Origin of the sequence: Cecembia lonarensis LW9 (assembly GCF_000298295.1) — a bacterium.
Classification (GTDB): Bacteria; Bacteroidota; Bacteroidia; order Cytophagales; family Cyclobacteriaceae; genus Cecembia; species Cecembia lonarensis.
Window position 1 is genome coordinate 1 of record NZ_AMGM01000021.1, and the last position, 57,671, is coordinate 57,671.

At 41.4% G+C, this 57,671-nt stretch carries 49 protein-coding genes and 1 pseudogene; 32 read left to right on the forward strand and 18 right to left on the reverse strand.

What is annotated here, in order from left to right; translation table 11 throughout:
• The 7 genes from B879_RS08465 to B879_RS08485 all read left to right on the forward strand — a co-directional run.
• Positions 1-1,273: phosphate acyltransferase (locus tag B879_RS08465; protein ID WP_040400384.1), on the forward strand; the 1,273-nt coding region annotated here is incomplete at its 5' end.
• A complete protein-coding gene (gene ruvA, locus B879_RS08470; protein WP_009184753.1) occupies positions 1,270-1,869 on the forward strand; it encodes a Holliday junction branch migration protein RuvA in 600 nt (199 codons plus the stop codon). The genes B879_RS08465 and ruvA, both read left to right, overlap by 4 nt.
• Before the next feature lie 93 nt (positions 1,870-1,962).
• Entirely contained in the window at positions 1,963-9,021 is a 7,059-nt protein-coding gene (gene sov, locus B879_RS08475; RefSeq protein ID WP_497706784.1) for a T9SS outer membrane translocon Sov/SprA, read from the forward strand.
• A 54-nt stretch (positions 9,022-9,075) separates the two neighbouring features.
• Complete coding sequence (gene gcvH / locus B879_RS08480; protein WP_009184755.1) at positions 9,076-9,453, forward strand: glycine cleavage system protein GcvH; 378 nt, start codon at positions 9,076-9,078, stop codon at positions 9,451-9,453.
• Between the two features lie 5 nt (positions 9,454-9,458).
• Positions 9,459-9,671 (forward strand): VanZ family protein, encoded by a 213-nt coding sequence (locus B879_RS22985; protein ID WP_202949605.1) that lies wholly within the window; start codon positions 9,459-9,461, stop codon positions 9,669-9,671.
• 38 nt (positions 9,672-9,709) lie between these two features.
• The gene (locus B879_RS22990; protein ID WP_238542108.1) at positions 9,710-9,841 is read left to right on the forward strand and encodes a VanZ family protein; all 132 of its coding nucleotides are present in this window, start codon (positions 9,710-9,712) and stop codon (positions 9,839-9,841) included.
• Between the two features lie 71 nt (positions 9,842-9,912).
• A complete protein-coding gene (locus B879_RS08485) occupies positions 9,913-10,587 on the forward strand; it encodes an energy transducer TonB (RefSeq protein ID WP_009184756.1) in 675 nt (224 codons plus the stop codon).
• A gap of 103 nt (positions 10,588-10,690) precedes the next feature.
• On the opposite strand, the gene kbl is transcribed toward B879_RS08485, so the two are convergent.
• Entirely contained in the window at positions 10,691-11,887 is a 1,197-nt protein-coding gene (kbl, locus tag B879_RS08490) for a glycine C-acetyltransferase (RefSeq protein ID WP_009184757.1), read from the reverse strand.
• A gap of 145 nt (positions 11,888-12,032) precedes the next feature.
• Here kbl and B879_RS08495 point away from each other — a divergent pair, with 145 nt between their 5' ends.
• Positions 12,033-12,980: an NAD-dependent epimerase/dehydratase family protein gene (locus B879_RS08495; RefSeq protein ID WP_040400385.1), complete on the forward strand. Its 948-nt coding sequence runs from the start codon at positions 12,033-12,035 to the stop codon at positions 12,978-12,980.
• A 60-nt stretch (positions 12,981-13,040) separates the two neighbouring features.
• Here B879_RS08495 and B879_RS08500 read toward each other — a convergent pair whose 3' ends face one another.
• On the reverse strand, positions 13,041-13,415 hold the full coding sequence (locus B879_RS08500; protein ID WP_306413694.1) for a Spx/MgsR family RNA polymerase-binding regulatory protein: 375 nt from the start codon (positions 13,413-13,415) through the stop codon (positions 13,041-13,043).
• 89 nt (positions 13,416-13,504) lie between these two features.
• Between B879_RS08500 and B879_RS08505 the strand changes: the two genes are divergently transcribed.
• Positions 13,505-14,554 (forward strand): DUF3667 domain-containing protein, encoded by a 1,050-nt coding sequence (locus B879_RS08505; protein WP_009184760.1) that lies wholly within the window; start codon positions 13,505-13,507, stop codon positions 14,552-14,554.
• Between the two features lie 53 nt (positions 14,555-14,607).
• Here the strand turns inward: B879_RS08505 and hemL are convergent, their stop codons facing one another.
• From hemL to B879_RS08530, 5 genes are all read right to left on the reverse strand, one after another.
• Entirely contained in the window at positions 14,608-15,897 is a 1,290-nt protein-coding gene (hemL, locus tag B879_RS08510) for a glutamate-1-semialdehyde 2,1-aminomutase (RefSeq protein ID WP_009184761.1), read from the reverse strand.
• Positions 15,898-15,907: 10 nt separating this feature from the next.
• On the reverse strand, positions 15,908-17,569 hold the full coding sequence (locus tag B879_RS08515) for an ABC transporter substrate-binding protein (RefSeq protein WP_009184762.1): 1,662 nt from the start codon (positions 17,567-17,569) through the stop codon (positions 15,908-15,910).
• A gap of 168 nt (positions 17,570-17,737) precedes the next feature.
• Positions 17,738-18,130 carry a hypothetical protein gene (locus tag B879_RS08520; protein ID WP_009184763.1) on the reverse strand — a complete coding sequence of 131 codons (393 nt, stop codon included), beginning with the start codon at positions 18,128-18,130 and terminating at the stop codon, positions 17,738-17,740.
• Positions 18,131-18,415: 285 nt separating this feature from the next.
• Positions 18,416-19,492, reverse strand: coding sequence for a serine hydrolase domain-containing protein (locus B879_RS08525; RefSeq protein WP_009184764.1), 1,077 nt, complete (start codon positions 19,490-19,492; stop codon positions 18,416-18,418).
• On the reverse strand, positions 19,489-20,544 hold the full coding sequence (locus B879_RS08530; RefSeq protein ID WP_040400386.1) for a serine hydrolase domain-containing protein: 1,056 nt from the start codon (positions 20,542-20,544) through the stop codon (positions 19,489-19,491). The genes B879_RS08525 and B879_RS08530 overlap by 4 nt, the downstream gene beginning before the upstream one ends.
• A gap of 110 nt (positions 20,545-20,654) precedes the next feature.
• Here B879_RS08530 and B879_RS08535 point away from each other — a divergent pair, with 110 nt between their 5' ends.
• Complete coding sequence (locus B879_RS08535; RefSeq protein ID WP_009184766.1) at positions 20,655-21,833, forward strand: DUF4221 family protein; 1,179 nt, start codon at positions 20,655-20,657, stop codon at positions 21,831-21,833.
• 488 nt (positions 21,834-22,321) lie between these two features.
• Here the strand turns inward: B879_RS08535 and typA are convergent, their stop codons facing one another.
• Positions 22,322-24,127, reverse strand: coding sequence for a translational GTPase TypA (gene typA, locus B879_RS08540; protein WP_009184767.1), 1,806 nt, complete (start codon positions 24,125-24,127; stop codon positions 22,322-22,324).
• Between the two features lie 258 nt (positions 24,128-24,385).
• On the opposite strand from typA, the gene B879_RS21770 reads away from it, so the two are divergent.
• From B879_RS21770 to B879_RS08560, 3 genes are all read left to right on the forward strand, one after another.
• Positions 24,386-24,937, forward strand: coding sequence for a Crp/Fnr family transcriptional regulator (locus B879_RS21770; RefSeq protein ID WP_009184768.1), 552 nt, complete (start codon positions 24,386-24,388; stop codon positions 24,935-24,937).
• A gap of 453 nt (positions 24,938-25,390) precedes the next feature.
• Complete coding sequence (locus B879_RS21775; RefSeq protein ID WP_009184770.1) at positions 25,391-26,128, forward strand: GLPGLI family protein; 738 nt, start codon at positions 25,391-25,393, stop codon at positions 26,126-26,128.
• Between the two features lie 53 nt (positions 26,129-26,181).
• Positions 26,182-28,803 (forward strand): carboxypeptidase-like regulatory domain-containing protein, encoded by a 2,622-nt coding sequence (locus B879_RS08560; protein WP_009184771.1) that lies wholly within the window; start codon positions 26,182-26,184, stop codon positions 28,801-28,803.
• Positions 28,804-28,824: 21 nt separating this feature from the next.
• On the opposite strand, the pseudogene B879_RS23665 reads toward B879_RS08560, so the two are convergent.
• Positions 28,825-28,902 (reverse strand): annotated as a pseudogene (locus B879_RS23665) (GTP-binding protein); the annotation flags it as partial.
• Between the two features lie 210 nt (positions 28,903-29,112).
• On the opposite strand from B879_RS23665, the gene B879_RS08565 reads away from it, so the two are divergent.
• On the forward strand, positions 29,113-31,590 hold the full coding sequence (locus B879_RS08565; protein ID WP_157231567.1) for a TonB-dependent receptor plug domain-containing protein: 2,478 nt from the start codon (positions 29,113-29,115) through the stop codon (positions 31,588-31,590).
• A 181-nt stretch (positions 31,591-31,771) separates the two neighbouring features.
• Here B879_RS08565 and B879_RS08570 read toward each other — a convergent pair whose 3' ends face one another.
• The 6 genes from B879_RS08570 to B879_RS08595 all read right to left on the reverse strand — a co-directional run bounded on the left by B879_RS08570 (position 31,772) and on the right by B879_RS08595 (position 38,909).
• A complete protein-coding gene (locus B879_RS08570; RefSeq protein WP_157231568.1) occupies positions 31,772-32,086 on the reverse strand; it encodes an NUDIX hydrolase in 315 nt (104 codons plus the stop codon).
• Positions 32,087-32,258: 172 nt separating this feature from the next.
• Entirely contained in the window at positions 32,259-32,684 is a 426-nt protein-coding gene (locus tag B879_RS08575) for a hypothetical protein (protein ID WP_009184774.1), read from the reverse strand.
• A 252-nt stretch (positions 32,685-32,936) separates the two neighbouring features.
• A complete protein-coding gene (locus B879_RS08580; RefSeq protein WP_009184775.1) occupies positions 32,937-33,221 on the reverse strand; it encodes a hypothetical protein in 285 nt (94 codons plus the stop codon).
• A 74-nt stretch (positions 33,222-33,295) separates the two neighbouring features.
• Positions 33,296-34,123, reverse strand: coding sequence for an OmpA family protein (locus B879_RS21780; RefSeq protein WP_009184776.1), 828 nt, complete (start codon positions 34,121-34,123; stop codon positions 33,296-33,298).
• 194 nt (positions 34,124-34,317) lie between these two features.
• A complete protein-coding gene (locus tag B879_RS08590) occupies positions 34,318-37,530 on the reverse strand; it encodes a S41 family peptidase (RefSeq protein ID WP_009184777.1) in 3,213 nt (1,070 codons plus the stop codon).
• Positions 37,531-38,000: 470 nt separating this feature from the next.
• Positions 38,001-38,909: a helix-turn-helix domain-containing protein gene (locus tag B879_RS08595; protein WP_009184778.1), complete on the reverse strand. Its 909-nt coding sequence runs from the start codon at positions 38,907-38,909 to the stop codon at positions 38,001-38,003.
• A 264-nt stretch (positions 38,910-39,173) separates the two neighbouring features.
• On the opposite strand from B879_RS08595, the gene B879_RS08600 reads away from it, so the two are divergent.
• The 18 genes from B879_RS08600 to B879_RS08685 all read left to right on the forward strand — a co-directional run bounded on the left by B879_RS08600 (position 39,174) and on the right by B879_RS08685 (position 56,050).
• Entirely contained in the window at positions 39,174-40,418 is a 1,245-nt protein-coding gene (locus B879_RS08600) for a cytochrome P450 (protein ID WP_009184779.1), read from the forward strand.
• An 18-nt stretch (positions 40,419-40,436) separates the two neighbouring features.
• Positions 40,437-41,516, forward strand: coding sequence for a PEP/pyruvate-binding domain-containing protein (locus B879_RS08605; protein ID WP_009184780.1), 1,080 nt, complete (start codon positions 40,437-40,439; stop codon positions 41,514-41,516).
• 20 nt (positions 41,517-41,536) lie between these two features.
• The gene (locus tag B879_RS08610; protein ID WP_009184781.1) at positions 41,537-43,363 is read left to right on the forward strand and encodes a PEP-utilizing enzyme; all 1,827 of its coding nucleotides are present in this window, start codon (positions 41,537-41,539) and stop codon (positions 43,361-43,363) included.
• Entirely contained in the window at positions 43,363-43,968 is a 606-nt protein-coding gene (locus tag B879_RS08615) for an HD domain-containing protein (RefSeq protein WP_009184782.1), read from the forward strand. Before B879_RS08610 ends, B879_RS08615 begins: the two co-directional genes overlap by 1 nt.
• A gap of 3 nt (positions 43,969-43,971) precedes the next feature.
• Positions 43,972-45,399: an aldehyde dehydrogenase family protein gene (locus tag B879_RS08620; protein WP_009184783.1), complete on the forward strand. Its 1,428-nt coding sequence runs from the start codon at positions 43,972-43,974 to the stop codon at positions 45,397-45,399.
• Between the two features lies 1 nt (position 45,400).
• Positions 45,401-46,003, forward strand: a complete 603-nt coding sequence (locus tag B879_RS08625) for an HD domain-containing protein (protein WP_009184784.1) — start codon at positions 45,401-45,403, stop codon at positions 46,001-46,003.
• Positions 46,003-46,749, forward strand: a complete 747-nt coding sequence (locus B879_RS08630; protein ID WP_009184785.1) for an SDR family NAD(P)-dependent oxidoreductase — start codon at positions 46,003-46,005, stop codon at positions 46,747-46,749. The genes B879_RS08625 and B879_RS08630 overlap by 1 nt, the downstream gene beginning before the upstream one ends.
• A gap of 17 nt (positions 46,750-46,766) precedes the next feature.
• Positions 46,767-47,954 carry a cytochrome P450 gene (locus B879_RS08635; RefSeq protein ID WP_009184786.1) on the forward strand — a complete coding sequence of 396 codons (1,188 nt, stop codon included), beginning with the start codon at positions 46,767-46,769 and terminating at the stop codon, positions 47,952-47,954.
• A 21-nt stretch (positions 47,955-47,975) separates the two neighbouring features.
• A complete protein-coding gene (locus B879_RS08640; RefSeq protein WP_009184787.1) occupies positions 47,976-48,296 on the forward strand; it encodes a 2Fe-2S iron-sulfur cluster-binding protein in 321 nt (106 codons plus the stop codon).
• Between the two features lie 73 nt (positions 48,297-48,369).
• Positions 48,370-49,584, forward strand: a complete 1,215-nt coding sequence (locus tag B879_RS08645) for an NAD(P)/FAD-dependent oxidoreductase (protein WP_040400391.1) — start codon at positions 48,370-48,372, stop codon at positions 49,582-49,584.
• A gap of 1 nt (position 49,585) precedes the next feature.
• Positions 49,586-50,371, forward strand: coding sequence for a 3-oxoadipate enol-lactonase (gene pcaD / locus B879_RS08650; RefSeq protein WP_009184789.1), 786 nt, complete (start codon positions 49,586-49,588; stop codon positions 50,369-50,371).
• Positions 50,368-50,739: a 4-carboxymuconolactone decarboxylase gene (gene pcaC, locus B879_RS08655; RefSeq protein WP_009184790.1), complete on the forward strand. Its 372-nt coding sequence runs from the start codon at positions 50,368-50,370 to the stop codon at positions 50,737-50,739. Before pcaD ends, pcaC begins: the two co-directional genes overlap by 4 nt.
• 10 nt (positions 50,740-50,749) lie before the next feature.
• Positions 50,750-51,454, forward strand: coding sequence for a protocatechuate 3,4-dioxygenase subunit beta (gene pcaH / locus B879_RS08660; protein WP_009184791.1), 705 nt, complete (start codon positions 50,750-50,752; stop codon positions 51,452-51,454).
• Entirely contained in the window at positions 51,447-52,028 is a 582-nt protein-coding gene (gene pcaG, locus B879_RS08665; protein WP_009184792.1) for a protocatechuate 3,4-dioxygenase subunit alpha, read from the forward strand. The genes pcaH and pcaG overlap by 8 nt, the downstream gene beginning before the upstream one ends.
• Before the next feature lies 1 nt (position 52,029).
• Positions 52,030-52,851, forward strand: coding sequence for a CoA transferase subunit A (locus B879_RS08670; RefSeq protein ID WP_009184793.1), 822 nt, complete (start codon positions 52,030-52,032; stop codon positions 52,849-52,851).
• Entirely contained in the window at positions 52,841-53,605 is a 765-nt protein-coding gene (locus B879_RS08675) for a CoA-transferase subunit beta (protein ID WP_009184794.1), read from the forward strand. Before B879_RS08670 ends, B879_RS08675 begins: the two co-directional genes overlap by 11 nt.
• A 6-nt stretch (positions 53,606-53,611) precedes the next feature.
• Positions 53,612-54,814, forward strand: a complete 1,203-nt coding sequence (gene pcaF, locus B879_RS08680; protein WP_009184795.1) for a 3-oxoadipyl-CoA thiolase — start codon at positions 53,612-53,614, stop codon at positions 54,812-54,814.
• Positions 54,815-54,907: 93 nt separating this feature from the next.
• The gene (locus B879_RS08685) at positions 54,908-56,050 is read left to right on the forward strand and encodes a lyase family protein (RefSeq protein ID WP_009184796.1); all 1,143 of its coding nucleotides are present in this window, start codon (positions 54,908-54,910) and stop codon (positions 56,048-56,050) included.
• A gap of 8 nt (positions 56,051-56,058) precedes the next feature.
• Here the strand turns inward: B879_RS08685 and B879_RS08690 are convergent, their stop codons facing one another.
• The 3 genes from B879_RS08690 to B879_RS23425 are packed head-to-tail and all read right to left on the reverse strand — an operon-like array spanning position 56,059 to position 57,558.
• On the reverse strand, positions 56,059-56,763 hold the full coding sequence (locus B879_RS08690) for a hypothetical protein (protein ID WP_009184797.1): 705 nt from the start codon (positions 56,761-56,763) through the stop codon (positions 56,059-56,061).
• On the reverse strand, positions 56,750-57,439 hold the full coding sequence (locus B879_RS08695; protein WP_009184798.1) for a hypothetical protein: 690 nt from the start codon (positions 57,437-57,439) through the stop codon (positions 56,750-56,752). Before B879_RS08695 ends, B879_RS08690 begins: the two co-directional genes overlap by 14 nt.
• Positions 57,436-57,558, reverse strand: coding sequence for a hypothetical protein (locus tag B879_RS23425; RefSeq protein WP_262481908.1), 123 nt, complete (start codon positions 57,556-57,558; stop codon positions 57,436-57,438). The genes B879_RS08695 and B879_RS23425 overlap by 4 nt, the downstream gene beginning before the upstream one ends.
• Positions 57,559-57,671 lie beyond the last annotated feature (113 nt).

The window sequence follows — 57,671 nt, forward strand, 5'->3', positions numbered from 1 at the left end:
GCGTGCCACTTCCATTAATGAAGAGATGAAGTTGGCCGCAGCAAAAGCCATTGCTGCCTTGGCGAAGGAACCTGTTCCTGATATTGTCAACAAGGCCTATGGAGATGCGAAAATGGCTTTTGGAAGCCTTTATTTAATTCCAAAGCCTCTTGATCCGAGATTGATTACAACCATTGCACCGGCAGTTGCAAGAGCTGCGATGGAATCCGGTGTTGCAAAATATGCCATTACAGACTGGGAGGCTTATGAGCTTGAACTGCAAGAGAGAATAGGTATTGATCAAAGGTTGATGCTCAGGGTGGTCACCAGGGCCAAGAAAGATCCTAAGCGAGTTGTATTTGCGGAAGCTGACAATGTCAAAATTCTTAAGGCTGTTCAAGTATTGAGGGATGAACGTGTAGCAATTCCAATCCTTTTGGGCCGTAAGGAGAAAATATTCCAGATTATTGAGGAAAACCAGTTAGATCTTTCAGGTGTAACCATAGTGGACCCTTACGAAGACGAAGAAAGACTTAGACATTATGGAAACCTACTCTTTCAAAAGAGGAAACGAAAGGGCTTAACACCACAGGAATGCTATCGCCTGATGAAAGACAGGAATTATTTCGGTTCAATGATGGTGGAGTTGGGTGAAGCAGATGCTTTGATCTCTGGTCTTACAAAGGACTATCCAAAAACAATCCTTCCTGCGTTGCATGTCATTGGTGTTAAAGAAGGAACAGATCGTGTGGCAGGTATGTATATCATGAATACAGATCGTGGACCGTTTTTCTTCTCTGACACTACCGTTAATGTTAACCCGACTGCGGAGCAATTGGTGGAAATCATTGGTTTGACAGCTAATGGAGTCAGATTTTTCGATATTGATCCCAAGGTGGCTATCCTCTCTTACTCCAACTTTGGTTCTGCCAAAGGAGATGTGGCAACTAAGACAGCTAAAGCGGCAACATTGGCAAGGGCTAGATACCCTGAAATGGTCATTGAGGGCGAAATGCAGGCAAATGTAGCACTCAATGAAGAAATCCAGCAGGAAAATTACCCTTTTAGTTCATTGATTGGAAATAAAGTCAACACCTTGATTTTCCAGGATTTGAGTTCAGGAAATATTGCCTATAAATTACTTTCTGAGTTAGGCCATGCGGAAGCTATTGGTCCTGTTCTTTTGGGAATGAATAAACCTGTGCATATATTACAGCTTGGAAGCTCTATCCGTGAAATCATCAATATGGTGGCTATAGCGGTAGTAGATGCTCAAACAAAGGGACAGTCATGATCGCATACTTAAAAGGTAAATTGTTTTACAAAGATCCGACATTTGTAATTATAGATATTTCAGGTGTTGGTTACCACGTAAAAATCTCTTTACAGACTTATTCAAAAATCAAAGATGAGGAGCATATTATGCTCCTCACTTATTTACATATCAAAGAAGATGCCCACACGCTTTTCGGTTTTAAAGAGGAAGACGAAAAGCGGCTTTTTTTACACTTACTTTCCATTTCCGGTGTAGGACCAAATACCGCATTGATGATACTTTCATCTTTAAGCTCGGAGGAGTTGGAATATGCCATTGCGCATGAGGACTTCAGGACCATTCAGAATGTAAAGGGTGTTGGTGCAAAAACAGCCCAACGTATAGTCTTGGAATTGAAGGATAAAATCAGAAAAGATACGCTACTGGAACAGGTTCAGGACAGCACTGGTTTTATGAAACCAAACAATAAAATCAAAGAAGAAGCGTTACAGGCACTGATTACTTTGGGTTTTCCAAAAGCTACTGCGGAAAAAAATATTACAGCTGTATTGAAAAAAATGGGTCCGGAAATTTCGTTAGAAGAATTAATTAAAGCATCTTTAAAGGCACCTTAATCAACAATTTAAATCTTTGGTCTTTTGTTTGGGCAACATTTTTTTTTCAAAGACAAACAATTCCATTTTGCATCAGTAATTTTACTGTTGTGCATGTTATTATTGTCCCCGATTGAAGCTTTTTCACAGGAGGCAGAACAGGACTCGTTGGCCATAAGCAGGTTGGATTCTCTCAATAAGAGGAGAATTTCCCCTTCTTTCCTCTTGTGGCCAAATCTGAGGACCAATCCTTTATTCCCAAACCAAAACCCTTATACCCCACAATATTCCCCGTTTTTCCCCAGGCCCTCTTTGCAGCAACGTATACAGGTGGAGATGGACAGTACCCTACAGTATAGGATTCAGGATGAGCTTGACTCAGTTGCTTCCCCGGGTGTGGTTTATGACTTTGATGAATTTTCAAGAATTCAGGAGTTCAAAGTCAGGCAGGAATATTGGAGGAGTCGTTCAAGGGGAATAGATGGGGAGAGTCCGGTTTCCGGTAGGGATATTTCAGTTCCTTTTACATCTACCCCACAGATTGACCGGATTTTTGGTGGGGATGAAATCAATATTGTCCCTACGGGATTTGTCAACTTAGATTTGGGAGCTATTTTTAGAAGGATAGACAATCCTGCCATTCCCATACGTCAGCAACAAAACGGAAATTTTAATTTCAACCAACAGATCCAAATGGCGGTGAATGGGAATTTGGGTCAGAAAATGCGCTTGGGTGCTAATTTTGACTCCAATAATTCCTTTGACTTTCAAAATCAACTCAAAGTAGAATATGAAGGGTTTAGGGAAGATATAATCAAATCCATAGAAATTGGAAATGTCAGTATGCCGGTGCAAAATAGCCTGATACAAGGTGCACAAAACTTATTCGGTGTAAAGACGCAAATGCAATTTGGGAACTTGTATGTAACCTCTGTGGCCTCTACCCAAAGAGGGAGACGGGATGAGTTGATCATTGAAGCAGGAGGACAGGGCAGACAGTTTGAAATTCAGGGATCAAACTATGATGAAAACAGACATTTTTTCCTGGGGCATTTTTTCAGGGAAAACTATGAGCGTTGGCTGAGAGGAATTCCCCAAATTCTCTCCGGAGTCAATGTCACAAGGGTGGAAGTATACATCATGAACAGGGCAAATAATACGGAAACCCTGCGCAACTTTACTGCCTTTATGGATCTGGGTGAAGGGTCGAGGATTTTTAGACCTGGTAATACCAATATTGGAACAGGAACTCCTGGTGCACCTGCTTCCAATAATGCCAACTTACTGTTTACAAACTTAACATCTAACCCTTCATTTAGACCCTTTGACACAGGTTCAAGTGCAATAGAGGCCAACTTACAGATCACAAGAGGTATTGATTTTGAGCAGGTTAGCGGTGCTAGAAAACTTGGGCCCAATGAATTCACTTTTCACAGAGAATTGGGCTATGTTTCATTGACACGAAGGCTACAAAATGATGAGGTGCTTGCAGTTTCTTATGAATATACCTTCAATGGGCAGGTATTTAAAGTGGGAGAGCTTTCAGAAGATTATCAGAACAGACCTGCTAATGAGCTTATTTTTCTTAAAATGTTAAGGCCTGCCAGGATCAACATCAATATCCCTACCTGGGATTTGATGATGAAAAATGTTTACAACCTGAATGCCAATCAGGTAATGCCAGATGGATTTCAGCTTCAAGTAATTTATAGAGATGATCGGACGGGTCTGGACAATCCCACTTTACTTGAAGGAGAGAATGTTAAGAACAGGCCTTTGATTCGATTGATGGGATTGGACAACCTGAACCCACAAAATGATCCTGCACCTGATGGGAATTTTGATTTTGTACCAGAAATCACCATTTTTCCGGACAGAGGTCTTTTGGTTTTTCCTGTCTTGGAACCTTTTGGAAGCACACTGCGCAATTTATTTCTTCCTAACGAGCGCAATTTAGCAGACCGATATGTTTTTGATACCCTCTATAGAACTACCAGGGCAGATGCAGAATTGGTTACCAGGTATGATAAATATTTCATTAAAGGCAGATTGACAGCAGGGTCTGCCTCAGAAATATTATTGCCTGGCTTGAATATTTCACCTGGATCTGTTATCGTGATGGCGGGGAATATTCCCCTAACCGAAGGGGTGGATTTTACAGTAGATTACAACATAGGAAGGGTTAACATTATCAATGAATCCATTTTACAATCAGGTAAACGTATTTCCATTAGCTTTGAAAAGGCTGATTTAGTTTCTTTTCAGACCAGAAGTTTATTAGGAACGAGGTTGGACTATGTTGTCAATGATAAATTGAATCTAGGAGGTACTTTCCTATACTTAAATGAACGGCCAAATATTACAAGGATTGCGGTGGGCTCCGAAACCTTACGTAACAGCATGTGGGGCTTGGATGCTAATTATAGCGATGAATCCAGGTTTTTAACGAAATTGGCCGATGCTTTACCTTTTACGAATACTAAGGAGCAGTCCTTGGTTACTTTTAGTGGGGAGTTTGCACAATTGCTTCCCGGAACTTCCAATAGGGTAGCAGGCGATCCTACCATGTATATTGATGATTTTGAAACAGCCATCACTCCTTATGGACTGGGCAATGCAGCTGCTCAGACATGGAGATTGGCCGCCACTCCAAAAACAGACAATGACCAATTTGACCTAAGCAGCATTACGGAAGATAGGTTGGGTAATACTTATAGAAGGGCAAAGGTGGCCTGGTACAACATAGATAATGTCTTCTATAGAGAGAGTGGCCCGGGTGTACCCCCCAATATCAGTAGAGAGGATAGACAGAATCATTATGTAAGAAGGGTTATTCCCCAAGAGATCTTCCAATTCAGGGACAGGGATGTGATTATTGTTCCGGAACCTCTCTTTGAATTGGCTTACTTTCCAAGTGAGCGGGGCATGTACAATTACAATCCCAACCTGACCACTGATGGGCTGCTTCCAAACCCAAGGCAAAATTATGGTGGGGTAACCAGGGCAATTACCACAGAAGTAGATTTTGACAGAACCAACGTGGAATATATTGAGTTTTGGCTTCTTGATCCATTTATTTCTGGGCCAAACGGAAGGGTATTGGATGGAGTTTTCAATGAGAATAATACTACTGGAGGAAAGCTGAGATTTAATTTAGGTGAAGTCTCAGAAGATATTATCAAAGATGGTAGGCATGGATTTGAAAATGGATTACCAGCTGATGGAGATGTGAGTGAGACGGCTACAACGGAGTGGGGGAGGATTACACGGCAGCAATTTTTGATTCCTGCTTTTGATAATTCACCTGAAGCAAGAGCCAACCAGGACATAGGTTTAGATGGCTTGAATTCCCAGGACGAAGTTGAATTTTTTAGAGACAGGTACTTAAACCGGTTGAATGTAGCGCCTCAAGTAAGGCAGGAAATAGAACAAGATCCTTCAGGAGATGATTTTAAGTATTACCTCGATGAGGAATATGATAACAGGGATGCAAAAATCCTCGAAAGACATAAAAGGTTTAATGGTATGGAGGGAAACACTCCCATTACCTCCAATGTCAACCTTCCGTTTACACCTGCAGGATCAAATCTTCCAGATAATGAGGATCTGAACAATGACAATACCATCAATGAACTTGAGGCCTATTATGAATATGAGATTGACTTGAGACCCAGTGAACTGGAAGTTGGTAGAGGTTATATTGTTGATAAGGTGACATCCGTTCAAAGTGGTGATGAAGTCAACTGGTATCTTTTCAGGATTCCGGTGAGGACTCCTGATAGGGTGCAGGGGGATATTTCCGGATTTAAATCAATCCGTTTTATGCGGACTTATCTTACCGATTTTGAACAGCCTGTGGTTTTGAGGATGGCCAATTTCAGATTGGTGGCCAGTCAGTGGAGGGTTTTTCAAGAGTCTCTATTTGAGCGGGGCTTTTTTGAAATTCCAGAGCCGGATAATTCGAATTTTACGGTAGGTGTGGTTAACATAGAAGAAAATAGCCAAGGTGGTCCAAATCAGAGTCCATATGTTTTACCTCCAGGGATTACACGGGATAGGGATAATTTGGCTGCTGTAGAACGGCAGCTCAACGAACAATCGCTAAGGCTTTGTGTGGATGATCTTCAGGCCAGGGATTCAAGAGCGGTGTTTAAAAACACCAATTCTTTGGATTTGGTACAGTTTGAAAGGTTAAAGATGTTTTTCCATGCAGATTCAGAAGATGCAGAGAATGGAGAGATGAAAGCTTTTATCAGGCTTGGTACTGATTACACAGACAATTATTATGAAATAGAAGTACCTCTTCAACTAACACCTAGAGGAACCAGAGATCCTAGGCAGATATGGCCTTTGGAAAACGAAATTGATATTGCCATTGAAGAAATTGTCGGTGTGAAAATTGCCCGTGATAACCAACGGGTTCCTTTAAACCTGGCGTTTAGTCAGGATATCAGACAATACAAGGTAACAGTGGTTGGAAGGCCGGAGCTTACCCTCATCCAGGGTATGATGATTGGTGTTAGGAATCCAGGTGCGACAGGAGGGGCCTCCAGGTCTGTTTGCGTTTGGGCCAATGAACTCAGGGTGACCGGATTCAAACAGTCTTCGGGTTGGGCGGCCAATGCCATTTTGAATGCACAAATTGCAGATGTGGCCACCATTTCCACTTCCATCAGACATAATTCTGTCGGTTTTGGGGGCCTTGAGACCAGACTTTCTCAAAGGTCTTTGGTAGCAGCTACCCAGTATGATATTTCTGCCAATGTTAATGTGGAGAAGTTATTGCCTGAAGCCATGAACGTGACCATTCCAATGTATGTGAGTTTGGAAAATACTGCTATCCGGCCGGAATTTGATCCTCTTAACCCCGATGTGCCCTTGCGGTTGGCTTTGGATAAGTTTCAGTCAGATACAGAAAGGGAGAATTATAGAAGGCAGGTGCAGGATTTGATCAGAAGAAGGAATATTGGTTTTTCCAATGTCCGAAAGAATAGAAATCCTGAAAATACCAATCCAAAAATTTATGATTTAAGTAACTTCTCCTTTTCCTATGCCTATGGCTCAGTACGGCAAAGTAATATCCAAACAGAGAGCTATGAGTTTGAAACACAGTTTGGGAATATAGCTTATGTTTTCCAACCAAGACCTGTGGAGTGGGAGCCTTTTAGGAATGCCAAATGGGTTGCTGGAGATGGGTTAAGACTGCTGAAGGATTTGAATTTTAATTTTGCTCCTACTTCCGTATCGGCAAGGGTGGATGTGGATAGGCGCTTTATGAAATCCCAGTTTAGGAATGACCAATTGACCATAGATGGTGTGGACCCCTTCTTTCAAAAAAGTTTCTTCTTGAACAGGAATTATAACGTCAACTGGGATTTGACAAAAAATCTGCGGGTGGATTTCATGAGCAGGATCTTAGCTGTAATTGATGAGCCGGAGGGTCCTAGGGATACCCGTGAATCCAGAGATTCCGTTAGGGTTAATTTGAGGAATTTTGGTAGAACCACCAATTACAATCACCAGTTGATGATGAATTATAAAATCCCATTGGATAAGGTCAAGGCCTTAGATTGGATCGCTGTGGATTACAGGTATGCGGCCAATTATACCTGGATGACGGGAGCCATTGGACAGCGAGATACTTTGGGAAATGTGATTCAAAATACAAGGGACCAAACTTTTACAGGAAGGCTTGATTTTGTTAAGCTATATAATAAAAATGCCAAAATAAGAGCACTAAATGCGCCGAGACGGCCAAGTATTCCCGGCAGACAGGTAGTCAATGCGGAGGATACCATTGGGACACCTTTTACCAATAAGCTAATTAAGTTTTTGACAATGGTCAAAGATGTTAATTTCAGGTATGCTGTGGTTGAAGGCACCTTTCTTCCAGGTTATATGGAAAATACAGGCTTATTGGGCCTGGATAGGAGTTTCCTAAATCCTGGATTAGGCTTTATTTTTGGAGCTCAAGACCCGAACCTTAGGTTTGGACTGGCAGATCAAGGTTTAATGGCACCAAGCCCTGAATTGACACAGACATTCCGGCAAAATAGGGCTGTCAACCTTCAAGTTACAGGTAACTTAGAGCCTTTCAAGGATTTCAGGATTACGTTGGAGGCAAGAAAACGGGAAACGGGAGAGTTCAGTGAAATATTCCGGACATCCTTTGATACGCCTGGTCAATTTAATTCCCTTAGTCCAAACAGGCTAGGTGGCTTTAGTATCACACATTCTATCATACGGACGACATTGTCCCGAGATGATAGAAACAATAATTCCCCTATTTTTTCTGAATTTGAAAGTAATAGGGCCATCATTCAGAATAGGCTCAATGCCCAAAATCCAGGAGGTGAGTTTGCTTTGAATGGACAGGATGTGTTGACCATGTCATTTTTGGCTGCCTACTCCGGAAGAGACGCTTCCACGATCGATCTTAACCCTTTTCCTAAAATACCCATACCCAATTGGCGGGTGGATTACCGGGGCTTATCACAGATTCCGGCTTTAAGGGAGTATTTTTCCTCTATTAATCTGACACATGCCTATAGCTCTACTTATGAGGTAAGCAATTTCTCCAACTCCTTGCTTTATCAAAATGGTCTAGAGCTTTTTAATAGGCTGAGGGATATTCCAGGTGCTACACTTACCAATGAGTTTGGTGAGTTCATACCGATTTTTATCCTGAATCAAGTAATCCTGACAGAAAGATTTGCTCCTTTGGTGGGGGTGAATTTGCTGACCAAAGACCGGTTGAATATCACGATGGAGTATAATACCGAAAGAAATATTGGCTTGAATTTTTCCAATGCCCAAGTTACAGAACAGAATAGTAGGGATTTTGGCTTTGACCTTGGATACACCAAAGCCGGTGTGAAAGTGCCTTTTAAAATCCAAGGCAGACAAGAGGTGTTGAAAAATGATTTACAAATAAGGCTTAATACCCGTGTGGTCGATACCAGGCAGGTACAGCGCAAAATTGAAGAACCAAGTACAGTGACTAATGGTAACCTGAATTTACAGATCAGGCCTACCATAGGTTATGTGATCAACCAAAGTTTACAGGTGCAGATATATTTTGACAGAACCATCAATGATCCAAGGGTTACCACAGCCTTTAGAAGAAGCTCAACTGCCTTTGGTGGACAATTACGATTTAATTTGTCACAATAGGTTTTTAGATTTGATGAATCCTTGTATTTTTGACCTCCTTTAAAATACTCAAATATGAACTTGCCAGAAGAATTAAAGTACACTAAGGATCACGAGTGGGTCCGCATCGAAGACGGAGTAGCAACCATTGGAATTACTGAATTTGCTCAAAGAGAGCTGGGTGATATTGTCTATGTGGAAGTTGAGACTGTAGGTGAGACCATAAGTGCAGGAGAGGTTTTCGGAACTGTGGAGGCGGTAAAAACTGTTTCGGATCTTTTCATGCCCATTGAAGGTGAAATTTTAGAATTTAATGAAGAATTAGAATCTTCTCCTGAATTAGTAAACGATTCTCCTTACGGTGATGGGTGGATGATCAAAGTGAAGATTTCTGGCGAATTACCTGAAGATTTACTGTCTGCAGATGCATATGCAGAACTAATCGGAGCCTGATTCCATTGAAGAACAGATATAGGTTAATACCGGCATTACTTTGGCTGCTATTTGTAACACTAGCCATATTGACTCCAGGTAATAACCTGCCCAAAGTCCCGCTTTTCCCCTATGCGGACAAATTGGTACATCTGGGTGTTTTTGCTGTACTCACATTCCTGTGGTGTAGGGTAGGTACCTTGGATGAAAAAGGGGGGTTAAAAAAGGAAAATTATTGACTAATATATTAGTATTCTCAATTTTTTTTCCTATATTGTTGGAGTATTTGCAAATATACGTCCCCAACCGTTCATTTGAGTTTGAGGATATCGCCGCAAATCTCTTAGGAGGTTTGATTGGGTTTAGCGGTTTTATAATTTTATATAAGGTGAGGTATCCCCTTGTATAAATAAAAACAAATGTCTAAACTTGTTATTCCTTAAGTGTGTAAAATTTATTAACCTTTATAAAAGTACAACCATGGAAGCTAAAAAGACGCCACAAGCGGATTTGACCAAGAAATCAACGATGTTCTTGAATCTTGGTCTCCTCGTAAGCGTCGGCCTGGTCCTTCTTGCTTTTGAATGGAAGTCTTATGATGACAGAAATTTGATGGATTTGGGACAAGTTGCTGATGACTTTGAGGAATTGTTGGATATTCCAATTACAGAACAACCACCACCACCACCGCCGCCAATCGAGCAGCCAATCATTCAGGAAGTTCCTGATGAAGTGGAGATTGAAGAAAAAATTGAAGTTGACTTTGATTTGGACGTAAAAGAAGAAACTGTCATCCGAGAGGTAGTTATTGCTGATGCTCCTGTAGTAGAGAAAGCAGATGAAATCTTTGACGTGGTGGAAAATGCTCCTGAATTCCCGGGAGGAATGGAAGCTTGGAATGAGTATTTGAGGAAAAACCTTAAATATCCTACACAAGCAAGAAGGATGGGAATTGAAGGTACAGTTTATGTGGTATTCGTTGTAAACACTGATGGTTCAATTCAGGATGTTGAAATCTTGAGAGGAATTGGTGGAGGTTGTGACGAGGAAGCATTGAGAGTTGTTTCAAATGCACCAAAATGGACGCCAGGAAAACAAAGAGGCCGTCCTGTAAGGGTAAGGATGAGACTTCCAATCCGATTTAAACTTGGATAAAATATTGAAGGGGCGATTAGCCCCTTTTTTTTGTGACTATAAAAAATAAAAGCCGATGCACACAAGATGTATCGGCTTTTATTTTTCCCTTTGGTTAGGGTGATTATTTGATCACGCTAAGTTCTTTTCCTACTTCTATGAATGCCTGGATGGCTTGGTCCAGGTGATGCTTTTCATGTCCAGCTGAAATCTGTACCCGTATCCTAGCTTCTCCTTTGGGAACTACCGGATAATAGAAACCGATGACATAGATACCGCGCTCCAATAGTTTTTCGGCCATCTGCTGGGAAAGCACTGCGTCATAAAGCATGATAGGAACTATAGCATGTTCACCGGGTTTGATATCAAATCCTGCTTCGGTCATTTTGCTACGGAAATATTTGGTGTTTTCCTCCAATTTGTCTCTCAAGTCAGTAGTTTCACTCAAAAGATCAAAAACCATAATGGATGCTCCGACAATAGAAGGGGCAAGTGTATTGGAGAATAAGTAAGGCCGTGACCTTTGTCTGAGCATTTCAATAATTTCTTTTCTACCGGAAGTAAATCCTCCTGAAGCTCCTCCAAGTGCTTTCCCTAAGGTACCTGTAATGATATCTACCTTGCCCATTACATTTTTATATTCATGCACACCCCTACCTGTTTTGCCCATAAAGCCCGTTGAATGGCATTCATCTGACATGACCAAGGCATTATATTTTTCAGCCAATTCAACAATTTTATCCAGTTGTGCTATAGTCCCATCCATAGAAAAAACACCATCAGTCACAATGATTTTTTGTTGGGCACCTTTGGCATCGGCCTCCTTAAGCTGGGCTTCCAAATCCTCCATGTCATTGTGCTTATAGCGGAACCTCATGGCTTTACAAAGCCTCACCCCATCAATGATAGAAGCATGGTTCAAGGCATCAGAAATAATGGCGTCTTCAGGTCCAAACAGTGGTTCGAACACCCCACCATTGGCATCAAAAGCGGCGGCATATAAAATAGTGTCTTCCATGCCAAGGAATTTGGAGATTTTTTCCTCAAGCTCTTTATGGATATCCTGTGTTCCACAAATAAAGCGCACGGATGACATGCCAAATCCATGGGTGTCAATGGCTTTTTTTGCTGCATCTACCACTTTTGGGTGGGATGATAAACCGAGGTAATTGTTCGCACAGAAGTTCAATACTTTTTTGCCTCCTGATATGGAGATTTCTGCTGATTGGGGGGAAGTGATGACTCTTTCTCTTTTGAAAAGTCCTGCAGATTCAATTTCCTTTAACTCTTTTTCTAATTTGGGTTTCAAAGTATCGTACATAGCTATCTTTTTGAAGGTAATTCAAATACTCATGGAAATGTAGTGAGATAGATTCATTGAATTCACTATTTTTGTTCCATTCAATCCCAAATATAATCAAAAAACATCAAGGGCTAAGAAAGGTCCATGGATGTGTTCTTTTACAATGGAAAGCGTTTTAATTATAGGAGCAGCAGGACAATTAGGTTCTGAACTTACCCAAGAATTGGCCAATATTTATGGTGGTGAAAATGTAATTGCCACAGATATTAACCCTCAAGCCTTATACAAATTTGATTACTGTAAATCCATGGTACTGGATGCGATGGATAAAAATGCAGTAAGCAAATTGGTAAAGGAAGAAAATGTAAAACAGATTTATCATTTGGCCGCGGTCTTATCAGCAACAGGAGAAAAAAATCCACTTTTCGCCTGGCAATTGAATATGGACAGCCTGCTTTTTATTCTTGAGTTGGCCAAGGAGGAAAAACTGGATAAAATATACTGGCCTTCATCCATTGCGGTTTTTGGGCCCAATACGCCCAAAGTCAATACGCCGCAGTACTGTGTTAAAGAACCCAATACCGTGTATGGGATTTCCAAACAAGCTGGCGAGCGGTGGTGTGAATATTATTTTCAAAAGTTTGGGGTGGATGTCCGCAGTCTTAGGTATCCGGGCTTAATCGGTTACAAATCTCTTCCGGGAGGAGGAACAACTGATTATGCTGTAGATATTTATCATAAGGCAATAGCAGGGGAGCATTTTGTTTCCTTTCTCAATGAAAACACTTATTTGCCAATGATGTATATGCCGGATGCTATCAAAGCAACAATTGATTTGATGCATGCCCCCAAGGAAAAGGTTAAAATTAGGTCTAGTTATAATCTTGCTGCCATAAGTTTTTCTCCCAAGGAAATATATGAAAGCATCAAACAGCATTATCCTGAATTTACGATCAGCTATTCCCCTGATTTCAGACAGGGCATAGCGGATAGCTGGCCGGATAGTATCGATGACAGTAGGGCAAGGGAAGATTGGGGATGGGACCATGCCTATGACCTTTCAAAAATGACAGAAGATATCCTCAAACATTTGCCATCTTATTCATTCTGACATAAAACTCAAAAGCCTAGGACAAATGCGCTGGGCTTTTGAGTTTACTATCAGTGGGAATTATTCCATTTTCTCTTTTATCTGATCCGGCTCAAAACCCAAAACCAAATTTCCGTTTGGAAATTCTACTATCGGTCTTTTGATCATCGAGCTTTTTTCTGCCAGGACTGCGAGAGCAGACCTTTCTGAATCGAGCTTTTCTTTGTCCACATCGTCTAATTTTCTATAGGTAGTCCCTCGCTTGTTGATCAAAGCCTCAAAGCCAACTTTATCGGCAAACTTTACCAAAAGTGCAGCATCGGGTGCTTGTTTCTTGTAGTCTATAAATTCATATTCAATCCCCTCTGATTCAAGAAAATCAAAGGTTTTCTTCATGGTATTGCAGTTTTTTATGCCGTATACACGTAAATTCATGTTGCTTTTTATTTCAAACATAATAAATCCCGTACAGGCATGCCAGTAATTATTGTATTTGCTGTGTAATTTAAGCTTTCCTATATTAGTTATGTTGTAAATAATGGAACGTGAAAAAAAACAGAAAACTTGATCACTGTCTCAATTGCGGGGAACAATTCCACCAAAAAGAAAACTTTTGTCCCATTTGCGGCCAGGAAAATAAAGATCAGCGTGTTTCTATTGGATTATTCCTTAGGGATTTTATTTCCAATTTTATCAATTTTGACACAACATTTTTCAGGACTATTCCGCCTTTCCTTTTCAAACCCGGGGTTTTGACCAATGAATTCAATGAAGGAAGAAGAAAGAAATACATTAAGCCGATAAAGTTATATTTGCTTTTCTCTTTGTTTTACTTCTTTATTTTTGGTCTAATGATTCCAAAAAATGCATTGGATAACTTTTTTAACACATTGGAAAGCTTGCAGGGGCAGGAGGCGCCTGCAGGATTGAATTTGGAGGAACTTGAACCGCATGAAGAGTCAAAATTGGACAGTATCCTTCAAAATAAAGCTTTACCTTTTCCATTAAAGTCAACGACGTCTTTAGAAGCCTCAGAAGGCCAAAAAGATGGCCCGCAAAAGAAAATAAGCTGGAAAGCGCTGAAGGTTTTGGCAATGGATCCGGATATAAGTGATTCTCTGTTTGCACAAAGCTTACACGAGGGTTTTATCAATGTAGGGGATATGATAAGCATTAAAAAGCAGCGCTCTTTTGTTGCTAATTCCAGTCTTTTTATCAGTGGTGTTGCCAGAAACCTCCCTTTAATGATGTTTTTTCTTCTGCCTTTTTTTGCTTTTCTTTTGTATCTGCTCTACATCAGAAGTGATAAATACTACGTTGAGCATTTAATCCATGGCCTGCATTTGCATTCATTTGCTTATTTCATTTATGGCTTAGCCATTCTTTTCCTTGTGGGAACAGGGAATACATCCATACAAATCGTACTTTGGGCATTTATTCTTGTTTCTATCTATGCCTATTTTTCTATCAAAAAAGTGTATGGTCAAGGTTGGTTTACTACACTATTCAAGTTTTTATTCTTAGGGGTAGTGTACATTACGCTATTGTCTGTCGGGTTACTGGTGGAAACTTACGTTACGCTGATGCTGATGTAGAGGTTTGAAATGCCGTAGCTAAAAAAGCCTGGAGAATTACCCCAGGCTTTTTTTTAGTGAATTTCTTTTAAAGCTGATTCATTTGCTTGGAGGATTTGATCGATTAAATCATGAGAAAGTGAAGTTGACAAGAATAAACTTTCAAATTGAGATGGGGCAAGGTAAATGCCTTTTTGTAGCATGGCTTGAAAATATTTTCCAAATAAAGCCGTATTTGAATGCTTTGCCGAGGCAAAATCAAACACCTCCTTATCCGTAAAGAAAAGGCTGTACATGCTTCCTAAATGATTGAGGGTATAGTTAAGCCCAAGTTTAATCAGAGAATTTTTTATGCCTGTAACGATTTGACTTCCTATGCTGTTAAGCGCTTCATAAACCTCAGGGTGTTCATTGAGATAGTTGAGCATGGTCAGTCCTGCTGCCATAGCAATGGGGTTACCTGATAATGTGCCAGCTTGATAAACAGGGCCAGCAGGGGAAACAAAATCCATGATTTCTTTTTTTCCTCCGTATGCTCCTACCGGAAGCCCTCCCCCAATGATTTTCCCTAAGGTAGTCATATCTGGTGTGACACCAAACAACTCTTGTGCTCCTCCTTTGGCCAAACGGAAACCAGTCATTACTTCATCAAAAATGAGTATTATCCCCTCCCGGTCACATATTTTTCTTAGACCTTCCAGGTATCCCTCTTTTGGGGTGACAAGACCCATGTTTCCAGGGACTGGCTCCAAAATAATTGCAGCAATTTCACCTGGGTTTGCAGCAAGCAGTGCTTCAATGGCATTTAAGTCATTGTAAGGAGCCAACAAGGTATCCTTTGCAGTGCCTTTGGTAACACCCGGTGAATCAGGATTGCCCATAGTGATGGCCCCAGATCCAGCTGAGATTAGAAAAGAGTCTCCATGGCCATGGTAATGACCTTCCATTTTTATGAATTTATCTCTTCCGGTAAACCCCCTTGCCACTCTGATGGCAGACATGGTGGCCTCTGTGCCAGAATTGACCATCCTTACTTTTTCAACTGAAGGTACCATTGAAGTGATGAGCTCGGCGATTTCAACCTCTTTGGCGGTAGGAGCGCCGAATGAGGTGCCATTCTCCATGGCTTTAATTACTGCTTCTCTAATCATGGGATGATTATGCCCCAGGATCATGGGACCCCAACTGTTGATCAATTCAATGTAAGCATTGCCATCCTCATCAAAAATATGTGCGCCTTCGGCTTTTTGAATGAAAATCGGATCTCCACCTACTGCTCTGAAGGCCCGAACAGGAGAGTTTACGCCCCCTGGGATAAATCTTTGTGCTTTTTCAAATAGATTTTTGCTATTGGTAATTTGCATGTATGACTGTTTATTTTTGATCTACGATAAGGCCAGAATCCAGTTTCAGGATAGGAACATACTTATTAAAGCGACTGTTTTTAAAATCAAAGCCATAGGTTACAATGCCACTTTGAAAGCCGTTTTGATCTAAATTTCTCCTTAGATTAAATCCAACCGAGGGGTTGATGTTCTGAGTAATCCAATGCATGAGTTCGTACCCAATATGGGCGTTAAATGACGGATACCCGATATATTCTGCATAAAATGCTTCACGGAATTCCACTAGATTAGGTTTTTGGAAATTAATAGCATTATTACTGACAAAATGAAAATTTTGTTCTTCAAGCATTTCAAAATTGGCAAAGTTAAAATACAGCCAACTATCCATGACGATGACTGGTTTTTTTACATTTTGGGACTCCATGAAACCGAAAGTTGGAGAAGCTACATTGGGATCGTCTGATAAAATGACGATAATATCTGCTTGGGCAGCATCCCCATTTTTTAACTGTATCCGGTCCAAAAAATCAATCAGACTTCTGCCATTTACCTGGTCATTTCTAACTATGGTGAAGCCGAGTTTTTGGGCATTTTCGGCTAAGGTTTTTGCCAGCTGTTCATCTCTTGAGGTACTGGAATAAGCTATAGCCAGTCTTCTGCCTACAATGTTTTTTCTGGAAAAATCAATAATTCCATCAGCAAGTGAGTTGATAGAGGGTCTAAATAAGTAGGCGTAGTTTAGGCCTTCAAACCTATCGTTGATATTAGAAAGGGGGTTAATGAAAGGAATTTGGTTGCGCTCGGCAAATGCCATAACCACTTCTGATTCTTCAGGGTACAAAGGGCCGATGATGACATCTGCTTGTTTCAAAAAAGGGTCTGCTAAAATATTCTGAACTTTCGTTGTGCTCCTTTCAGTATCAAAACTTTGGACACTAAGCCGCTTTCCTTGTTTTTTCAGCTCTTTTTCGGCAAAATTTAAACCTTGGTATAGCTCAAAAATAAAATTATTGTTATCAAGATTTTTGACTCCTTTTCCTCCAGCATAATTGAAAGGGAGCAAGATCGCTACATCTAAAACCTCATTGTTTTTATTGATTTGGCTTTCTTTGTTTTTAGCACCAAAGTCCATGCTGATGAGCTCATTGTATATGGCCCTTTCTTCACTTGACATAATGGTTTGCCTCTCAATCTGTTCTTTTAAGGCAAGCATAAAGCCTTTATTTTCATTGTATTTTCTGATATTTCCCGTAAAGAATCCAACGGAGGCGTTCTTTAAAAAATTATAGGAGGCATTTTCGGCCTGTTGGGTAACAACTGGATCCGTAATTTTACTGATGTGGTCTAAAGCATCCAAATTTCTTCCTTCCTGAAAATAGGCCAATGCCAATAGGTATCTGGCTTTGTCCTGATTATCCCAAACACTTTGGTTTACCAAGTCTTTTAAGATGGATTCTGTCAATAAATATTGCCCATTTTTATAAGCAGCTCTCGCAAAATGATAAGATGCATAACTTGCTAATTTCCCATATTGACTTTCATCCATGTAAGGCCTAAGGAGATTCATGGCTTCTGAATAATTTCCATAATCAATCAGTGTTTTGGCCCTATTATAGGGTAACAAATCCTGGGCAGCTACAGGCATTAAACAGCCAGTAAACAAAATCCAAATCAGAAGGAAATTTCTCATATCATCTTTTTCTGTAAATGGGCAAATTCTGTTCCCATAATTTATCAGGCCCCGAATTTAACCCATTTTTACCCAAATGAAAAGAAGATTAGAGATAAGCCGTTATTCTTCATTAACAAAACAGACCTTTTAAAAAGGGCTGTTAATTCTTGTTGAGATTTAGGGTTTTTATTTGGTTTCTCTTTCCTTAATGGCTTTCATTTGAATCACCCTAGGTTCTTTTTCGCTGAGTAAAAAATAATTGTATGTGCTGTTTTTATGTTGTTCCACTAAGGTGATATTTTCCTCGTTTTCATAATCATTGACTGAATTGACCGCTTTGAAAGGGGATTCAAAAACTTCCTCTCTTCCGGATCCGAAAATTATTTTATCCACCTGGTGCTTGCTGATGGTGTAGGAGGCATTTTCATTGGGGTATTTATACTTGATATGGTTAGTCCCAACTTCCTCAACTATTACGTTTTTAACTTCACCATTGAGGATAATCTTGTCAGATTGAGCGTTGGAGTTAAAAATGAATGAGACGATACATGCAAAGGTTAATGCTAATATTTTCTTCATGGTAATTATGCTTAGTGAATTATTACACGAATAACTTAAGTATTGGTTGTTTTTTTTCTGTCCAATGCGTGTGCTCCGAATTGAGTGGTAATTTTTTTGTCAAAAGAAAAGGCGTATCATATTCTGTATTTATATGTTGGGTACTGTTTTTTAAGCTTTTTAAGAAAAAACAATCTGACTATTACACTTATAAATTTGGGGGTCTCGGCAGGCTCGGCCGCCAAGCCTTGTATTTAATTCTACTACGTGTAATATTACTGACACTCAGATTTAATAAATCTTCATTCATCTTCCAAAAGCCATGAATTGCAACAATTCATTCCCCAATTCTTCTCCAAACTCTGAGTTGGTTAATAAAGCATAGCCCCATTTTTTATTGGGGTCAAGTACAAAATAGGCAGTAAACCCCAAATTGTTTCCTCCATGCATATAAAGATTGGTGAAGGGAATCTGAGGATGAAAAAAGCCTAAAGTATAGTGTACATTAAAGGGGCCGCTTTTTCCTGCATCTGATTGGGGGTTAAAGAGTTCCTTGTAGCTGTTTTTAGATAAACCCTCACGTTCCATCAAGGCCTGAAGCCAGCGGGTTAAATCTTGGATATCTGTATGAAGGGAAGCAGGTGACCTGAACTGTTTTCGATAAAGACTGTCTGCGTCGATTTCAGGACTTATCCAATCTCCATTTTCATTATAAGGCCTAGCTTTGATTGTTTTTAGCTTGTCATTTAGGAGGAAAGCAGAATTTTTTAAGCCAAGTGGTTGGCAGACCTGTAATTGAAAATTGGCGTCTAAATCTTCCCAGTCTGTTTTATCAATATCTTTGAGTACTTCGGCAAGGTATTGGTAGCCCTCTCCTGAATAGTGGAATCCCTTTCCTGGTTCAAACAGTAAAAACAACGATTTATCCGGATAATCATCTCTCCAGTTTGGGAATCCAGTTTGATGACTTAAGGCCATTCGAGCTGTGATTTTTTTATATCGCTCATCCTGTTCAATAGCTGAGTTCGGTAGAATTTGGTAAAGAGGACTGTCTATGTCCAACTTTCCAGCATCCACATAATTCATGACAAAAAAAGAGAATACTGGTTTGGACAAAGAGGCAGCTTCGAAAATGGTATTCAAATCAACCGGAATCCTTTCTTCAACGGATGCATATCCAAATGATGTCATATGCACAATTTCCCCGTCATTGATGAAGGCTATGGACATGCCTGGAATATTCAACTCCTGCATTCGCTGTTGAAGATGCTTATCTAACCTTGCTTTAGAAATGGAAATGCCAAAATAGCTTTTAATATTTTCTTCTTTTGGGGTGCAGCTGAATATTACAAGAGCAAAAACGAAGGATAAAAATCTTTTCATTTCATTGCAGTTAATACTTTCTCAGCCAATCCTACCATTTCTTCTTCCTCGGGTTCATTTCTGTTAGTCAAAATGATGATGCTTAACTTTTCGGAAGGTATCCTGTAAAAAATATTACGGAATGAAGTAGTGCTGCCCGTATGGTAGACTACTTTTTTCCCATCCAAAGTTTTCAAATGCCATCCCATTCCATAATCAATCTCAGTTCCATCATTCAAGTTGGATTTGGTAAACATGAGTTCAATGGTTTCTGCGAGGAGTAGGCTGGCATGATGTAAGGCTTGGTCCCATTTGAAAAGGTCCGGGACATTCGAGTAAATTCCCCCATCTCCCAATACAGCTGAGGTGCTGCTTTGGTCTTGTTGTACCCAAAGCTTCTCTTCCTTGGAATAGCCAAATGCCCTATTGGGCACAGTATTTACACCTTTGACATAGGCTAAGGTATTTGACATTCCTAAAGGGGTAAAAATTCGTTCATTCAAAAAAGCAGGGAATGATTTTCCTGAATACTTTTCTACGATCAAAGCCAATAAAGCATACGCCGTATTACTGTATCGGTATTCTTCCCCTGCAGGGAAGTAAACAGTTTCTGTTTGCCGGATAATGTCCAAAACTCCTTCATCCATGAGTTGATTGACCATGGCAGTATCCGGTACAAAATCCTCGTAATCCCATAAGCCTGAAGTATGGTTAAGCAAATGATGGATTCGGATGTCCTGACCATAAGCTGGGAAATCCTCAAAAATATCATCCATGCTCCAATCCAAGTCAATCAAGCCATCCTTTTCCAACAATAGAATCGCTGTCGCAGTGAATTGCTTACTAACGGAAGCCAAGCGAAAGTTACTGTGTTCGTGTACTGCTGTTTTTGTCTCAAGTTCTGCCAAACCAAATGATTCATGATAAACGAATTTTCCGTCTTTTATGATCGCCACTGCTGCCCCTGGTTTTTCTCCTTGGTAGTGTTGCAAGATAGTTGCTATTGGGTCAGTACTTTTAGTACAAGCTGTCAACATGAGGAAAATGGTTAGTACTTGTAAAGATTTTTTCATGAGGGAGTTCTTATAAGCTTGGCAAAGGAATTCTTAAAAAGACAAGAGTCTTAAATTTGTAATTCATAACTTATTTAGTTAGTTTTATTTCTTCTGTATAAGCTAAAATTATGAATAAATATTTATTACCATCTATTTTCCTATGCATTAGTTTTTGGGCATGTTCAAAGAAAGAGACTTATTCTGAAAAGGAAATTTTTGATAAAAGTTTTACTCATCTGGGACAAGTCAAATTAGCGATAGACTCAGTTTCTAATTTTGATTTTACTGAGTTTCAGGTAGTCCTTGAAGAAGGAGTGGAGTTGTTGTTAGTAATGAATAGGGTGAATTTCTCTTTCGATTTTTATGATTTGGAAACAGGAGAAATGGTCAAAAGGACGGCAATTGTAAAGGATGAAAAGTTTCCTATACGTGCTTTATATGGTTTCTTTTATCATAATTCCGATTCAATCTTCTTGTTTAATCAAATGCAATTGAATGGTATTTCCTTGTTGAATGGCAAAGGTGATGTAATTACTCAATTCAGTCCACAGAAAGTGGATAGGAGTAGTCCTCAGGAAATGATGAAAAGCTTGGTGAACCATTATTCAAGGGCCGATAATATGACAGTCTATGAAGCTGGTAATTTGTATTTTTCGGACATGAGTCTGAATGGTTTTTTGAGTTCTGATGAGCATATGAAGGCATTTCGTCCAGCAGTCAAGGTCGATTTGGTAAACAATGAAGTTACGCAAATTGACAAGATTACCGTCCCTGATTTTTATCATGGCAAAGTTTGGCCCATGGGTTTGGGGAATTACTCAAGAATCAGACAAGGGGATTTATGGATTTATTCTTGGTCTGCATTAGATTCTTTGTTGATTTTTGATAATGATTGGAATCATCTAAAATCAGTGAATGCAAAAAGTGAATTTGCTAAGCCATTGAAGTATTCTGCTGGTTCAGGTGCTCCCAAAGACATCGAAATCAGAGAAAGAGTATCTCAGACAACCTATAGTTCTTTGCTCTATGATGCTTACAGAGATGTCTACTATCGATTTGTAACTATCGGTCGAGAAATGGAAGATTCAGACTTAGAGGAACAGTTTCCTCAAGTGAAAAATGAGTTCAGTATCATTGTTTTGGATAAAGACTTTACTATTCTTATTGAAAAGAGGTTTCCCGGAAAGATCCATAAACCTTATAAGTCTTTTGTAGGTAAAAAAGGACTCTATCTTTCCCGAACCAATTCTTTTTATGAAGGGCTCAGTGAAGATGAAGTTGTTTTAGATATTTATAGGTTTGATTAATTGAGAGGGGCTTTTTTTCTGAAACTTCAAAGACCTTCGAGGTTCTTTGTAACCTCAAAGGTGAGGGAGTCTGCTAACCTTTTGAGGTCTTTTCGACCTCGAAGGTTTTTTTTGTAGGAAATACGTTTTCAATTTTTGATTCTTTTCTTGAAGAGACCTTCGAGGTTTTTGGAAACCTCAAAGGTCAGGGAGTCTGCTAACCTTTGAGGTCTTTTTGACCTCGAAGTTTTTTTTTATAGGAAATACGTTTCAATTTTTGATTCTTTTCCTGAAGAGACCTTCGAGGTTTTTGGAAACCTCAAAGGTCAAAAAAAAAGACCCATAAAGTCTTTCAACTTCCAGGGTCTTTTTTCTTATCTAAGTCAATTTTACGAGTAATAGAAATCTACTCTTTATAACGAATCTAATTGTTTCATTGAACTTGAGTAGAACTTGTCTTACCTCTTGATTCTTGTTTCTTGATTCTATTTTCTAATCTCTCGCCTCTATCAAGAGTCTTTCTTCGCCATTCTATTTCTCTCATTCTCATCCAAATAGATTTTTCTCATTCGGATGGATTTAGGCGTGATTTCCAGGTATTCATCTTTTTGGATGTATTCCATGGCTTCTTCCAAAGAGAATCTTTTTGGAGGAGCGATTCTGGTGTTGTCATCCGAACCGGAAGCACGCATATTGGTCAATTTTTTACCCTTCTGCACGTTTACCACCAAGTCATTGTCACGGGAGTGTTCACCGATTACCTGTCCAGTGTATAAGTCATCGCCCGGCTCAATAAAGAAAATACCTCTGTCCTGTAATTTATCAATGGCATAGGCCGTACACTGACCACCTTCCATAGAAATCAAAGAGCCATTGATTCTGCCTGGGATATTTCCTTTGAAAGGTTCGTAAGCTGAGAACCTGTGGTTCATGATCGCTTCCCCTTGAGTAGCAGTCAATACATTGTTTCTCAAACCGATCAAACCTCTGGATGGAATTTTAAATTCCAAATGTTGCAAATCTCCTTTTGGCTCCATGATCAATAACTCACCTTTTCTTTGGGTAGCCAATTCGATTACCTTACCTGCAGTTTCTTCTGGTACGTCTACTACCAAGGTTTCGATAGGTTCACACTGAACACCGTCGATTTCTTTAAAAATTACCTGTGGCTGCCCTACCTGTAATTCATAGCCTTCTCTTCTCATCGTCTCAATCAAAACTGATAAGTGAAGAATACCTCTACCGTAGACAATGAATTTGTCTTCTGAATCTGTAGGTTCCACTCTTAAGGCCAAGTTTTTCTCCATTTCCTTCATCAAACGGTCTCTGATGTGACGGGAAGTCACAAACTTACCTTCTTTACCGAAGAAAGGAGAGTTGTTGATGGTGAAGAGCATATTCATGGTAGGCTCATCAATAGCAATTCTAGGAAGTGGCTCAGGGTTTTCCAAAGCGGCAATAGTATCACCGATTTCGAAATCCTCGATACCTGTTACCGCACAAATATCTCCTGCATGTACTTCTGTAACTTTATTTTTACCCAAGCCCTCAAATACATGCAATTCTTTTACACGAACTTTTTTGAATACCCCATCGGCCTTGCACAAGGTCAATTGTGCATTTTCAGTGATGGTTCCTCTTTTTACCCTACCAATGGCGATACGGCCTACGAAAGAAGAGTAATCCAACGAAGTAATCTGCATTTGTAAAGAACCTTCGTCAATTTTTGGAGCAGGTATATGGTCAATGATGGCATCCAACAAAGGAAGGATGGAGTCAGTTGGGTTTTGCCAATCAGTTCCCATCCAGTTTTGTTTGGCGGAACCATATAGCGTCTGGAATTCCAATTGCTCTTCTGTAGCATCTAGGTTAAACATCAGGTCAAATACAGCCTCATGTACCTCATCAGGACGGCAGTTTGGTTTGTCCACTTTGTTCACGACTACAATCGGCGTCAAACCCAAAGCAAGTGCTTTACCCAAAACGAAACGGGTTTGAGGCATAGGACCTTCAAAAGCATCCACCAAGAGGATTACCCCATCGGCCATTTTCAGTACCCTTTCCACTTCACCGCCAAAGTCGGCGTGACCTGGGGTGTCAATAATGTTGATCTTATGGTCTTTATATCTTACGGATACATTTTTGGAAAGAATGGTAATCCCTCTTTCTCTTTCCAAGTCGTTGTTATCCAGGATTAAATCGTCAAACTGTTGGTTTTCACGGAAGATTTTGGAGGCATGGATAATTTTGTCCACCAGGGTGGTCTTACCGTGGTCAACGTGAGCGATAATCGCGATATTCCGAATATTCTGCATTGTAAAATTGAATTAGGCTGCAAAGGTAAGAAGAAAATTTGGTTTCAGCTTACAAGCCTATCAAAGTCCCTAAGATTTAATGATTTGTTCATTCTATGGAATGTGTAAGATCATTTGGGAACTTTTATCAACTAATTTTCTAGAGAGAGGCGGATTTCAACATTTGGCTTCATGTGAGCAGATTGGATTAAAAACGAGGTTTAAGTTTTAAGTTACAACTAATGTTATTATATTAGGTGATTGTTTGATTGTTTTGTTATGAAAGGTTTTGATTTTGTGTTCAAAAGGTTTCCCAATTATCAAGCAGCTCCTTGGATGGATGTAATTGGGTTGAAAAAAGGCCAGTTGTTGCTTGCACAGGGACAGGTATTAGCAAATTTGTTTTGGATAGAATCTGGAATTTTGAGGGAATATCATCAAGATGGTGAGGGTGAATTTACCAATTCGTTTATTTTTGAAGGCAATTATTATTTGACGGGATTTTATTTTGGAAGTCATCTCAGGTCTTCATTTACAGTTGAAGCATTGGAAGATTGTAATATAATAAGCTTTTCAATGGGTTTTTTCCAAGAGCGGGACTTGGACCACCAGCTTGTGCTGGATGTTTTCAAGGAAATCTCCATGCTAAAATACCAATACAACCTCCAATGGAAATTGATCAATGGGAAGAAGTTGTTTCTTGAAAAATGGGAAAGCTTTAAACAAGCTTATCCGGGATTATGGATAAGGATTCCCCAAAAACATCTGGCTTCATACTTCAAGGTCAGTTCCCAATATATTTCGAAGTTAAAAGCTGATAGAAAACTGTGATTTATTCGACTAGTTGAAGTTCTTTTTTAATCTAGTTTAACTAAATTTTAATGTGGGGGGGGGGTAAATTTGTAATGTTCCTAGGAGATAATTAAATAATTTTCAACAAATTAAAAAAACAAAATGAAACGTATAATCTTAAAAATAGTTTTTTCATTTCTAATCTTATTTGGACTTCCAATTATGAGTTTCGCAGGTAATGAAAAAGGTCTAGAGCCTAACGAACCTCTGTTTAAAGAGGTCAACATGGAGACTGTTGTCGATGAGGAATTAGAGGCCACTGGTTGTTGTTTTCGGTGGTGCACAGTTGAAACCGATAAGGTAATTAATGGAAATCCGGTTTTTATTACCTATTGCTGTGTCACATGCCCTCCTATTGCATAAACTTGTCTGAATCGAGGGTTTATTACTTAACCCTCGGTTTAATTCAATAAAAATTTAGATTTATTAAAAATGGCCTTATCCAAAATCTTAAATTTGGGACTATTAATATTGTTTGTAGCTCTCCAATATATTGAAAATGAAAGAAAATTACTTGTAGAATACTCAGTTACAAGAGGAGATAGGGAGATACTTGGGGTTTTATTCGCTGACTTTAATGGTTCACGTTATTTTTATCAAACTGATGAAATTAAGAATCGCTGGAATGAATTTTTAGAAGAAAACTTATCCAACCAAAAAAAGTCTTTTGAAATAGGGTTTGTTTCCATTGAACATAAAAAGAACGAATTGTTATCAACAGAATTTTTAGCAAATAAAGATTATGTTTTGGTAAAAGATGAAATCCCTGAATTACAGTGGAATATTACAGAAGAGAGAAAAATGATTTTAGGGTTTGAATGTAGAAAAGCTAAAACACATTTCCGCTGTGCCGATTACACAGCATGGTTCGCATCTGATATTTCGATTTCGGCTGGTCCATGGAAAATTACCGGTCTACCTGGGTTGATTCTTGAGTTGAATAATGATACAGTTGGTGAAAATTTTCAAGCAACGAAAGTCGAATATCCAGCAAAACCAAAGAAGATCTTTAATGATTTTAAACCTGTCACTTCCAAATTGTTCGAAACCTTTGCTGCTTTCGGAGATGCCCAAAAATCCGAAGTTAAAAAATTCAAAGACTTTTTGAGGGCACAAATGAATCTTCCAGATGATGCTGAAGTTCACATTGAAGAGAGAGAGTGTTATTAAAAAGCTATTTTATATTTATTAAGCCAATATTGTCTTTTCTGTTAAATTGTATAATGGGAAAAAATAAATGGCTTTTTCTTTTATTTTTACACTTCTGGTTGTATTCGGTAGGTACTTATGCCCAGTCCAAAGAAATAATCCTAGGATTGGTTTTGGATAAGGATACCGGTCGGCCCATCCCCTCAGCAACTGTACAATTATTGGATACAAGCGACAGTAGTATGGTGGGATTTACAATTGCAAGGGTGGACGGGAATTTCACAATTCCAATCCAAGAGCTCAAGGATTATTTGCTTAAAATTTCTTCATTAGGTTATGGCAGTAAGTTTATTGCCATTCAGCCAGGCCAAGTATCAGAAGAAGTGAAGGTATTTCTTGAAAAAGAGGACATCAAACTCAATGAGGTGATTATACTAGAGTCTAGCCCTGCTGTAGTCCGTCATGATACTACCATCTATCAAGTAGATAAATACATGCAGGAAGGTGACCGCTCACTTTTTGAAGTACTGAAAAACATGCCCAACTTTAGGGTGGAGGAAAGCGGGGAGGTTTTTTTCAAAAACAAGCGGATTGACAAGGTCATGCTCGACGGGGATGACCTCATTGGGGAAAATTACAAGGCTGCCATCAAAAGTATGGACCCATCTGTATTGAACGAGGTACAGGTGATCGAGAACTTTCAGGACAACCGTTTCCTCTCAGGGGTGGAAGCAGGTCAAAAGACAGTGCTCAACTTGGGAGTGAAGGAAGACAGGAAACAGCTTCTTTTCGGAAACTTGGAGCTTGGACTTGGGCCTGAAGCACACAATGGTCTGGCCAATATTTTTTCATACCAAGGGAAATTCAAAGCATACCTGCTTGGCACTAGCAATAATGCGGGTATCCGTCGTGAGGACCAATCAGCGGAAAGGAAAGTGGAAGAACTTTCCAACTTTGCCAAAGATTGGTTATGGTCGCCCTTACAGCATATAAACCGATATATTCCATATTTTCTTAAAACTACGTACGAAAATCCAAATAGAGAGAGGCTTGGCACTATCAATCTTTCCTATCGGGCAAAGGACAATATTTCTCTGGTGTCCAATTTCAATCTATATGCTGACCGGAATGATTTCCTCAAAGAAAATGCAACAGAATTCCTGTTGGATCAGCCTTTCCGTATCAGGCAGGCAGATACACTGTTCAGAAGACCGCGGATGATTGAGCACCGGCTCAAAGGGGATATAGCCTTGGATAACCAAACAGGGATCAGGATTGATAATTTACTCCATTTCCATGATAATTTTTTAGGGCAAAGTTTGTTTTTTGACGGGGGCAATTTCGTGGAAAACCGCATTCAGGAAATGACCAACCGACGCAACACCTGGAATGCGGTAATGGAACTTACAAGAAAGATTGGTGAAAATAACGCACTTGTCTTTGGGGTATTTACCCGAAGAGAAACGATGCATGAATCTTTGAACGCCAGTTTATTGGTTGAACAGAACAATACCATAGAAGAAGTTCAGGATATTTCACAGTTCCTTGACCATCAGATGCTACAATCAGGAGTTCAGCTCAGGTGGCTTAAATCAGGGAAATCCATCAGGTTTGAAAACCAACTCTCCTATCATCACCAGGAATATAGCCTAAACGGTGAATTACAAGGTGAGGAAGATGGATTGGTTGGAATTTTTTCAAGAACACCTTCATTTTATCAAAAATTAACATTGGAAAAGGGGAAGATTAACCTGAATTTTTCCTATCGTATAGAAAAGCAATTAATGGAGACTTTTCTAGACGAGAGTAAGTCAAGATGGAATTGGCAACGTGATGCTGTGGTTTTGGTAAAATTAGATGATGACAATGTCATCAATGTGGGATTTAGCATTGAAGTTCAGCCGCTTTATGGTAGTGCTATGGCCGACAGACCCTTGTTTTTGGATTTTAGGACAGCGCAGCAAGGAAAGAACCTTATAGATTGGAACAGGCAGGTTAATTTCTTTTTTGGCCATCATTACAGTGATATTTTCAAAAGGAGAATATCTGTTAATACTAATTTATTCTGGCTTAGAAACCCCACGCTTTGGACACTCAATGCCATGGAGCTTCGTCCCGAAATCGTTTTTATGCGGTTAGGTAGAACAACCCTCAATGATTCTAAAGGGATCATGGTGAAGGTAGATAAGCTGGTTTACCCCATCCGAGGGAATGTTCGGCTAGATCTTAACCTCTGGCAATCCGGATTTGAGGAAATTGTCAATGGGCTTGAACGGTTTTCTTCTAGTATTACTCCATCAGTAGGGTATCGTTATTCATCCGCTTTTAAAGGCCCTGTAAACGTAGAATTCAAAGGGTACTTCCAACAAAACCGTATGAATATCCTGCAAGGAGATGAAGTTCTTAAAAACAATTTCATGAATTCTAATCAAACCCTGATCCTCAGATCAAAGTTTGGCAAGATGACAGGGAGGTTGATTCTAGAAAATTTCGGGATTGAGAAGGAGAATTTCCAGTTTGTAAATTACCGCATTGAATATAATATGAGGGAAAGACTTAACTTTTATACAGAAGGTAGAAATTTACTGAACACTGATAGTTTTACCATGGCCAGATTTACTCCCAACCAGTTTTTTCAGGAATCCTACAGTTTGTTGGGGAGAATAATTTTAGTTGGGATAAATTGGTATTTTTAATGTGCATGAATACCAAACAACATGGATAATTTTGTCCACCAGGGTGGTCTTACCGTGGTCAACGTGTGCGATAATCGCGATATTCCGAATATTAATCATTGTAAAATTGAATTAGGGTGCAAAAGTAGGAAGAAAATTTGGTTTCAGCTTGTAGGTTGGCGAAAGTCCCTAATATTTAATGATTTGTTCATTTCTTTTTTTAACTTATTAGTCATATTTGCCCATTTGATGCTACTCAAAAGATTCATTCTATTTCTTTTATTCCTGCCCTGTTTTCCACTTGTTCTCAAGGGGCAAAAAATTGATACATTGTTGGTACAAGAAGTTCACTTCAACGAAGGGCTTGTTTTTTCGTTGCCCCATGCTATTCAGGGCCAGATACCAAGCATATTGATCAGCAGGCCTGGCTCCAATCCAAACGGTTCATTTGACATGATCTATAGGGGCTTTCATACCTATCAAAACAGGATGAGACCTTTGTTGGTCATGGATGGAATGCCTGGACTCACTTGGGAGTTTGTCGATCCTTTTTTAATTGATACCATTAGTCTTGTAAACGGGGCACAGGCTGCTTCATGGGGAATGCAAGCAGGTGCAGGAGTGGTAAATATTGGCTCCAAACAAGTAAGAAAGGAAGGTTGGACAGTAGGTTTGATTCAATCAGCGGCATTGGAAAGCCATCAACGAGGCTATGATGTCTTTACTCCCCAGGAATACAGGGCCTTAAAGTTGCCTGGCCATCCAGACGGGAATACAAATACTAATTGGGAGGATGCGCTCAGTAGAAATGCTTGGTCTATGCATACAGGCGTGCAAGGGAGCTACCGAAAGGATAATTTTTATGTGGACACCAAACTAAGCAACCGCACTGTACAAGGTATACAGCCACATACAGGTTTTGACCAACTAAGCTTATACGGAAATTTGGGATATACCATGTGGGATGATAGGGTTTCAATAGACCTCAGCGGATTGAGAGTCAATCGTCAAGCAAGAATTGGTAACAGTGATTTTTTTGAAGGAATGATAATGAACCCTACCTGGCCTTTAGAAGAGCCTTTTGAGGCATTTACACGATTTCGAGGAAATCCTTGGATACGTATGGAGGAAGAGCGAAATAGGGTAGAGACTAAGATGCATTTCTTTCAAGCCAATGTAACTGCAAAATTGACCGATCGATGGAGCGTTAGCTCCCGATATGGACAAGTTGGGAAAGAAATGGTTCAAGAACGAACCTACAGTAATCGAGCTGGTATTTCTCAGACAATTTTCCCATTAGTCTATCGTGAACGTAGCCATGAGCGAAGTTTGTTGGAGTTTACTACAGAATATCATGCGGATTTGGGTAATTGGAAAATCACACCCGGATTAAGATATGCGAGACAAGGAATAAATTATGTATGGCATGGCTACAATGAGCGATTGATCAATTTGGACCAAACGGCAACTACCAGAGAAAATTTAGCAGAAGAACTCGGAGAGTTCACACTTGAATCCTTTGGGGCTTCTCTTAATTTGCTTTTCCAAGATAAACTAGCGATTGACTTCCGTTACCAGCCTGAACGTGCTTCTCATCTAGGGTCAAATGCAGGATGGGGAAATTTTTGGGGAATGGATGTTTCTTATGCTGCAGGAGATCGATTGAGGCTTTTTGCAAAGCTAAGCTACACCGGGTTGGCACCAGATCAGTCAGGATTGAGTCAAACGATCTATGATGTAGGGGAACAAATCACCCCTAGACATTTTGCCAATCCTGATTTACGGTGGGAGAGCTCAAATGCTTGGGAATTGGGCGCAGATGTAGCTTTTGCCAAAGGGAAGATTGTGGCACGAAATGCCATCTTCCGAAATCAAGCATCAGACCTTATGGCATTGTTGCCAGATGATACCATTAGTGATCCTTTTGGATTATCTTTTTTATCTTTTTCTTACCAAAATTTTGCATCCATAGAAAACTATGGCTTTGAATCTTCTTGGCTTTTTACCATACTGGATCGCCAAAAGGTCAGGTATCAATCCGGGTTGAATCTGACTTGGATGCATTCCGAATGGACAAATTTGGAAGCTGATTTAGTCTCTTGGGAGGGAAGAGATGTAGGAGTTAGCCGCCAAGTTGGTGGCAATCCCTACTTCCAATTCAATACCCTCCGCACAGGGGAGGCGCTTGGAACAGTACGTGCGTTGGAGTTTCAACGAATTGATCGAAATACAGGGCAATGGGTATTCAGTCAAAATCCAAGCGGTACTAATTGGCAAGATGCATACAGGCCCGTTGGAAGAGCGATTCCTCGTTGGTGGATGGGTTGGAATCATGGATTAAGCTTTGGGAAATGGTCTATGGATGCTTTTTTCAGGGGGGTATTTGGCCATGTCTTTGCTCATGAAACGAATTATCGCTATGGAAATGTCAACTTTTTCGCATTAAATAGGGTTAGGAGTTCCCAAGAATTGGTAAATCTAGGTTTGACAGACCAAAATACCTTCAATTCGTATTTTGTGGAAAATTCCAGTTTTCTTAACCTTCAATTTTTATCTGTCTCACGAACGTTTGACCTCACTTTCGGACGTACTAAAATTAATAGCAGACTTTCTATGATTGGAAACAACCTATTTTACCTCACGAGATTTTCGGGTGCGGACCCAGAGCCACGCCTACATGGGAAGCCTGTTTGGAATGTTGATGACCATGTGGAGACATTTTATGCATACTACGCCTCAGGTGTAGCTGATGCTAATACCTGGCTGCCCGCAAGATCGTTAATGGTCCAACTTCAGTTAAATTTTTAAGTTGAGTAGTGGATGTTTTCTAATTCTCTTTCTATCAACAAAAAAACCATATAATCAAATGGTCTGTATCTTCACCAGTAAAAAAATGAAGGATACGACTTTTCATTCTCAAAATAGGATCATTCGGCTGATTAAAATGCTGTATTAAAAGCATGGGGTTTTTCAATCATTTCCTCTTGCCTTACTCCATTTTTATCCAATATACTCTTCCTTTTCCTGTAATTAGGGTTTTGGGATTTTCATGGATTGCATTGAGGATTTCTTTCAATATTGGATAAGGAATAGCCTCCATAGCTTCATCTTTTCTGAACCAACCAATATGAGTGCAATCCTCTGGTGGTGTAATTTCTCCAGAAACATATCTTGCTGAATAATAATGCATAATAGTTGGATGTGGAGAAGGTAAATGATTAGTGAAAATGGCACGCAGTTCCCAATTATCTGTTTCTATACCCATAGTTAAAGACATGAATTCTAAAAATTCTGAAATACTCATATCTTGATTAAATCTATTTCCAACAACTTCCCACTCTCCTTCCCATTTGACCAATTGAATTTCATCATAATTTTATTTTTTTAAGAGTTCAATCGCTTTTTCCAGTACTTCGTCTCTACCTTCCCTGACACCTTGGATGGTAGGTTTAACCTCTAAGTCTATTTTGAAAAATCTATTTTAAAGCTGTTTTTACCTCATTTGAAATATTTTCCTGCTCAATCCAATCAAAATTCCCAATAGAAAAAGAGTCAGGAGATACTTCAACGCAAGGGCCACAAGTTGGAACAGTCCCTAAATTTTTGATCCACTTTAAAAAGGATTGGTCTCTCTGTTTATCATTTTTTGCTTTAAGTATTTCAGGTAAAACCCTAAATAATTCATAATCCCAATTAAACTTACCTGCATTCACCTCGGGATGATAGTACTTAAGGAAAGACCATATTTTGGCAGTGATCGCCAAGTTTTTAATTTGTTGCTCCGTGATCTGGCTCAAAATAATTTTAGATCCTTTATCAAAAATAGTATCCGATTCAAAAATTTCTGGTCTTAAATTAGGTATTTCGAAGTTATTGATATCCTTACCATCTATCTCAACCATAAAGTCATCAAACCAAGCTGTTCCTTTTCCTTGTATAATTCCTGCTATAGTTAAATTATCCTTTCCAAATCCAAGTGGTAATGTAATTCGATAAGTGCTCCAATCTTTAGTTCCGTTCAGATTTAGGTCTTGAAGATTTTCAAAGTATACGGTATTTCCATTATCTTCAACTCTAAGGATTAAACCAACAAAACCCTCTGAAATATTTTCAAATCGGATTTTCCCCTCTAATCGAACACTGTCACCTATTATTCATTTAATTGGGATTTTATAAACTATTCCACCAAAAGACTCTTTATCCGAAATTGATGAAATTTTACCCGAGTATTTCCCTTCATAAGAAAATGTAGAGTCGATTTCTACCTTTTTATCTCCCCAGGTACTCCAACCATCTGATAAACCCGATTTATTAGTCCAAACTTCAAACCCCAAATTGTGTTGAGCTAGTAGGTCAGGATTTTTAGATGTGCAATTTTGAAGCACAATTGAAAAACATAAAAAATAGAAGCAAATCTTTGCAATTGAATTTTTATACATCAGAGGCTTTTTGAAGCAATATTAAAATGGATTTCTTATTGGACAAATGTGGAAAGCTAAGTTCAAATTTAAGATTATTTCAATACCATCTCCACTCTCCTGTTTTTGCTTTTCCCTTCTTTCGAGGTGTTGGCTGAAACTGGAGATAGAGAAGATACTCCATACCCCTTTAATCTACTTGCAACAATTTGATGATTTTCAATCAAATAAGTAACCACTGCTTCGGCTCTTTTTTCTGATAATTGCTGATTGTGTTCGAAAGAACCGGTGTTGTCAGTATGACCTACTATAAAGACATTAACTTGTGTATTCGATTTTAAATAGTTAGCCATTTGCTCCAAAGTTTCATTAGATTCGGGCTTAATTTCTGATTTGTCTGTGTCAAAATAGATTCCGTAGAAGGTTGCTTTTCCATTGCTCTGCATCTCTTTGGCGATATCTTCAGCTGACAGGGCAATGTATTGGTTCATATTTTCTTCCCTTAGACTATAAACGGAATAGGAACCGCTCTGGTCACTTTGAATGTGAATATACCAAGAATCGCCGGCTGACTTGAAATGAAGGTAAAGGTTGGCATTGGCCTGATTAATTATTGTGCCTCCCTTGGAGCTTATTGCCTGAATGTAATTCTGGAAGATCATTGCGTTGGAAGGGTTTTTTCCCATCTCGCCGTTAAATGTGTAATAGGTTTTCAGCAAGTATCCAGCCTTTTCATATTGGGTCAAGTTCCAGTCTTCATCTTGGTATCTAATATTTATTTTATCATACTCGTACTCTTCACAGCCAGAAATACTATGATTTGGCATTTTAGTAAATAGAGGGTGTGGGTCACATGGAGACTGAGAAAAGGATTGCTGCGCAACCAATACCGCAAAAATTAATGCAAATAAAAACTTATACATAAATCAAATTTTATAAAGTGTTTGTTTGAGAACTTGAATATATAAAAATTTAAAGAATAGTTTTGATTACTATATGTGAAAATGACCTTATTTTAAAATATAATAATCATCATGTGTGATTTAAATAAGGGGTTTTTTAAACAAAAAGGAGCTGGGAAATTCTCCCAGCTCCTTTAGTTTTAATAATGTGTTTATTAATTGTTTTTAAACGATTTGTCAGGATAAGTAGGAGGACTTGGTACAGGTCTTGGATCTTTTTTGATCAATTCCTTCAAATGCTCAATGGCTGCTTCCAACTGAGCATCTTTCCCCTCAAAAGTGGCTTTGGGCAAATTGATTACCTCAATGTCCGGAATAAAGCCTACCCCTTCAATCAACCATTCTCCTTCTTCCCCATAGACTCCCATCATAGGTGCTCGGGCTACACCATTATCTGACAGGGTATTGACCCCTGATAACCACACTTCTCCTCCCCATGTACGGGCACCGATGCTCTGTCCGAGTTCGAGTCTACGGAAACCTTCAGCAAAGGCCTCTCCATCTGAAGCAGTAAATTCATCCACCAGCAATACCAAATGTCCTCTGAAGGCATATTGCATGTTCCAGTAAGGCTCTCCTTCCCTATTTTTCCAGTAGAAGAAGGCTTCCCGCATCAATCGGGAAAGAATAAAACTGTCAATATTTCCACCTCTGTTGTGCCTGACATCGATTACCAAGCCTTGCTTTTTAAACTGAGGATAGAAGTTCCTAAACCACTGATTGATATCACTTTCGCCCATCGCACGCAAGTGAACATAGCCCAAAACCCCATCAGAGGCCTTCTCAACTTCCAGTCGGCGGGTATATTCCCAATCGTTGTATCGTAGATTAGATTCGGCACGTGCATTTATGGGTATTAGAATTTTATCATCCAAGGGCGCTCCCGTACTGCTTTTCAAAGATAGACGAACCTGCTTGTCGGCTTTGTCCCGCAGAAAGTAATTCAAATCATAAGCTCCCGCAACAGCTTGACCATCGACATGTGTAATGATGGTGCCTACTGGAATATCAATATCAGGATGGGCAAGCGGAGATTGCTCATCGGGATAGTCAGGGTCGGTTTGATAGATGTAATCAATTTGAAAACCTTGCAATTGCTCATTTTTTGATATCCTAGCACCTAGCAAGCCCATGCTCACCTGGTCCTGTCCTCTTCTTAGGTCTCCGCCACCCACACTGGCATGTAGCACGCTCAATTCCCCGATCAATTCACCCATGACATCGGATAACTCAGCTCGGGTTGTTACTCTTTTTGCAAGAGGGAGGTATTTTTCATACATCTTGTCCCAGTCGACCCCGTGCATATTAGGATCGTAGAAATAGTCCCGTTCCATTCTCCAGGCATCGGTGTATAGCTGTATCCAGTCTTCGCGGGGATCAATGGAGAAATTCCATTTGCTCAAATCCAATTTAAATTCTGCCAAATTGGAAATTGGAGAGGTCTTGAGTTCGACCACATGGTGATTACTCCCCACGGTGACGAGCATGTATTGATTGTTGGCCGAGGTGACAAACCTTCTGACATTATCGATAAAGGTTTTTGGTTCCACTTTCGAACTGATTTCGGTCATGGTAATGTTATTTTTGCCATCATCATTGACATCGTTCAGGTAATAAAGCGCTTTGTCTGTTACCACCAGATTACGATAATTTCCTGCTGGAATAGGCACTTCTCTCAACCGCTGCATCAGGCCATCTTCATCAATGCTAACTTTCACCGGACCTTCTGACTTTTTCTCTTCTTTTTTCAATTCATGATTGAAATGGAAAGGAGAGATCAAGCCCTTCTTCAGTGAAATGTGGTAAATCTTCATTTGCTTGTGCCAGTAAGGTTCCGGTTGACGGGTACCCCATGGCGAACCCACCTTGGTTTCGAAATTTCGATCAGACAGGAAATACAACCAATTTCCATCCGGGCTCCATTGCGGGCTGACACTATTGGCCCGGTCCGAGGTCATGGCAATGCGTTTGCCTGTTGTAAATTCATAAGCATAAATCTGGTTGAAAGTATTGGAAGCGGATTGGGAAAATGCCAACCATTGGCTATCAGGAGACCAAGCCATGGATCCGCTGATACCTTCCCTGTTGGTGGAGGCTTTTACTTGTTTGCCTGTCGCAAGTTCTAAAATCCACAAATCTCTATTCAGGTCTGTAAAGGCAATTTTCTTTCCATCCGGAGAAGGTGTCAGGTTAAAGCGTAAGGTTGTGCCATCTTTGGTAAGCTGCTTTCCTTTGTCCATTCCTTTGCTGTCGTACTGATGAATTTCAAATTCTCCACTTTCATCAGAGAATACATAAATGCTCTTGCCATCAGGAGAGAACTCTGCATCTCTCATACGCACGCCATCTTTCCTGTCCAAGCGCACAATTCTGCCTTCTTTCGCTGGCAGTATAAAACCTCTTCCTCTTGCAGTTAATGCGACCCGTTCTCCATCATTGCTGACAGAAATGCCAGTGATGTAAGTTTCAGGATTATTGATCCATTTTTCCCGCATCTGCTCAAAGTCGGAACTAAGATGGATAGCGAGTTGCTTGTCGGTATTGGCGCTGAGGTCCATGACATGGATATCTGCGCCCACGCGATAAGCCAAGGAATTGCCTTGTAGGGAAAATTCACGTACATCGTAACTCTCTTGGGTAGTGTGTTGACGCAGATCTGCTCCATCTGTGGTCATGGACCATACATTTTGGATCCCATCACGGGAGGAAATGAAATACACCCTCCCCTGATGATAGATGGGACGGTGGTCCTCTCCTTTGTAATCCTTGGTCAGTTTGATGGCTTCAGGTGTATTTTCTGTGTATTTCCAGACTTGTCGGGCTGTTCCACCTTCGTAACGCTTGGTGACATTATTATGAAAGGTCGGACGAACGAAAAAATAGGTGTTGCCATCCTCTGAAAAGCTTCCTTCGGCTGCCATTTCTAGGGGAAGGATTTCCCGCTTTCCATTTTGAATATCCACAGTAACCGTTTGAAGTCTGGGTAAGGTGGCGTATTGGTTGGTGGTATAAGCCAATACCTCAGCGGATTTCCAGGCTGTTGGAATGGAAGGGGCCGTTTCATAGGTAAGCCTTCTGGGCAAGCCTCCGTCGATAGGGATGATATATACTTCTGTGGGTCCTTCATAGGAGGCGGCATAAGCTACCCATTTGCCATCCGGTGAAATTTTAGGGGAAGATTCTTCACCGTGGTGGGTGGTGAGTCTTGTGGCTTTTCCTCCATTCGTGGACACTTTCCATAGGTCCCCTTCAGATACAAATACAATAAGTTCCCCATGAATGGAAGGTTGCATGTAATAACCCATCTCTTGGGCTTGCAAACTCCCCATCAGGAGAACTGTACAAACAATTTTCAGTAAGAATTTCATGATCGCTTTAGATTACAATTACACTTGGTAATATAAACCTTCTGCTTACTTCCTGCAAAAGCAATCATACAAAGCAACAAAAAAGGATTTGAAACTTTTATTTTTTAGATTGATGTGCGCCTAGACCATCTTCATGCTTCCCAAAGTAGATGTTCTTGCAAGAAATTAGGTCGATATCCGCAAATAGGATGATATTACCTATTTTCTTCAGAAAATGGTTTTATCTTTATTTTCTATAAATCGGAAGGTGATTAATGTTTTTTTCCGTGCCATCGGGTGATTGCATGGAAAGTTGTTTCTTACTAAACCACAATAGTGTTGTTTAGTAAACAATAAAGTTACTTTCAATCAAGAGGATGAATTTTAGCAAGACGGTTTTGCTATTAAGGTTTTACCGTTTTATCGATTGGAGGTTTAGACTTTTTAAATAGCTATTAATGATATAACATGCGGCGTGCTAATAAATAAACTTATGCAACCTCTATCTTGTCTCGAAATTCTGAGGGACTTTTCCCGGTAAACTTTTTGAAAAAGCGGGAGAAATAAGCTGGGTCTTCAAACTTTAGCTTATAACTGATTTCAGCTATGCTGTAATCGGTTTGCTCTAAGTATCGAATGGATTCGTTTAGGATAAACTCATGAATGACCTGCATGGGTGATTTGGAAGCTACGGCTTGGCAAACACGGTTCAGATGGACAGTTGAGATTCCCATGGCATCGGCCAAGGAAGCCACGGTTAACTTTTTATCGACGTTTTCTCCTTTAAATAACCGATTGCTGTAATAGCGTTTGATTTGTGTCATAAAGGATCGGAAAAACTTGATATTGGTATTGACTACTTTATAGGTATTGTGTCTGTTTTCCAAAATCATCCTGTAAAACTCCACGAAAAGGATGGATAAATAGGACTTGATGGCCAAAGATTTTCCTTGATATTCAGTTAGTAACTCATTGTTAGCTCTTCTGAATAGCCGTGACATCAGACCAAAGCGCTCATTGTTCCAACTGCTGAAAATTACACGAGGCTTTTCGATTTCTAATAATACATGGGGTTGTGGGTTCAGGATTTCTTCGACAAACTCATCGGAAAGTGTGAGCACCATTCCTTTGATATCGGGGGTGAATAAATACCCATGCAAGGTATTCGCAGGCATGGCTATTAGACAGGGTTCATCTATGTGTTGCACAGTAGGGCCGCAGGTAAATTCAAATGAGCCTTCTTCTATAATCACAAACTGATACAAGCGATTATGCAAATGAGGTTTGATGACCCAGTCATGATTTCGGCTTCTAGCATCGATGGATTCGCAGTGAATAAACTCTGGAAGGATTTCCTGTTTGCTTTCCCCATACAATACATAATTATCGATTTTTTTCATGGCTGATGCTGGTTAAAAGTGCAAGAGTTTGTTTTGTGTGGATTTTCAGGATTTTCTGTTGTTTTCGATGTGAAAACTTTATTTAAATGGATTAAGACGTGATTTGCAGTAGAGTGTTTTGAGTAGGCTGCTAACTCAATGATTTGTGAATTTAAAATATTTTACACTCATGTAATAAAAGTACAAGTAATTTTTTAAAATCAATGGATACAAGCCAGGAATTGATGGGATATTGCAGAGAATTCTTCATAAACCCAAAACGACATGAATGCAGGAATCGAGCAATGTCCTTATCACAAGGAATTAAACGCAGCTTACAAACCATTTGACCTCACCAATCCTTTTCCTTTTTACAAAGAAGTCAGAGAGAAGTGTCCCATTTTTTTCAGTGAGGAGCTGGGGTATTATGTAGTATCCAAGTATGAAGATGTCAAAGCAATTTTTGGGAATTGGCAGGCTTTCAGTTCTGAAAATGCACAAAGCCCCTTTAAGCCAATTGCCCCCAAAGCAAAAGCCTTGATGGACTCTGCTGGATTAGTAGGCTTGTCGGGTCTTTCCGGAAGAATTCCCCCTGATCATACCCGTATTCGGAGGATTGTCAGCATGGCATTTAATCTGGCCCGTATCAAAAAGCTAGAGCCTGAAATCCGGAATATAGCTATCCGTATGATTGAGGAATTGAGGGCAGGTAAAAATCAGGCAGAAATGATTTCTGAACTGGCTTATGACCTTCCAGCTTTGGTGATTTTTAAACTACTGGGTGTACCTGACAGCGATGTAGCACAGGTGAAAAGTTGGGCAGAAAGTAGATTGCTCCTTACTTGGGGAGATCTGGATGAAGATGCGCAGATGATGCATGCCGAAAACATGATTCGTTATTGGAATTACTGCCAAAAATTGGTCAGCGATAGAAAAGAAAAAATGCAAGATGACCTTCCAGGTGACTTGGTAGTCTTGCAGGCCGAAGGGCATGAAATTACAGATAGAGAGATTGCTGCCATCTGTTACAGCCAACTCTTTGCAGGTCACGAGACAACTACCTCTTTGATTGGAAATGGCATACGTGAATTGCTGGTACATCCCGAAAGCTGGGAGGCAATCAAACAGGATAAAGCACTCATCCCAAAAGCAGTCGATGAAGTGTTGCGATATTCTCCTTCCATTTTATCCTGGAGAAGGAAATGTAAAATTGCCACCGAAGTAGGAGGGGTGATGATTCCGGAAGGAGCAAACATCCTGATGGTGATGGGTTCAGGCAATCGAGACGAGGATATGTACGAAAACGGAGAAAGTTTTGACATCACCCGCGGAAATGCCGGAACACATTTGTCTTTCGGCTCTGGTATCCACTTTTGTTTGGGTTCTCCCTTGGCTAAACTGGAGTTTAAGGTAGTTCTCGAGGAACTTACAGACCGAATTCCAAACCTTCACTTGACACCTAATCAAACATTCACATTTGCACCTAATACATCCTTTAGAGCCCCGCAGGCCCTTCAGGTACAATGGTAAACCTTTAATTAACTTAACATGAACCCCACTTACAGCCTGTTTTTCAAAGATGCTAAGCCCGAACAACTAGAAAGTCTCGGAGGGAAAGGAAAGAGCTTGGCCAGCATGTCCCAAGCAGATCTACCGGTGCCACAAGGTTTCTGTGTGACCACAGATGCGTTTGTTGCGTTTATTCAGGATTTGATGACTGCCAAAGGGCTTTTTACATCCTTGGCCAAATTGGATACCAAAAATATGTCTGCCCTGGATAAGTTATCAGGGGAAATCAGAAATCAGATTTTGAATAAAGCCATTGCAGCGGATATTCAAAAAGACATCCTAGCAAGTTATCGAAGATTATGCGAGCTATATGGCAAGTCGGATGAACTTCCGGTAGCTGTTCGTTCTTCTGCCACAGCGGAGGATTTGCCAGATGCTAGCTTTGCAGGACAGCAGGATACCTACTTGTGGGTCGTGGGAGAAGATGAGGTGTTAAGCCATATCAAAATGTGCTGGGCATCCTTGTACACGAGCCGTGCCATTGCATACAGAAAGGACCATAATATCCCGGAGGAAGATGTGCACATGAGCGTAGTGGTGCAAAAAATGGTCAATGCACGAGTAGCAGGAGTGACCATGACCTTGAATCCTTCCAATGGAGACCGTACTAAAATTGCCATTGAGGCTTCCTATGGCTTGGGAGAGAGTGTGGTTTCAGGGACTGTGACCCCAGATAATTACTTGATGGATAAGGTGATTTTTGAATTGGTGGAGTCTTCCATTCAGGATAAAAAGATTGCCTTGATTCCTGACCCTGCCAATAAGCGTGTAATAGAAATTGAAGTGGATCCGATAAAAGCTACCGAAGCTTGCCTCACTCGAGATGAATTGATTTTTATCAGCAAAATCGCCAAACGCATAGAGAAACATTACGGCTGTCCACAGGATATCGAATGGGCATTGGACGCCGATGCGGAGGGTGAAGAAGCTTTTACCTTGCTGCAAAGCCGTCCTGAGACCGTGTGGTCCAACAAAAAGACGGAAACCAAAAAACACTACATGTCCGGAATGCAAGGACTCGTAGGATCGCTGATAAACCCTTTAAGTGCAAAAAAATAACCCAATCAATAAACACCATTATGACCGACAAAAAGAAAAAATTTATCAGTCCTTACGCGCACAGTGCTCCTAAAGGATCTGAAGGATGGAAAGAATTGTATCCGTATTTCTTGGTATTTCAAGAGCAGTTAAAAGAACAGGAGGAAGACAAATTCTTTTTTTGCGACTCCCAACACTGGCCAAATGTGTTCAAGCCTTTCGATGCCATGACAGTGGAGTTTGCTGTCAAATGTCTTTCCCAATATAATTCCAGGCATTATGTGATTCCTCCAGCCAATGGGGTTGATTTTAAAATCCACAATGGCTACTGCTACATGAGCCCGGTAGCTGTCAGCCCTGAATTTATTGAAGGAAGGGTCCCTGAATTCATGGAAAGAGCCGGCTATTATTTCCAAAATTGGAATGAGCTGTTGGAAAACTGGCATAAAAAAGTAAAACGCGTCATTGACGATATGGAAAGCATTCATTTTGAACCGCTTCCTGATCGGGTGGATATACAGGCAATCAAAGGTGGAGTAGGGCTCGATCCTACCTTTCAGATGATCAACGATTACAATAAGCTGATTTCCCTTTGCTACGAAACCTGGCAATACCATTTTGAATTTTTGAACTTGGGTTATGCGGCCTACTTGGATTTCTTTGGATTCTGCAAGGAAGTGTTCCCTGGAATCCCTGATTTGTCGGTTGCTAAAATGGTTCAAGGTATTGATGTTGACCTTTTCAGACCAGATGATGAATTGAAGAAATTGGCTAAGCTGGCGGTATCGTTAAATCTAGCCAAATGCTTTGAAAAGAAAGATGTCAATGAGGCACTTCACTGCATTGCTTTGGAAGAAAATGGCGGTCAGTGGTTACAGGCTTGGGAAAAAGCAAAGCATCCTTGGTTTAACTATACCTCAGGCAATGGCTTCTATTCCTCTGATAAGTATTGGATTGAGCATTTGGATATTCCTTATGGCTATTTGAAAAACTATGTAAAGAAACTGCTGAAAGGTGAAGTAATTGATAGACCTACCGAAGCCTTGGAAGCAGAACGTGATAGAATCACTATGGAATATGCTGAGTCCTTGGATGATGAAGCAAGAGCAATTTTCGAAGGAAAATTAGGGCTTGCCAGAGTGGTATTCCCCTACGTAGAGAACCATAATTTCTATATAGAGCATTGGGCGATGGGGGTATTCTGGAGAAAAACCCGCGAACTCAGCCGCATGCTCAAAGAACAAGGTTTCTGGCAACAGGAATCCGACATGTACTACTTCCGTAGAGAGGAAATCCTTCAGGTATTATTTGATTATGGCAATAGCTGGGCGGTAGGTGTTCCTTCCGTTGGTCCGGCAGTCTTGCAGGATGAAATTAACCGCAGAAAGAAAATTGTAGATGCTTTGGCCACGGCACCACCGCAGCCAGCCTTCAATAATCCTCCAAAAGTGGTGACTGAACCATTCACCATCATGTTATGGGGAATCACCACTGAAGCAGTGGAATCTTGGCTGGGAGGAGATGAAAAATCCAGTCATATGAAAGGCATGGCCGCCTCCCCAGGATTGGTGGAAGGATATGCCCGCATCATCAACGATGCCTCCGACCTAGACCAATTAAAGCAAGGAGAAATCCTCGTGACGCGGGTTACAGCACCAAGTTGGGCCCCTGTATTCAATAAAATTGTGGCTACCGTCACAGATATTGGAGGAATGATGTCCCATGCAGCGATTGTGTGTAGAGAGTACGGTCTGCCTGCGGTGACAGGAACCGGTTCGGCTTCTACCCAAATCAAAACAGGGATGAAAATCCGGGTAGATGGAGGGAAAGGTACCGTAGAGATATTAGAGGAATTAGTAGAAGCGTGATGATGCATCCTTTGCATAAACCTGCATACGAAGCCTTATTCAAAGCAGCAGAGAAATATATGCGCGTCCGTAAAAACGACGTGCATATCCCCCTCTCGTACCGATTTGCCTTGGAGTTGATGGAACACTATCCAGGAGTGAATCAGGCAGTCGTAGCTGCGGGAATCATCCTGCATGATATTGGTTGGTATGCAATCGATGAAGAGGAAATCTTTGAAAAAGGTTTCAGCGGACCTGATATCCTGACTTCGGATGTGCGCTACCTGCACGAATCTGAAGGAGTGAAATATGCCAAACCTTTATTGGCAAGTTTGGGCTACGATGAGGAATTCATCGAAAAGGTCTGCACCATCATCGATGGGCATGACACTCGCAAATTTGCCAAATCCAAAGAGGATGAAATTGTCCGGGATGCTGACAAGTTATGGAGGTTTGCCGTCACTGGGGTAAGTGTAGCCTGTGATTGGTTTAAAATGACTCCCGCGCAATATGCCCAACGATTGGAAGATACCAATATTGAGCAGCTGCATCTGCCGGAATCTGTAGCAATTGCCAAAAGAGAATTATCTGCCACAAGAGCCTTGCTGCTCGCACATGTATTGTAAGACATGAAAAATTATATCAACGGGGAATGGACAGCCTTCAGTCAAGAGGAAATGCATGTGCTGAATCCAGTGGATGGAAGTCTCCTGAATAGCGTGTGCCGCTCTGGATTGGAGGATGTGGAGGCTGCGGTGAATGCAGCTGCCATAGCCTTTGAAACTTGGAAGAAAACACCCATACAAGAGCGAGTGCAACTTCAGAAGAAATTGGCCGCCTCCATGCGTAAGCAAAGTGCTTCCATCGGACGCCAACTTTCTTTGGAACTGGGCAGACCATTGACTGCTTGCATTCATGAAATCAACCGAAGTGCAGAACTCCTCGAATATTATGCAGAAGAGGCTTTGCGCATGAAAGGCTATTTTCCTTTGACAAATGTTGAAGGAGAAAAAGTCCTAGTAACAAGAGAACCCTTGGGAGTGGTTGTTTCTATTACTCCGTTCAATTACCCCATTACATTATTGACCTTCAAAATGGGTGCTGCATTGGTTATGGGTTGTACCATGGTCAGCAAGCCTTCAGAAGATACACCTTTGAGTACCTTGGCTTTGGCAGCCTGTTTTGAGGAGGCTGGATATCCAGCAGGTGTTTTCAATGTCATTACTGGATATGGAAAGGAGATTGGTGATGCCTTGGTTTCCCATCCCAAAGTTACCAAAATAGCCTTCACTGGAGGGACTTCCACAGGTGCACACATTGCAGGGGTAGCTGCCCGAACACATAAAAGAATAACCTTGGAATTGGGAGGGCAATCACCGGCCATCCTGTGTGAAGATGCAGATTTGGACATGGCTGTTCCGGCAATTGTCAAGCATGGCTTTGCCAACACGGGACAGTTTTGTTACCGGGTCAATCGCGTCTATGTACACGAAAGCCTGTATGAGCAATTCTGCCAAAAAATGAAGGAAGCAACCGAAAAACTGACTTTGGGAGCTGGAATCGAAGATAATTGCGATTTAGGTCCAATGGTCAATGAGAAAATTTTCGCCAATGCTTTCCAACAGATTGAAGATGCCCAAAGCAAGGGCGCTCGCATCCTGACAGGTGGCAAACGAAGAACAGGAGGAATCTATGAAAAGGGCTTTTTCTTAGAGCCTACCCTGATAGCAGAGGCGAGTCCGGAAATGAAAATCATGCGGGAAGAAACCTTCGGACCTGTGATCGGAATAGCCAGCTTCACAAATGAAGCAGCAGCCATCCAAGAAGCCAATGCCTCGCCATATGGATTAGCAGCGTACGTCTTCAGCCATAATATCGGCAGAGGCCTTCGGATTGCGGAGCAGTTGCAGGCGGGTTCGGTTTGGGTCAACAATATCCAACGTTCCTATCATTCGGTGCCTTTTGGAGGCATGAAGCAGAGTGGGATTGGACGGGAAAAAGGTATCCATGGTTTGGAGGCCTACACCGAATTGAAAACCATTTACCTGAACTACTGATATGGAAATCCTTCAAGAAAATCATATCGCCATTTGGGAGGAAGCCAAGGAGTTTCTGACAATCCGAGACAACGATGTACATACCCTCCATTCCTATCAGTTGGTGAAGTTACTCCTTGATTGGAATGTAGATGCTGATAAAGAAGTATGCCTGTTAGCAATGATGCTGCACGATACCGGATGGAGCAAAATTCCGGAAGACAAAATATTAAAAGCCTTTGGCCCCAATAATCAATATCCGGAACTGACCCGTGCGCATGAAGTATATGGGATGGAAATAGCCTCAGGACTCTTGGAAAAACATGGTTATTCCAAGGAGTTCATTGTCCAAGTGACAGCCATTATTGATGGGCATGACACCACCGCGGAAGCCAGGTCTTTGGAAGATTCCATTGTAAAGGATGCCGATAAATTGTGGAGGTATACCCCTCACGGTGTTGCCACCATCGGGAAGTGGTTTGAAATTGGAAGGGCGGAGGTTTTAGACATTTTGGATGGACACGTACTGCCCAAGCTGTTGACTCCTTATGGAAAATGGCTGGCCAAGTCTTTCTTGGAAGTAGCCTACACAGAACTGAATGCAGGTACATTAATCAAGCAGTAATGGATTTAAATTTTAAAGGAAAAACGGTCATCATCACAGGAGCTGCCATTGGACTGGGTAAAGCTTTTGCGGAAGCCTTTGTTCAAAAAGGAGCTCAGGTGGCCATTTGCGATATCAATTTACAGGCAGCGCAAGAAACTGCTCTGGAACTGGGAGCCTCCGCCTTGGCCTATGCCATGGATGTAAGCAATGCGGCTCAAGTAGAAGAAGTGATCGCGGCTATTCACAAAAGCTTCGGTTCCATCGATATTTTGGTCAATAATGCTGCTATGTATGGAAATTTGAGTCGTACACCTTTCTACGAAATTTCAGAAAAGGAATGGGACAAGGTCATGCAGGTCAATATCAAAGGTCCTTGGTTGCTGGCAAAAGCTTGTTTTCCCTACATGAAAGATAATGGCGGTAAAATAGTCAATATCAGTTCTGCTACGTTTATGTCAGGTTCACCTAATTGGTCCCATTATGTGAGTTCAAAAGGAGCAGTTATCGGGCTTACCCGAACGCTTGCCAAAGAATGCGGACCATTCAAGATCAATGTCAATGCAGTAGCCCCTGGATTTACCTTGACGGAAGCCAGTCTTTCCATCATGGAAAATGCCGCTACCTATGGAGTAGACAGGGGTAGTATCAAAAGAAGTTCAAGCTCCGAAGATATCGTGGGGACAGTTTTGTACCTCAGCAGTGCCTTATCCGATTATGTGACCGGGCAGACTATCGTCGTCGACGGAGGAAAACAATTCATTTAACAATAATTCATAGCCACATGGAAACCATCACTGAACAGAAATTCCAGTTTAATCCCTATAGTCCAATCATGGACTCCGACCCTTTTCCATTCTACAAAACATTACGGGACCAATACCCTTGTTTTTGGTCAGATGATGTGAATATGTGGATTTTGTCCCGCTACGATGATATCAAGCGTGCCGGAGTAGAGTGGGAAACATTCTCTTCCAGTCAAGGAAATCTGGTAGATGAGCTTCCGGGCAGGTCTGGTTCAACCCTAGGCACTACTGACCCTCCCCGTCATGACCGCTTGCGGAAGCTTATCCAATCAGCCTTTGCCAAAAATAATTTAATGCACCTGATGGACCCTACCAAGGAGTTGGTCACAGAGGTTTTGGACCGGGTGTTGGAAATGGGCTCATTTGATTTTGTGCAGGATTTTTCCAGTCAGATAACGGTAGGAACCCTATTTGCTATGATGGGTTTACCGGATGAGGACCATCATGAGGTTCGAAGGAATGTGATTTTATCCATTCAATCAGACCAAGAAACCAGGCAGAAAGGCCCTGAACATATCGCTGGTTTTAAGTTTTTGACCAACTATGTAGAAGACATTGTGCGTCAGCGGAGAGCAGGCCCGAAGGATGATTTGATTTCCCGCTTGATTTTGGCGGAAATTGATGGGGATAAATTGGAAGAAGCGGAAATTATTATGACTTCTGCAACGATCATTTTAGCAGGAGTAGAATCGCTTTCCAGTTTCTTATCCATGATGGCTTACAACATGGCCACCTTCCCCGATGCCCGTAGGAGAATAGCTGCCGATGTCAGTTTGATGCCAAAGGCAATCGAGGAAACCCTTCGCTTCAATACCTCTGCACAGCGTTTCAAGCGGGTTTTGACCAAAGATCTGGAGATGCATGGTCAGCAAATGAAAAAAGGGGATTTCGTCATGCTTTGTTACGGTTCAGCTAATAGAGATGAGCGCTTTTTCAGAAATCCTGACGTGTATGATTTGGAAAGAAATACGAGAGGGCATTTGGGATTCGGAGGCGGTGTTCATTTGTGCCTGGGCAATATGTTTGCACGGATGATTACCACGATTGCTATGGGTGAGTTTTTCACCAAAATACCTGAATACTATATCAGCGTGGAAGAGTTGAATTGGAATCCATCTACCACCTTCCGCTCACCGGTCAAATTACCTTTGACCATTGGAAAATAAACACATTTAAATTTTATCAATATGCCACAGATTACCTACATCGATTCAGACGGAAACAAGCACCAAGTAGAACTGCCTTTGGGCGCTACGATTATGGAAGGTGCGGTTCAAAACGACATTAAAGGAATTATCGCCGAGTGCGGAGGTTCTTGCATGTGCGCCACTTGTCATTGCTACATAGCTGAGGATTACCTTGACAAACTCCCCGAAATGGAAGAGGAAGAAGATGAAATGTTGGAGGGGGCGGTAGCTCCAAGAACTGAAAGAAGCCGTTTGGGCTGTCAGGTTCGCATCAGCAATGCCTTAGACGGTTTGGTCGTAGAAATTCCACAAGAACAATAAGCACTTGAGTGGAGGTAGTAAGTAAATGCTACTGCCTCCGCTATTCCCCAACATACCACCCAACTCCATTCCCATGAAGAAAAATGTCATCATCATCGGTGCCGGCCATGCAGGCATACAGGCTGCTGCTTCCCTTCGCGAAGAGGGTTTTGAAGGGTCTATCTGTATTTTTTCAGAGGATGCGGATTTTCCCTATCAAAAGCCACCCCTATCCAAAGGCTATCTGGATGGTTCCCAGCAAAAGAACAGCATTATGTTTCGCTCTGAAACTTGGTATGAAAACAATCAGGTGGAGTTGAAATTGGGAGAGCTTGTGGAAAAAGTAGATGTTCCACAAAAGACAGTGCATGCAACTTCTGGGGAATATGCATTTGATTTCTTGGTTTTTGCTACGGGTGCATACAACAGAGAATTGCCAATTCCTATCAAGGGAACGGACCAACCGCTCTACCTGCGGACCATGAAAGATGCTGATTACCTGAAACAAGCACTTGACCAAGAAGATGTACAGGATATTTTGGTGATTGGAGGAGGTTTTATCGGTTTGGAAATCGCTGCCTATGCGGCCAAATCCGGAAAAAAAGTAACCGTAGTGGAATACCAGCCTCGCCTGATGCAGCGGGTACTTCCGCCCATGTTAAGTGAGCATTTTGCAGCCAAACACCAGGCCTATGGAGTGGATCTTCGGATGGGGGTTGGGGTGCAAGACCTGACTCAGGATTCCAAATGGCTGGCTTCTTTGAGCACGGGAGAAACAGTTACCGCAGACCAAGTTATTGTAGGAATCGGAGTTTTGCCTTCACAGGTACTTGCACAAGAAGCGGGTATTCGATGCAGCAATGGCATAGAGGTCAATGAATACTGTGAAACGTCTGCGGCTGGAATTTACGCCATCGGAGATTGTGCTTTGCATCCCAATCCTTTTGCCAAGGGACAGATGGTTCGCTTGGAGTCTGTACAAAATGCTGTAGACCAGGCAAAAGCAATTGCATCTACCATTTGTGGGAAACCGACAAGCTACCATCAGGTGCCTTGGTTTTGGACCCACCAATACAACCTCAAATTACAGATGGCCGGTCTATCCGAAGGCTATGACCAGCTCCTCGTTCGCGGAGATGTAGAAGGGGATAAGTTTTCTGTTTTCTACTTCAAGAATAACCAATTGATAGCAGTAGATTCTATCAACAAACCTGCAGATCATTTGCAGGCCAGAAAATGGATTCAGGCTTCTTACACCCCCGACCTTGAAAAACTGGCGGACGATTCTATCAAATTAAATGAGTGTTGATATGCAGGCGATTCAGTTAGGGGACACCACTATTCATTACGCTTTCAATAAAGGAGATAAAGACCTGACCTTGGTGTTTATCAATTCCTTGGGTACGGACCTCCGTATTTGGGATGCCGTGATTGATGGCTTAGGTACCGAATTTGGCACACTTAGATTTGACAAAAGAGGCCATGGGCTTAGCAGTTTGGGAGCTGTTGAAAAAGGCAGTATCTCTAGCTATGCTGATGATGTGATGGGCCTGTGTGAAGCCTTGGGTTTGCACAAAATTGTCCTAGTTGGATTGTCCATTGGTGGTTTGATCAGTTTGGATATCTACCAACGTTACCCCGAAAAAATTGCAGGAATTGTCTTTATGGACACCGCTCCAAAAATTGGAACTGCAGAAGCTTGGAACAATCGTATTGAAACCATTTCAAGCAAGGGAATGCAAGTCGTAGCCCCTTCAATTTTGGCCAATTGGTTTTCACCGAGTTTTCAACAGGATCACCCTGCAGCATTTGCTTTGTTCCAAGCCATGTTGGAACGGGCGGATGTTTTGGGGTACATGATTGCCTGTGAAGCTATTCGGGATGCAGATTACACCAAAACAGCTCAAGATATAGCCATTCCGGTAATCTGTATGGTAGGCGAAGAGGATAAGTCCACTCCTGTTGCATTGGTTCAAGGCTTTGCCCAATTAATGAACTGCTCCTTGATTACAATTCCCAATGCAGGGCATTTGCCTTGCGTGGATAGCCCCGAGCGTACTACAGCAATTTTACATGATTTTATTTCAGCATTATGAATCCAACAGATAAGTACCAAAAGGGCATGCAAACCCGCAAATCAGTATTGGGAGAGGCCCATGTTGCCAAAGCAGAGGCTGCAAAGACTTCCTTTGATGAAGGTTTCCAGCAGTTTATCACAGAATCCGCTTGGGGTACTGTCTGGTCTTCTGAGCAATTGACTAAGCGGGAACGCAGCATGATAACCATAGCCCTATTGGCAGGTCTTGGACATGAGGAGGAATTGATTCTGCATTTCAAAGCAACCCAGCAAACGGGCGCAAGTCTGGAAGATATCCGGGAAGTATTGATGCATGTGGCCATTTATGCGGGTGTGCCAGCTGCCAATACTGCCTTTAGAATAGCCAAACAAGTCTTTAACCTTTAACAGCACGCATATGGATACTACTCAAAACCAACGTGATTGGACTAGCCACCCGCCCCTGATAGCTCCGGGCTATAAATCCACCATTTTCAGAGGACCTTCTCAAAACCTGATTACCGTACCCGAATTGATGAAACCGAGTTCCGGACCCATCTTCGGTTTGGAGTCTGTAGCGCCCCTCGATCATGACTTGACCAAGAATGGCATCAAAAACGGTGAACCGCTTGGGGAACGGATTGTCGTCAGTGGAAGGGTGTTGAATCAACATGGACAGCCACTCAAAAATACACTTATTGAAGTGTGGCAGGCCAACGCAGCGGGAAGGTATGTGCATAAGCGCGACCAACATCATGCCCCATTGGATCCCAATTTCTTTGGTGCGGGTAGATGTGTGACGAATGAAGAAGGCATTTTTAAGTTTTACACCATCAAGCCAGGTGCCTACCCTTGGGGAAATCATCCCAATGCCTGGAGACCTAACCACATTCATTTCAGTGTATTCGGACCCAATATCGGTACGCGCTTAGTAACCCAGATGTATTTTCCGGGAGACCCCTTGTTGGATTACGACCCCATTTACTTGGCTGTTCCCGAAAAAGCACGTGAGCGCTTGATTTCAACTTTTGACCTAAGCTTGACCGAAGAAGGTTTTGCCTTGGGTTACCAATTTGACATTGTATTAAGAGGCCATCATTCAACCCCTTTTGAAAATGAATAAGCTAGGACAAACCCCATCACAGACAGTAGGGCCCTATTTTGCCTATGGTCTGACACCGGAGCAATACAAATTTGACCATAAAAGTTTGGCTACTCCCGTGTTATTGGATGCCAACAAGAATACACAGGATTTAATTATTCTCCGGGGTAAAGTCTACGACTTACATGGGGAGGCCGTGGATGATGCGATGATTGAAATCTGGCAAGTGGACCAAAAAGGTGAATTCCAAACAAAACCACACCAAGGCTTTTTCTCCATTGGAAGGATGGGGACTGGTACCCTAGAGGGAAATTGGTTTGAATTTACCACCTGCATTCCGGCAGCGGAAAAGTCTGGTCAGGCACCTGCTATTCACATGATTGTCTTTATGCGAGGGCTGTTGAGTCATGTGTATACCCGTGTCTATTTCGAGGATTTCAAGGAACTCAATCAGGAAGACCCTTATTTGAAGTTGGTGGCAGAAGAAAGAAGAAACACTTTGATTGCCAAAAAGGTACAGGAAAGCCCTGTTGCGATATATGAGTTCAATCTGCATATGCAGGGAGAAAAAGAAACGGTGTTTTTTGATTATTGATATGCAAGCAAAGATACAAACATTGCAAGAGGCCATTGCCACCCATCTGTTTGATGGGGCAACGGTAGCTATGGAGGGATTTACACATCTGATTCCCTTTGCCGCAGGCCATGAGATTATCCGTCAGGGGTTCAAAAACCTGGAATTGGTTCGGATGACTCCGGATATGATTTATGACCAATTAATTGGGGCAGGATGTGTTCGGAAATTAAGATTCTCCTGGGGAGGGAATCCAGGAGTGGGTTCGCTCTACCGTTTGCGAGAGGCCATTGAAAAAGGCTATCCACAACCCTTGGAAGTCGATGAACATTCCCATGCCGCCATGGCTGCCGCCTATGCGGCAGGGGCATCTGGTATGCCTTGTGCGATTTTTAAAGGTTATTATGGGGCAGATTTGGAGAAAGTCAATCCTTCCATCAAGACACTTGCCTGTCCATTTACTGGAGAACGATTGGTAGCAGTACCGGCCATTCGACCTGATGTTACCATCATCCATGCCCAAAAAGCCTCCAAAAAAGGGGACGTTTCCTTGGAAGGAATTGTGGGTGTGCAAAAGGAGGCCGTCCTTGCTGCCAAAGCTGCCATCGTCACTGTGGAGGAAATCGTGGATGAGTTACAGCCTTCAAGCCCGAATGCCGTGATTTTACCTTCCTGGACAGTCAGCGCCGTAGTACATGTACCCGGTGGTGCCAAACCCAGTTATGCCCATGGATATTATAGCCGAGATAACAAAGCGTATATGGATTGGGAAGCCATTTCCAAGGACCGAGAAAAATTTAATCAGTGGCTACAGGAGTTAAAATCAACAGACTATGCAGTATAATTCAACAGAATTGATGACCGTGGTGGCATCCCGGATTTTAAAGAATTCCGATGTATGCTTTGTTGGAATTGGGCTTCCTTCAGCGGCCTGTAATTTGGCGAGGCTTACCCACGCACCAGATATCACCTTGATTTACGAATCCGGTACTATTCAAACCAAACCCGATGTATTGCCGCTTTCCATCGGCGATGGGGAACTGTGTGAGACTGCCCTGACCACCGTATCTGTTCCAGAGATGTTTAGCTATTGGTTGCAGGGAGGAAGAATTACCGTAGGATTCCTAGGAGGAGCCCAAATTGACAAGTTTGGTAATATCAATACCACCGTTGTAGGGGATTATTACAAACCCAAGGTTCGCCTTCCCGGTGGAGGGGGAGCTCCGGAAATTGCTGCATTTTGTCATACGATTTATGTGATTATGAAGCAATCTCCCCGCGCTTTTGTGGACAAAGTGGATTTCATCACCTCCTTTGGTCATGGAGATGGTCCTGATCAGCGAAAGGCGATGGGACTCAACACGTCTGGTCCTTCCAAGATTATTACTGATTTGTGCATTATGGAGACAGAAGAGGCGACGGGTGAATTTATTGTGACATCCATACACCCGGGTGTAGCTAGGGAAACTATCCAAGAAAATACGGGATGGAAGATTCGATTCGCGGAAGAAGTAGCCATTACTGATGCGCCGGAATTGGAAGAGTTGGAGGCATTGAGATTATTGAACGAAAAAACTAAAATGGCCCATCAGGGCTAATATACCATGCAGGAAGTTTTTATTTGCGCGTTTAAGCGAAGTCCCATTGGACGCTATGGAGGGAGTTTGTCTGGGGTAAGACCAGATGATTTGGCGGCAGCTGTTATCAAAGGTACGCTAGCTACCCTTCCCCATATGGATACAGAAGCAATTGACGATGTGATTTTCGGCTGTGCCAATCAGGCAGGTGAAGATAATCGCAGTGTGGCCCGCATGGCATCTTTGTTAGCTGGATTGCCGACCTCGATTCCCGGAGGTACAGTCAACAGACTTTGTGGTTCTGGAATGGATGCCATCCTTACAGCCTCCCGCATGATTAAGTCTGGAGATGCTGATTTAATTTTGGCAGGAGGGGTAGAAAGCATGTCACGGGCACCATTTATCATCCCGAAAGCAGATGCGGCTTTTTCCCGAAACATGAGTATTGAAGATAGTACCTTAGGTTATCGCTTTATCAACCCTGTGTTGGATTCCTTGTATGGTTCGGATAGCATGCCGGAGACGGCGGAAAATGTGGCCGAAATGTATCATATCAAGCGGGAAGACCAAGACCGCTTTGCGTTTGCTTCTCAGGAAAAATGTGCCGCTGCCCAGCAATCGGGAAGGTTTGCACAGGAGATTCTCCCCATGGAAGTGAAGGTGGGGAAAAATAAGGTGCTTTTTGACCAAGACGAGCATCCACGGGCAGGAACAAGTTTGGAAAAGTTGGGTATGCTACCTGTGCTTTTTAGGAAAAATGGAACGGTAACCGCTGGCAATGCTTCTGGAATCAATGATGGTGCGGCTTGTCTGGTGTTGGCTTCAGAAAAAGCCATTAAAAGGCATCAATTAGAGCCCATTGCCCGGGTGATAACAGGCGCCGTGGCGGGTGTTCCTCCAAGAATTATGGGTATAGGGCCTGTACCTGCTACACAAAAACTGTGGGCAAGAACAGGGCTTTCGGATAAAGATATTGACTTGTATGAATTCAATGAGGCTTTTGCTGCACAGGCTTTGGCATGTTTGCAGGAATTAGGGATTGCCTTTGATGATCCCCGCGTGAACGTGAACGGCGGAGCTATCGCTCTTGGGCATCCACTAGGTATGTCGGGAGCTCGGATTACGGGTACTTTGGCACTCGAAATGCAGGCCAGAAAGGCCAAAAGAGGCTTGGCCACTATGTGTATTGGCGTGGGGCAGGGTATTAGTATTGCATTGGAATTGGTTTGACTTATTGGGGAGCCGAATGTAGATATCTCTGTGGCAGGATGATTTACAGGTCCCATGGACTATAGCTCCCTTCTTTTTTCTTAACTTGAACGCATGATTGACAGAAAGATTTTCAGCACTTACTGGGGTTACCCTCAGGTGAACTCACATGTTAGCGATGTAAGTTTTCTTCATGCGCTTTTGAGATACGAATCATGTCTAGCTTCCTGTCAATCAAGTTTAGGTATCATTCCAAAGGAGGATGCTCAAGCCATCCATGAGGCTGTCAATCGAGTGAGGGTAGATGAGGGCTTGATTCAACAAGTGGATAGTTCCACTGCGGAGAATGGTATTCCTACCATCGCAGTAGTTGAGGCTATAAAAGAGCAGCTGGACCAAAGCTATCATCCATTTTTACATGTAGGGGTTACTTCTCAAGATTTGATTGATACGGCGCACATGCTTGCACTTCAGCAACTGACCAAAGACTTTCAGCAGGTATTTTCTGGAAATTTTCAATCCTTGGTAAAGTCTTGGTTGGAGCATAGTAATTGGATATGTATGGCACGAACCCGACAGCAACAGGCACTGCCAGTGACTTTTGGATACAAACTCTACCATTGGTTTGCGCCATTAGTGGATAGTTTGAAGATACTCGAACAACTCCGGTTTCCGGTTTCTCTGGGCGGTCCTGTAGGGGACATGCGGGCATTTGGTGCGCAAGGAAAAGAGCTGACAGCAAAGTTGGCAGATTCCTTAGGCTTAGATGATTTTGGGGCTGTTTGGCATCAAAATAGGCAGCCGATTTTGGCCATCATCAATGCCTATGAAATCGTATTATTACAATTGAGAAAAATTCTTCAGGATTGGATTTTTTTGGCTAATTCAGAGATTGGTGAGCTTCGCTTGTTTACAAAGGGAAAGAGTTCGGCCATGGCCCATAAAAACAATCCCGTGCAGCTCGAACAGGCAATGGTATTGGTCAGTATTGCCTTAGATAGCATTCAAAATTATAAAAGCCATGCTTTCTTTGCATCTGAGCGGGATGGGGTGAGTTGGACATTGGAATGGTACTATTTGTCTGCCTTGGATAGTCAGCTTCAATTGGCAGCGCATGGGTTTTTAAAAACGATGAATTTGATGGATTGGCAAAAAGAGGCCATGGAAAAGCATGCCGAAAAATTTGGTGGACAATTTCAAGATACAGCCATCATGAGTTTGCTTGTCAATGAGTTGGAGCAGAGGTTGGGCCAGTGATGTTTTTTTTAAGAAACAGTCCCTTCATTTCCATAAACTTGAATCAGAGCCTCCGTATCCGCAATACTCCTGTCCAAAACCCTTGGCAAAATAAATATGCTGATAAAAAGAAAGGCTATCGCTGTCAAAATTGCCCCAATAAAAATCTTAGCAAATAAGCCCTCTTGTACCCCTCCCTGTCGGTAAACAAAATTATGTCCATAGAGACACATGATCACCCCAAAATTGGTCATTTGGAAAACGGAGTTGGAAGCCATAAAGGAAGCATACTTTTTATACTTTTTGTAAGTATGCCAATAGCGGATAACTATCCAAATAAACGAAAAGAATAAGAATCCAATCATCATCAGGATCCATGATTTGGAATCCCCTAATAACGTGGAGGACTGGAAAAAGATGACAAGCAACCCCAATGGAAAGATAATCCTGTAGCTGGTAAAGAGTTGCTTGAGTTCATTCCAATAGTAGCCCCAAAGCCTTTTTTCAATCATCTTTTTGTAGGACTCTTCCAGCGTCGAAAACCCAAAAACTCCAAAGGAAGCATGCACTTTTTGAAAAGCATCAGGTAAACTCAATTTTGGGTTTTCCTCCATCAATACTTCCACTTTACAAGCCACATGGTCTAGGATTTCATACTGTACATCAATCTCAGGATAACCCTTGTAGGAAATCAGTTTTTTGAGTTGCTCGATTTGTGCCTTATTTAACTTCATACAGGAAGGGTTTAAGTTGGGAATGGTAAACCTGATGCATAGCTCTTGCTGATAGCAGCATGAAAAATAATATGCCGATGGAAATCGCAGGATGGTAATAGGCAAAACTGAAAAAACCTTCTAGACCCAAGTATTTCTTGCCTGTAGTTAAAATAGTTTGGTAGAAAATTAAATTAACCAAAAATAAAGACCAATTGGCATCCAGTTTTGCGCTAGTATAGCCTTTATTGGAGATTTTTAATTTTTCGCCAAGTGTATCTCCCTGGTGAAATATCCAGGCATGAAAAGATACAGGGTAAACAAACCAAAGGCCTAATATAAGCCCTGTCATGATGGCTTCATTTTGATAAAAATTGATCCCCAAAAGAAAAGCAATGGCAAGAAATAAGAGGTTTATTTTTAGGTCCTGGCCTTTGAAAGAAACCAGAAAATTGAAATAACATTTCAAAAACTGCCAGATTGTTAAAGAGTGAAACTTCACTCTCATTTTATAAATTTTCCACCATCCCCAATTTGATTTTTCCTTTTCCCAAAAAGCCTCAACATCCTCCAAGCCTGAAGCTTCATACTTACAAAGCACATGGTCAAAAATTTCAAAGTATAGCTCTTCCCAGCGAAAGGGCCTGTCAACCAGCTTTTCTTCTAAATACCGAATGTCTTTTTCTGAGAGTTTCATGCCAAAGCCGTTTTTGATTTGATTTTCCAGACTTCCATCAGAATTTCAGCTGAAGAAATCTCTTTCCGCATGATTGCCTTGCGGATTTCTTGGAGTTCTACATCTGTTAGTTGGCGCATCGTCTGAATCTAACCTTTGAGGTCTCTGAGACCTCGAAGGTTTTACATTTTCTTGTTTATTAAAGAATAGGCTATGTTTACTGTCTAATCATACTTTATTCAAAACAAACCTT

Bases quoted from the DNA above. Each gene is read 5' to 3' on its own strand.
- ruvA (WP_009184753.1), top strand. From the start codon at position 1,270: ATGATCGCATACTTAAAAGGTAAATTGTTTTACAAAGATCCGACATTT.
- sov (WP_497706784.1), top strand. From the start codon at position 1,963: ATGTTATTATTGTCCCCGATTGAAGCTTTTTCACAGGAGGCAGAACAG.
- gcvH (WP_009184755.1), top strand. From the start codon at position 9,076: ATGAACTTGCCAGAAGAATTAAAGTACACTAAGGATCACGAGTGGGTC.
- B879_RS08485 (WP_009184756.1), top strand. From the start codon at position 9,913: ATGGAAGCTAAAAAGACGCCACAAGCGGATTTGACCAAGAAATCAACG.
- kbl (WP_009184757.1), bottom strand. From the start codon at position 11,887: ATGTACGATACTTTGAAACCCAAATTAGAAAAAGAGTTAAAGGAAATT.
- B879_RS08495 (WP_040400385.1), top strand. From the start codon at position 12,033: ATGGAAAGCGTTTTAATTATAGGAGCAGCAGGACAATTAGGTTCTGAA.
- B879_RS08500 (WP_306413694.1), bottom strand. From the start codon at position 13,415: ATGTTTGAAATAAAAAGCAACATGAATTTACGTGTATACGGCATAAAA.
- hemL (WP_009184761.1), bottom strand. From the start codon at position 15,897: ATGCAAATTACCAATAGCAAAAATCTATTTGAAAAAGCACAAAGATTT.
- B879_RS08515 (WP_009184762.1), bottom strand. From the start codon at position 17,569: ATGAGAAATTTCCTTCTGATTTGGATTTTGTTTACTGGCTGTTTAATG.
- B879_RS08520 (WP_009184763.1), bottom strand. From the start codon at position 18,130: ATGAAGAAAATATTAGCATTAACCTTTGCATGTATCGTCTCATTCATT.
- B879_RS08525 (WP_009184764.1), bottom strand. From the start codon at position 19,492: ATGAAAAGATTTTTATCCTTCGTTTTTGCTCTTGTAATATTCAGCTGC.
- B879_RS08530 (WP_040400386.1), bottom strand. From the start codon at position 20,544: ATGAAAAAATCTTTACAAGTACTAACCATTTTCCTCATGTTGACAGCT.
- B879_RS08535 (WP_009184766.1), top strand. From the start codon at position 20,655: ATGAATAAATATTTATTACCATCTATTTTCCTATGCATTAGTTTTTGG.
- typA (WP_009184767.1), bottom strand. From the start codon at position 24,127: ATGCAGAATATTCGGAATATCGCGATTATCGCTCACGTTGACCACGGT.
- B879_RS21770 (WP_009184768.1), top strand. From the start codon at position 24,386: ATGAAAGGTTTTGATTTTGTGTTCAAAAGGTTTCCCAATTATCAAGCA.
- B879_RS21775 (WP_009184770.1), top strand. From the start codon at position 25,391: ATGGCCTTATCCAAAATCTTAAATTTGGGACTATTAATATTGTTTGTA.
- B879_RS08560 (WP_009184771.1), top strand. From the start codon at position 26,182: ATGGGAAAAAATAAATGGCTTTTTCTTTTATTTTTACACTTCTGGTTG.
- B879_RS08570 (WP_157231568.1), bottom strand. From the start codon at position 32,086: ATGAGTATTTCAGAATTTTTAGAATTCATGTCTTTAACTATGGGTATA.
- B879_RS08575 (WP_009184774.1), bottom strand. From the start codon at position 32,684: ATGGTTGAGATAGATGGTAAGGATATCAATAACTTCGAAATACCTAAT.
- B879_RS08580 (WP_009184775.1), bottom strand. From the start codon at position 33,221: ATGTATAAAAATTCAATTGCAAAGATTTGCTTCTATTTTTTATGTTTT.
- B879_RS21780 (WP_009184776.1), bottom strand. From the start codon at position 34,123: ATGTATAAGTTTTTATTTGCATTAATTTTTGCGGTATTGGTTGCGCAG.
- B879_RS08590 (WP_009184777.1), bottom strand. From the start codon at position 37,530: ATGAAATTCTTACTGAAAATTGTTTGTACAGTTCTCCTGATGGGGAGT.
- B879_RS08595 (WP_009184778.1), bottom strand. From the start codon at position 38,909: ATGAAAAAAATCGATAATTATGTATTGTATGGGGAAAGCAAACAGGAA.
- B879_RS08600 (WP_009184779.1), top strand. From the start codon at position 39,174: ATGAATGCAGGAATCGAGCAATGTCCTTATCACAAGGAATTAAACGCA.
- B879_RS08605 (WP_009184780.1), top strand. From the start codon at position 40,437: ATGAACCCCACTTACAGCCTGTTTTTCAAAGATGCTAAGCCCGAACAA.
- B879_RS08610 (WP_009184781.1), top strand. From the start codon at position 41,537: ATGACCGACAAAAAGAAAAAATTTATCAGTCCTTACGCGCACAGTGCT.
- B879_RS08615 (WP_009184782.1), top strand. From the start codon at position 43,363: ATGATGCATCCTTTGCATAAACCTGCATACGAAGCCTTATTCAAAGCA.
- B879_RS08620 (WP_009184783.1), top strand. From the start codon at position 43,972: ATGAAAAATTATATCAACGGGGAATGGACAGCCTTCAGTCAAGAGGAA.
- B879_RS08625 (WP_009184784.1), top strand. From the start codon at position 45,401: ATGGAAATCCTTCAAGAAAATCATATCGCCATTTGGGAGGAAGCCAAG.
- B879_RS08630 (WP_009184785.1), top strand. From the start codon at position 46,003: ATGGATTTAAATTTTAAAGGAAAAACGGTCATCATCACAGGAGCTGCC.
- B879_RS08635 (WP_009184786.1), top strand. From the start codon at position 46,767: ATGGAAACCATCACTGAACAGAAATTCCAGTTTAATCCCTATAGTCCA.
- B879_RS08640 (WP_009184787.1), top strand. From the start codon at position 47,976: ATGCCACAGATTACCTACATCGATTCAGACGGAAACAAGCACCAAGTA.
- B879_RS08645 (WP_040400391.1), top strand. From the start codon at position 48,370: ATGAAGAAAAATGTCATCATCATCGGTGCCGGCCATGCAGGCATACAG.
- pcaD (WP_009184789.1), top strand. From the start codon at position 49,586: ATGCAGGCGATTCAGTTAGGGGACACCACTATTCATTACGCTTTCAAT.
- pcaC (WP_009184790.1), top strand. From the start codon at position 50,368: ATGAATCCAACAGATAAGTACCAAAAGGGCATGCAAACCCGCAAATCA.
- pcaH (WP_009184791.1), top strand. From the start codon at position 50,750: ATGGATACTACTCAAAACCAACGTGATTGGACTAGCCACCCGCCCCTG.
- pcaG (WP_009184792.1), top strand. From the start codon at position 51,447: ATGAATAAGCTAGGACAAACCCCATCACAGACAGTAGGGCCCTATTTT.
- B879_RS08670 (WP_009184793.1), top strand. From the start codon at position 52,030: ATGCAAGCAAAGATACAAACATTGCAAGAGGCCATTGCCACCCATCTG.
- B879_RS08675 (WP_009184794.1), top strand. From the start codon at position 52,841: ATGCAGTATAATTCAACAGAATTGATGACCGTGGTGGCATCCCGGATT.
- pcaF (WP_009184795.1), top strand. From the start codon at position 53,612: ATGCAGGAAGTTTTTATTTGCGCGTTTAAGCGAAGTCCCATTGGACGC.
- B879_RS08685 (WP_009184796.1), top strand. From the start codon at position 54,908: ATGATTGACAGAAAGATTTTCAGCACTTACTGGGGTTACCCTCAGGTG.
- B879_RS08690 (WP_009184797.1), bottom strand. From the start codon at position 56,763: ATGAAGTTAAATAAGGCACAAATCGAGCAACTCAAAAAACTGATTTCC.
- B879_RS08695 (WP_009184798.1), bottom strand. From the start codon at position 57,439: ATGAAACTCTCAGAAAAAGACATTCGGTATTTAGAAGAAAAGCTGGTT.
- B879_RS23425 (WP_262481908.1), bottom strand. From the start codon at position 57,558: ATGCGCCAACTAACAGATGTAGAACTCCAAGAAATCCGCAAGGCAATC.